The following is a 57,671-nucleotide window of genomic DNA, read 5'->3' as shown; positions in this document are numbered from 1 at the left end:
CGGCGCAGGCATGGATATCTTCCAGCCTAGCGGGAATATGGTTGTTGATATCGGTGGAGGCACCACGGACGTTGCGGTCTTATCAATGGGAGACATCGTTACATCCCAGTCAATAAAAATGGCCGGTGACAAGTTCGACGCAGAAATTTTAAGTTATATTAAACGTGAATATAAGCTGTTAATCGGTGAGCGTACAGCTGAAAACATCAAGATTCAAATTGGGACTGTCTTCCCGGGCGGCCGCAGTGAGGAAATGGAAATCCGCGGACGTGATATGGTATCTGGACTTCCGCGCACGATTACGGTCCATTCTGATGAGATCGAAAAGGCTTTGAGGGAATCTGTAGCTGTTATTGTCCAAGCGGCAAAAACAGTTCTGGAGAAGACTCCTCCTGAATTGTCTGCAGACATCATTGACCGAGGTGTCATCCTGACTGGCGGCGGTGCATTGCTTCACGGCATCGACCAACTGATGCAGGAAGAGTTGAAAGTTCCTGTGCTCATAGCAGATAATCCAATGGATTGCGTAGCGATTGGTACTGGTATCATGCTTGATAATATTGATAAAATTGCGGGTCGCCGCAGAATTGTATAAAACAGAAAATCTGGAATTTCCTCGGTTAAAAGGCCGCAGGATTCCAGATTTTTTTATGTTTTACCCAATTATTCTGGAATAAAACCCAAAATCCTACATTTTCCTGCAAATTTTTAATGTTTCTTGCCGATATATTTCTTATAATAGAGAGTAGTGAAAAAATTTCCTGTGATAGGGATTTTTCCAATAGAGGTGGAAAAACATGTTTAGAGGCTTTTACACAGTCGCTTCCGGGATGCTTGCGCAGCAGCGCAGGACGGAAATGCTGACGAATAATATGTCCAATGCAAATACGCCAGGCTATAAGGCGGACCAGGCGGGAATGAGGGCGTTCCCGGAAATGCTGCTCCAGCGCTTTGACAAGCAGCAGATTCCGACGGAAAATGGACTGAATCTGCCGTTCAACAAGGAAATTGGCACAATCAATACAGGTGTGTATATGCAGGAAGCGATCCCGAAGTTCATCCAGGGCGATTTGCGTGAAACTGGAAGGAAGACGGATGTCGCGCTGCTAGATATAAATATGCCGGAGAATGGCTCGGTATTTTTTACAATCCGCAATGCAGATGGTACGGTTCGTTATACAAGGAACGGAAATTTCACGGTCGATGCGCAGGGGTTTTTGACGACGGGGAGCGGCCATTATGTCCTTGATTCAGCCGGACAGCAGATCCAGCTCTCCAGCGACCGTTTTACCATCAGTGAAGGCGGTGTGCTGACGGGTGAAAATGGCGAGACTGCTGCACTGGGTGTTGCCTACGCAAACAACCCGCTCAGGATGATCAAAGAAGGCGATGGCCTGTTTCGTACTGAAGATGGCGGCGAGCTGCCGAATGCTACTGGAGCTGAAGGTGTCCAATTCAGGACACAGCAGGGCTTTCTTGAACAATCAAATGTTGACATCAGTAAGACAATGACCGACATGATGACAGCATACCGGGCGTTGGAGGCAAACCAGAAGATTCTTCAGGCTTATGATAAAAGCATGGAGAAGGCTGCGAACGAAATTGGAAGACTGTAACTTGTATTTTGGATCGCATTGCCAGTCCGGTGGAAAACTGGATTCGAATAACGGTGCAAACTATTCCGTGTCTGTTATGGCACGCATCGAGGTATAAAATATGAACAGAACAATGATTACCGCGACAAATACATTATCCCAGCTGCAAAAACAGATGGACCTGATCAGCCACAACCTGGCGAATGTTGATACTGCAGGATATAAGCGCCGGGATGCGTCCTTCACTGATTTGCTTGTACAGGAATACCGGAACCAGCCGAATAATGCGCTGGAGCCGCAGAACCGGATGACGCCTTTTAACATCCGCCAGGGGAATGGAGCAAGACTTGGACAGGTTCAACTGACGTTATCTCAGGGAAACCTGAAATCAACTGGCCGTTCGCTTGATACAGCCTTCACATCGGAAGGCCAATTTTACCGGGTGCTAGTTCGCAATGAGGACGGAAGCTCGGCAATGCGCTTGACTCGCAATGGTGCACTGTATCTGACACCACTGTCTGATAATGAATCCATGCTGGTCAATAGCGATGGGCATGCTATTCTGGATGAAAACAGCCAGCCTGTCACGATTTCCGGCAATGTGAAAAACTTCCGTATCAATGAAACGGGCGGTTTTTCAGCAGAAATGTACGATGGGACGAGCCAGAATTTCAATCTTGGTGTAGTATTGGTAGAGAAGCCGCAGTTTTTGGAGCAAAAAGGCGGCAATCTGCTTGGATTGCCAGATAATCTAGCGGAACTTGGAGTGGAAGAGGCAGACATCCTTACCGCTCTCAATGGTCAGCAGCGCAACAGGGTTTCGATCCAGCAGGGCTCGCTTGAGCAATCGAATGTTGACATGAGTAAAGAAATGACGGATTTAATCAATGTACAGAGGAGCTACCAGTTCCACTCGAAATCGATTACGCTGGCCGATCAAATGCTCGGGCTGGTGAACGGAATCCGTTAAGAGGGGAAGAACTAATCAATGGCTTTAAACAAGAATAATCAAGAAGCAATAACGCGTGAAGATATGAAAAAAGAAAAAAACACGCGCGAAAAAAAGAAAAGAATCCGGGTTCGCCTTATTCCGATCTGGCTTCGGATTATTATTGTAATCGTCCTTTTAGCTGCAAGCATTGTGCTTGGTGCCATATTCGGCTACGCAATAATGGGCAACGGCAAAGTGAAGGATGTTTTTGAAAAGTCTACCTGGACTCATATTATGGATTTGGTCGATAAAGAATAAATTTTCGGAAGGAAGGGAGATTTCCCTTCCTTTTTAATTGCGTTTTTTAGTACAATAGTTAGTAAGTATTAGTAGGAGGTACTAAAAAATGCTTGATATTACTCAAATCAAAGAAATCATCCCGCACCGCTATCCATTTCTGCTTGTTGATAAAATTCTTGAAATCGAAGAAGGCAAAAGGGCGGTCGGTATCAAAAACGTGACGGCAAATGAAGAGTTCTTCAACGGACATTTTCCGGATTACCCGGTTATGCCGGGTGTGCTGATCGTTGAAGCTTTGGCGCAGGTCGGGGCAGTTGCGGTATTAAAGCTAGAGGAAAACCGCGGCAAGATCGGCTTTTTCGCCGGAATTGATAACTGCAGGTTTAAAAGACAGGTAAAACCAGGCGATCAGCTTCGCCTCGAAGTGGAAATGGTCAAGCTTCGCGGACCGATTGGCAAAGGGAAAGCAGTTGCGACGGTTGATGGTGAGCTGGCTTGCGAAGCGGAGATTACGTTTGCGATTAAATAATCATTTAGAGGGCCCAATGGAGATTGGGTTCTTTTTTTACATATTTAGTAAAAAGTAGTGATTATAATTCGTTTTGTAGTGATTAATGAAGAAAATGGAGTGATTTACTCCTATATTGTAGTGATTATTCAATAAAATGTAGTGATTCCCATCGATTTTGGAGTGTTTAAACGGAGAAGACGAGTGATTATTTCTTTTTAGGATTGTATGGCAACAGAACATAAGGGTATATCAATCTATATCGGGTGAATAATGGTTCCTTATTAATAATATAAAGTGTTACCTTTTTATAAATAAACGATTTGAAATCTTTTTTTACAAAATAATGCAAGTTTTTTTCATAGGTGGGCAATCTAACTGCAGACCCGTGCAACAGGTCTCAAATTACCTATTTATGAAAGGGGCTTTTACCTATGAAGAAAAAGCTATTGATGTTAATCGGCGGTTCTTTGCTGTCGGCTATGTTCCTTGCTGGCTGCGCGAATAATGACGATCAAAATCCTCCACCGGATGATAACATCGAGAATCCAACGGATAATGACATGAACGATAATAACGGAAATGTCGATGACGATGGCGTAATCGATAATAATGATGAGAATGTTCCAGACACTCCGGATGTCAACACTGACGACGACGGCGATATGATGAAGGACAACAATGAGCCAGGCGAGGATGCTGTTGAAGACAACATCGATATGAATGACAAGGATAAAGAGGACGAGTAAGAAAAACGGGCAGGGATGGATTTCCTGCCCTTTAATATTGCATTCAGTACTTCACCCATTTTTCGCATAAAAAAACTCCAGCCAGTCAGCGGGAGTTCGGTTACACTTTTTTTGGCTGCAGAATCTTCGGCCGTGTAGTGATTTTATCCTTGAATTCCGAGAGCAGTTGGTCGCCTTTGTATCCTTTATCAAGCAGGTACTCGAGCAGCCTTTCCGGATAATCGCTCTTCGGTTTTGTCAGCTTTCCTGTTAAAAGGATGCTGGCATGGTTCTTAAGCTTCTTCACACAGCAAACCTTCGTAAGGAATGCAGCCGGGTCGTTTTCTCGTTTGGTGATGACGACTTGAACGATGATTTCTTTGTCGTGGTCGCATGCGTCCTGGAAATACGGTATATACTTATGGTCGGTAAAAACCTCGACAAGCCAGGTGCCTTTGTCATCCTCTTTGTTGATAATCAGGCCGTCTTCCATATCGATATCCACTAAAGAATCCTCATCTGCCAGCTGCATTGAAATCAACTTGAACGTCTTCATGTCAACCACCTCCCGTATACTTGTCCAAATTATAACACAGTGAAACTCGAAAACGAAAAAAACACCTTTTGTCGAAAGAAAAATTTCTGAATAGGCAAAATTCATTTTTGGCAGGGTGGGTATAATTGAAAACTGATTTATAGGTTGAAAATTTATGCCGTTACAGCCATTTTTTCAGCAAAAAGGCTCATTTTCGACATTTTACTCCCGGCTTAAAAAGGAATATCATCAGGCTATAACTGAGAAAGGAGATGAAAAGGTGATCAATCAAGTAACGCTAGTAGGCAGGCTGACGCGTGATCCCGACCTAAGGTATACGCCTGAGGGCAAGGCGGTGTCGAATATCACGCTCGCAGTCAACCGGCATTATAAAAATGCAAGCGGCGAAATCGAAGCCGACTTCGTCCATTGCATCCTCTGGGGCAAGACGGCCGAGAACACGACCAACTACTGTAAAAAGGGCGCTGTCCTTGGGGTGACCGGCCGAATCCAGACACGGCACTATGATAATCAGGAAGGGAAACGTGTCTATGTGACCGAGGTCGTTGCCGAGGGAGTCAGGTTTTTAAGTTCAAAACCGGTCAGTAACAAAGAAGCGCCCCAATCCCAGCAACCGGCCCAGCCGCCGCAGCCCGTCCCATCTGTGCCGCAAAGAGAGGAGCTTCCATTTGTATAACGAATCCGACTCAATCGAAAAGCTGCTGGTCAGCCTGATTAAAATGGTTGGAAAAAACAATGAGAAGATTGATGAACTTACAAAGCGTGTCCGCCAGCTAGAAATTGCCTCCAAAGAACAGCAGGTCAATCGTGTCTACTCCTTTATAGCCGAGCCTCCACGACCTAATTCCAGCCGAAAAGAATACGCCAGAAAATAACGAAGAAAATAAAATACACTTACGAATTTCCTCGGAACACCTCACTAAGGACCTTCAAGAGAGAAATTCAATAACCTGATCTCCAATATACCCTCGAATTTTGATGCCGGCTAAAATCAGCCGGTTTTTTTGTTTAGCGAAGCACCGGGAAGAAGCTTTCTTCCTTAGTTTTCCAATGGGATAAATGCATGGAATACGTGCAAATCCCCATTTTCATCTACGCGTCTATTTTACAAAAAATACTTAATTTATAGGTAAAAGTACTCGTTTTTCCTACCGTTATATCCATTAAAATATAGAAGATTAAATTTGTATAATGGGGGATTGCTTACATTGTCGATTGTAGTAAGACTGATTGTATTGTCAGTTACATTCCTGCTTGCAACTAGTCCATTTGGTAATATGACGTATGCTTATGGCCTTGATTCCGAACTGACCGATAGAGAGTCGAAAATTAACATGTTGTTTTCGCAGAAACCACAGAATGGAAATGAACCTTTATTTCAACAGCAGTTGTATACGGATCCAGTAGCAACAACAGTGAATTATCAAAGTGTGATGGATGCTTACCACATCCATGAGTATCGCTTTGGAACAAACGGAGGAAAATTCACTGTTGATTTTGCGGATAATGAGGACATTGAATTTCTCATATATGATGTGAATTTACAGGAAATAATCGAAGAAGATGCTGAAAATACCTTTGATCTGGTTCCAGGATACTATGCTTTTGTCGTTATGGGATATAGCGAGAACCCAGTTGGTTATGATTACAATTTAAATGGACCCTTCTCCCAAGTTCCTGATAATACTCTTCCTGAATTGGAGATAACCAATTGGAAGAGTAATGAATTTCGATTGCCTAAAGGGTCATCACCGGTATATCCGGTAGAAGGTTATTTTAAGGGTTACACGCTAGAATTATCTGTGAATAGTGAAAGATTCTCTATTTCAAATGGAGGTAATTTTCGTTGGGATAATGTAGTTTTCGGAAAGGGCTTTAACGAAGTCACGTTCGAGGCTTACAATCCTACCGGAAACTCGGTAACAGAATCCTATTACATTACTCTGCCAGGAGTTTCAAGAATATATGGGAAGGATCGATACTGGGTTACAAGCGGAGTATACAGTACCCTGGAATATTGGGAATATGGCAGTAATACTGTGATTCTTGCCCGAGGCGATATGTATCCTGATGCTTTGTCAGGAGGACCGCTCGCTGCGCTTGAAACGGCACCTATTTTATTAACACCAACCAATAAACTGTCTGATAGAGTCGTAATGAAACTTGAACACTATCAACCTGAAAATGCCATTATTTTAGGAGGAACAGGCTCAGTATCACCTGAGGTGGAAAGCCAACTGAAGAATTTAGGGATTAAAGAAATCAATCGGATTGGCGGAAAAGATCGTTATGCTGTTTCTGCAAGTGTTGCTGAAAGGGTTTCTGAATACTCTGGTTCAGATACAGCGATTATCGCGAGTGGGGAAGTGTTCCCGGATGCTCTCTCTGCCTCTACCATTGCTGGTCCTATGGGGATGCCAATTCTGTTGGTCCAATCTGGAAAAGTACCAGATCCTATCCAAACCTTCATCAAAAATCATCCGGAGATCAAGAATTTCATTATTGTTGGAGGACCTGCAACGGTGAAGGACAATGTCGCAACACAGCTAAAACAATTACGCAGCGGATCCATTGTCAAGCGAATTAGCGGTAAGGACCGTTACGAAGTCTCAATCAATGTTGCCAAATATGGAATGGATAACTTTGGGATGGTTTTAAGTACGACTGCCTTTGTCAGGGGGGATATTTTCCCGGATGCTTTATCAGGAGCGCCGCTGGCTAATTACTTCGGAGCACCTATTTTATTGACTACGTCAAATAAACTTGAAAGTAAGGTATATAACTTCCTGGTGAACAATAAGGGGAAAATGGAGCACATGTATATAATCGGTGACGTCGGATCAGTCTCTGCGAATGTCGAGCAACAGCTCAATACATTTATACAATAAGTATTCTCAAATGGCTCCGTTCTCCACTTAAAACCCATGGTGGTTTTTACACTGTTTTTATTAGAAGAGTAAAATTATGAATTTAGAACTCATCGCGGGAGAATCCTATGGAGATTAATGCCGAATACAATTTTCTGATGAAAAACACGGGGAATTAAAAGATGAGTTAAGTAAGAAAATATATGAGTTAATGGAAGAATTAAAGAAGGCAGAGCTGAATCTTAATCGCTCTGCCTTCTTTGTATGATAAGAATATAATTTACGACAAAAACACCAACTCATGCAATTCATCAGTCGACAGCTCGGTAATCCAGCTGTCACTTTGAATAATCTGATCGTTCAGCGACTGCTTCTTCTCAAGCATCGCATCGATTTTTTCCTCAAGCGTGCCGGTGCTGATTAGCTTGTGAACATGCACGAAGCGGCTCTGGCCGATGCGGTAGGCACGGTCGGTTGCCTGGTTTTCAACAGCCGGGTTCCACCAGCGGTCATAGTGGACAACATGGTTCGCCGCGGTCAGGTTGAGCCCCGTTCCGCCAGCCTTCAATGACAGCAGGAACACAGGGAACTCGCGGTTCTGGAATTTCGTGATCAGCTCATCACGCTTTGTCTTCGGCAGGCTGCCATTCAGGAACGGCACATCGATGCCAAATTTCTTTTTCAGCGCGGACTGGATCATCTCGCCCATTCCGATATACTGGGTAAAAATGATGCAGCTTTCTTCCTGTTCGAGGACGGCGCTCACGAGATCGATCATCTTCTCCATCTTTGCAGACCGGTCAATCAGCTGCTTCGGACTTTCTTCCTTCAAGTACAGTGCAGGATGGTTGCACAGCTGCTTCAGTCGGCTCAGCAACTGTAAAATCAACCCTTTGCGTTCGAAACTCGATAACGTCTCGATTTGCGCGAACGTGTCCTTCACGAGCTGCTCGTATAAGGAAGCCTGTTCGGCCGACAGCGGGCAGTATTCCTTCTGCTCGACCTTGTCCGGCAGGTTCAAAGCGACCTCTTCATCCTTCTTCGTCCGTCTCAGCAGGAACGGCTTGATCAATGACTGTAGCTTGGTGATTTTTTCTTTTTTATCTTCCTTTTCAATCGGCAAAATGAACTCTTTCTGGAATTGCCCTGCGCTGCCAAGATAGCCGCGGTTCGTGAAGTCGAAGATCGACCACAGCTCTGACAAACGGTTTTCCATCGGGGTCCCGGTCAGGGCGATATGGTGCTTGCCCTTCAGCTTCCTTACCGCACGCGACTGCTTTGTATCGGCGTTCTTGATATTCTGCGCCTCATCAATCGCGATGCTGCTCCATTCAACGCTCTCAAGATCATCGAAATCAAGGTGCGTCAGTCCGTAAGATGTCAGCACAATATCCGATGCCATCGCTTCTTCTATAAAAAGAGTACCCTTCAGGCGGTTCGGTCCGTAATGCAGATGGACGCGCAAATCGGGGGCAAAACGCTCGATTTCTTTTTGCCAGTTGCCGAGCACGGAAGTAGGGCAGATGATCAACGACGGATGATCGTCAGTTTCCTGTTCTTTTACCGACAGGATATACGAAATCAGCTGGATCGTCTTACCAAGGCCCATGTCATCGGCAAGCAAGGCGCCGAATCCATATTTCCTCAGGAATAGCAGCCAGTTCATACCGAGCTTCTGATACGGGCGCAGTTCACCGTGCAACCCCGTAGGCACCGGAGAATCCGGGATTTCCTTCGTTTCCGACAGCTGCTTCATCATCTGCTTCCAGTGGCGGTTCAGCTCGATCTGGATTTTCGCGAATGCGCGCGGATCATCGAGTGCTTCGCCGTCTTCTTCCTCATCGGAAAGCTCCTGCTGCAACAGGTCACGGATGTGCAAGCCTTCTTTATCAGCCTTTTTCATCATTTCCTGGATCTGGCGGATAAAGCCATGGTCAAGCTTGATCCAGCGGCCCTTAAGATAAACGAGCCTCCGCTTTTCATTCACCAGGCGCTGGAAGTCATCCTCACTCAGGTCCACACCGTTCATCGAGAATCGCCAGTCATAGTCGAGCATCGCGTTCAAGCCGACGAACGAGCGGCGGTAGCCAGTCTGGCCCTTCAATCGCGCCTTCACCTTCAGGTTCGCATTCTTGATCGCTTCCCACCAGGAAGGAAGGAGGATTTCAATGCCAAGCGCAATCAGCGTCTCGCTCGCCTCGGTTAAAAATATCCAGGCTTCATCTTCGCTAAGGGTAGATTTCAGGCGGCCGTCTTCCTCGATCCAAGGAAAAATCGAAGCCAGCCGCTTTTCTTCGTCTTCAACCTTGTCACTGTAATCATCCCAGCCGGCAGGGTAGCTTTCATAATCACGAGCTTCAATCATCATTGGCTCTTCTTTTCCGCGTAAAAATAACCCCAGTTTCCAATCACCGAGATCATCCATCGGCTCCTCGAGGCGCATCCCAATCGAAAACGGCGCTGGATTTTCCTTAAGTCCAATCCACTCAAGCCAGCGGTCCTCATCAAAATAAGCTGCCAGCTGCGAGGCCGAAAGCTGCTTGTTCCGCAGCACATCCAGCTTATCGCCAAGCAGGTATTTCATCGTCTCATTTTCATGGAAGTATGACTCTAAACCATGATGGAACAACTCAGCCACGAAATCCTGCACGAGAAGCTTCTCGTCTCCAATCACAAGCTCTTCCTCCCAGAACGGGTCATGGAATTCATCAAGCACACTCTCCGGGAGCTTCCAGCGGAAATCCTCGCCATCAAGCTGGGTAAAATCAGGATGCCATTCCTTCGCAAGGATCGCATCGTAAATCGCATGGGCAGTGGACAGGCAGATATCGCCGACATCATCCCATTCCCACTCAACAAGCCGGTTGAAGCTCTCCTCGCCGAAAAGCGTCACAAGCTGCCACGCGCTAAGTGTCACACCCTCAGCAACGCCCCACTTGTCAGACTCCACCATCGTCCCGTAATAACTCTCCTTATGACGGAAAAACAGCAGCTTCTTCCATTCAGAGGTCTTAAGCTCGAAGCCATCGAAATCCTCGGCACTCAAAAAATATCGTCCGCCCGCAACCGGCATCACATCTATATGAATCTGCTTGATTTCAAGCATCAAAACACCTCCTTGGGACATGGGGACGGTTCTGTTGTCCCCTTTTGTTTCGCTAAACTAAAGGAGCAAAAGGTACGTCCCTATGCTTCCGTCACTCCACCTCAATCAACTTGCTCCTTGTCAATTCTTCATGAAACGCCCGAAGTCTCTTCGTCTTCACGAGCAGCTTCGCGAAAAATTCTTCCCACTCCGGCACCCGCTTCAGCTTTTTATAGACTGTCCGCAGTTTTTTCAGCAACCGAGCTGCCTGCTTGTAGCTGCTGCGGTTTTTCATGTCGATCAAATCCCCGACCATCTGGTGGTACAGGGGAATCAGAACCTCAGGCGCCGCCTTTTGTAATTCTTTAAGGCGCTCGTTCGAAATCGAGTTATATTCAAAGCCAAAATACGATTGTAGCTCTCCCCATTGTTCGTACTGGCCTTTTTCAAACAAAGAATCTTCATATTCGTAAAAGCTGTATGGCATGGCCTGTGCCAGCGCGCGGTCGTAAAGTTCACCGCGGCCAATCTCGCGGGTATATGCCCCGACAAGCTTCAACGCATAGCGCGTGAATTTTTTACAAGTATAATACTCACCCAGGTGCTTCAGATAATTCCGCAGCTGTTGGACGAGGTATTCGATGAACGGTCCCATCCTATTCCACTCGCGCTGTACACGGAAACCATCCAGCCAGTAAAACATGTAAGGAAGGGCACTGACAGGAAGAGCCGTTAACCGTTTCAGCGAGTCGCCGTCCTGCTTTGCTAAAACAAGCTGGTGAATCAAGGCAATTTCCTCAACCTGATCCCGCTTGCCCTCGCCAAACGCTTCAAGACGAGCCAACTCAGCCTCACGCCACCCTGTGTTTTTAAAAAGCTTTTCCCACAGCAAGCGGTATAAATCAATCCGGTCATAGCCGCCAGAAGCGTCAGGCTCTGTCAATCTTACGACATCATCCTTCAAGCGCTCCAGGAATGTATCGAACGAAAATGGCATCGTCCCGTAGGCGAGCCGCTCGATGTATTCCTCGGCGTCATGGAACAAATCCTCAAACAGCGGCCGGTAATACCGGTCCATTGTCGCTTCCTCATCGTGGCCTTGATCAATGGCGAGGTCAGTCAGCAAATTGAAGGAATGTACAGACGCCGCAATCAGATAGAGGTTTTTCCAGACAGATTCAAGCGGTGCGGAAACCTCCACGCGGCGTAAATACGAGCGGAACAAACCTGGCACAACATAGGCCCGCGGTTCGCCCTGGCCCTTAATGATTTCTTCGAAACTCTCACGGAAGGAGGTGGCCCAGCTATCGTAATCATGTCCAGACCGAGAATCCCTCTTGACCAGATCCTTCGCACGCTGCAGTCCCCATTTTTCCGCATTCAGCTGTTCCTTTGCAGGTTTCCGCCAGGCCTCTACCCAATCGGAAACACTAGCGACATCGCTGTATGCCTGGAAAAATGCAGCCAGCCGGTGCCGGCAAAACGAGTTGGCAGGGCAGGTGCAGCTGCTCTCCTCAGGATCGGATACATTTATGTACACACGGACCGGTGTCACGTCCTGGACCGTAGCCCAGATCGATTTCACCATGTATTTCAGGTGGTGGACCGTCCCATGGCGATAGAGCATCAGCCCTTTCTGCACCAGGCGCGCATCCTCCTCGACTTCGGATTTAAGGATACTATTCAGTTTTGCGGCAGCTTCTTTAAAAATCGGTGCCTGGTTATCAGGTATGACAGCCACAGCGATTCCCCCGTTCACGCAGCATCGTTCGTTCTTCTTTTCCAAATGTATTACAAAATTCGACAAGCACATCGGACATGCTTTGTTAAAATCAAAATAAGAAAAGACTGTATTCGTAAAAATTGTTGTTAAAATCCTAAAGCCGATTTTAACGTAATAATAGTCATTTTGTATGTCGGTACTAAGTTTGCAAGCTCTTTTCTCATAATAAGCGTGTGTGAATAATCTTAGGTAATTCAATCCTATTTTGTAGGCAAACGCAGCAAAGTATTAGAAAAGAGCCTAAGAAAAAAACATATTCTTCTATTATACCCAAAAATGAGCCATTCGAGGAGTGGGGAAGTAAGATGAAACAAAATCATAGGACTAATCGTCCAACTTTATAAGAGGCTTTGGTTAATATTTCATTAATGGAAATCATTCATATAAAATAGAAGGTAGACAAGCTACTACAATCTGGGGGACTAGAGATGGAGAACAGAATAGAAGTATTTCGCGGACTTTTTAACTATAACTACTATACATATACGCTAAGAGATACTGAAAGATTTCCGGGAGCTTGGAAAAAAACGATCCTGTTCATCCTGCTGAGCGGATTGATTTTCGGGTTTAGCGCCTATTTTGGAGTGGATTCAGAATACTTATCAAAAAAACTAACCTCGATTCCCAGGGCAGAATATGAAATGAATAAAGTCTTGTTCCTTGCAGGGCAAATCATCCAGGGGCTGTTTTTCGGTGCGATCATGCTTTTCCTGCCGGCACTATTTTTCTGGACAGTGACAGACTTGGAGTTCAAAAGATTGCTTACCATCCAGCTGTTCATCATGCCAATCTTCCTTCTGGAAAAATTGTTGATTGTACCCATGGCATTATATCTTGGGCTGACAAAGGTATCATCACCGTTTTCTTTAGGTGTAATTGCTCAATACATAACAGGGAATGATTTCATCATCCATTTTCTTGCTTACATATCAATCTTTAAAATCTGGGTTATTTTCATAGAATATAAGTATTTAAAAGCAATGACAGAAAAGAATCCGAAAATCGTCCTGCTGCTCGTTATTGGCATTCATCTTGTCATCTGGCTTTTTGCTGCACTCTTTTCATTTATTCGAATGGAAAATATCCTTTAAGGGAGGGGAACAACCATGAAAAAGAAGACGTCCATCCTGTTGTCCGCAGGAATTCTCTTTGTATCAGGCAATCTTTATCTCGCCCTCAGGGATGACGGCAAAGCGGTTCGCTCCTCCTATATCAATAGCTGGGCAAAAATCGGGAAGGAGACGCTGACAGAAACTCTTCATGCAGAAGGCGTTGTCACTCCTAAAGAGGAGCATCATGTCTACTATGATCCCAATTCCAGCGAATTTAAAAGTTTTCTTGTAAAAGAAGGCGACGAGGTGGATTCTGGAACTCCGCTTTTTGAATACTCCTCCGATAACATCGACAAGGAGCTGGCCAGACTTGAAGCAGAAAAGGACCAGCTGGAAACAGAGGCGACATTGCTTGATGAGCAAATCAAGCAGCTTTCCTACCTGCAGACCGTTTCCGCCTCCACCACTGACAATAGCCTGCCTGTTGCCGGCAACGGAACAGCAGCCGATTCATCAAACGATCTGATGGCTGTATCAATTGAGAAAGAAATCTATGACAAGGAATTGGAGAAAAGCCGTGTTGAAGCAGAAATCGAGAAGTACGATGATCTGATTGATTCATACGATGGCAGCGACCAGCTTGAAATCAGCAGTGAAGTCGCAGGCTCCGTGAAGAAAATCAATTATGAATTGAACAATCCAATCGTGACAATCATTTCAGACACTCCAAAGGTTGAAGGGGCTTTTTCAGAAAGAGACCTGAAAAATGTCCAGGAAGGCATGGAGGTGTACGTAAAATCGAATATGCTCAAAGGTGCAATCGGCGGTACCCTCACCAAAATCGCCAAACATCCAGAATCAGACCCTTCGGTAAAAAAAGAAAGCCACTTCCCGTTTGAGATCGAACTTGAACTGGAAGAGGAAGAGATTGTCCACGGAACACATGTCGATGTATCAGTCGTCACCAACCAGGTGGTCAATGCCGCCGTCGTTCCACAACGGTCAATAGATAAAGGCAAGAAAAACAGTTATGTCTATATCCTGAACGAAGTAGGAAAAGTCGAGAAACGCAAAATCAAAAAGGGTTTAGAAGTCGGCGGGAAGACCGAATTGAAAAAGGGAGCCAAGCCAGATGAACTCTTTGTCCGCAAACCTGAAAACGTCCAAAAAGCGGACAGTCCATTCTTTAGCAAACTAAAACCAGGTATTCTTAGCAAAGAAACGTTTAGCGAAGAAGGGAAACGAAATATTTTTAAGCAAATCATGGTTGGCTTTTTTAAATAAGAAGTAAAGCATGGGAATCAATCCCATGCTTTTATTTGCCTTCAATATCAGAAATCAGCCATTTATCATTATTGTAAGTAAAGGTGGCGGTGATACCGCTGTACAAGCCTTCTTTGAATGTTTGTGATAATACGTAAGTGTTTTCGTTAACCTTTTCAAAACTATATGGATCCGTTTCTGAATAAAAGGCAGGGAACTCGGTAGGGACTGCATACAAATCGCCATCTTTCTCTTCTAGTCGGGGCTCATATAGTTTAACAGCTGCCTCTTCTGTCATTAAATCATAATATAATTGATAATAGTCTTCTTTTGTATAAAGATTATTGTATTTTAAATTATCCCGACCTGAGCTGATACTTCTATTCTTTTCTTCATATTTCACAAGCAGGGCAATCGCTGATTCTTCAGTCAGTGCCTCGATAGTTGGCTGTTCCTCCGCTGGCGGCACAGCGGCTTCCTCCAATTCAGCGATTTCGCCTGCCAGCCAGGAATCATGTCCTTTCTTTAACAGGATTGAATCAACGACTTTCAATAAATCAACCTTGCTCATTGAGCCATTCTGCTCAACAACCTGATTGAATTTTTCATCTTCCCAAATTATATAGGAATGGCCCTCGTTTACGTCTACATACTTTCCTCTAATATCAGCAGTAAGCTCCAGCTCTTGCGCTTTTCCTTCACCAAGCTCTGGTTCTCCGGAACTCATCCCATAAGTAAAAGTGTCCTTCTCATCTTCAGGATTTACATATACATGCTCGTAAATGTCCCCATCTGTGTGAGTGTGCTTAAAAACATATGGCTCTGGAATATAACCTGGCTCGATCAATTCAGGTTTTTCATCCTTTCCATCGGTAGCGGCCCCAGGCGGGCTTGCTGGTGCTGGATTACTTGTATAATTAGAATCTACAAGAAAATACATTCCTGAAATGAACACTGCAGCCAAAACAAAGCTTAATCCTGCAGGAACTAATCCGCGAAAGCTGAAGGATTTTGTTTTGTTCATTTTCCGGACAACTTCATCCTTCATCCTTGATGTGAATTCAAAATCAGCTAGTTCGTCCTTTAACAGCTTGCTTTTTATCTGCTTCAACTGATCCTCCATATTCATAGCTCCTTTCATCTAAAATTTTCTTTAACAGCTCCCTGGCCCTTGTAAGGCGTGACTTCACGGTATTAACATTCAAACTGCAAATAGCTCCAATTTCTTTCTGTGAACACTCCTGAAAATAATATAAGAATAGAATTTCTCTGTATTTGATTGGCAGATTGAACAGTGCATCCTGGAGTTGGTAATTTTCATCGTTCTGTAAAAACTGTTCCTCAGGTCCGGGTTGACTGTCTTTGAAAAAACCAGAAATAAAGGCCGTTACATGGGTTTTCCTAAAATACCAGCTCTTCAGGTAATCCTTGCAGTGATTGGATGCAACCCGATAAAGCCAGGTCTGCAGGCCTGCTTCCCCACGGTAGGTATCAAGATTTTCAAAGCATTTCAGGAAAATCTCCTGTGTTAAATCCTCGGCTGTCTGACGGTTGCGCACATATGAATAGGCAAGGTGCAGAACGCTGGTACCATATTGATCCATTAGATCGCTGATCATTTTATGTTTATCCACTACTTCACCTCCCGGCTTATAGACATTCGTTCAGACTTTAGACGAGATGCAAGGATTAAAAGTTGATTCAGGTTTTTAAATTTTGGTACTATTTACATTTTATGTTTTTATTGGAATACCGTAAAATCAGTCTGCGAACAACATAAAAGGGAGATTCAAAGGAATACTAAATACATATGATTTAGTGAAATTTTATCTATATGAAGGAGAAAGTTTGAACACTTTAACTGTTGCCGAAGATCTGATCAAATAAAAGATATGTTGAAACTGGCATTGAAATTGAATTTGTGGATGTTACTTTAGGAGGTCACATAATGCCAACCATTAAGCATGAAATATTGATAAAAGCACCAATTGAAATTTGCTTTGACCTGGCGAGGAATGTGGATATTCACATGGTGACTGCTTCGAAAACATTTGAAAAAGCAATCGGCGGTGTTACAAACGGATTGTTGGAAGAAGGAGATATGGTGACCTGGGAAGCAGTCCATTTTAAAATCAGGCAGCGGTTGACTGCCCAGGTGACCAAAATGACAAAACCATATGAATTTGTCGATGTCATGGTGAAAGGTGCTTTTCATTCCTTCACCCATACTCATCAATTTTCAGAAACAGAAAAAGGCACCCTTATGGTAGACATATTTCAGTACAAATCTCCTTTAGGATTGCTTGGAAGACTTGCTGACAATATTTTTCTTGAAAAATATATGTATGAATTTATTAGAATACGAGGAATATCTCTGAAAAAAATAGCAGAGGCAGAACAAACCAATTGATTTGCAGATCTTTCAAATATAGTTGGATAAAAATTACCAAATAGAGTACTATATTAATAGTCCAAAATATTCATTACATTTCAATATTATCCGATTAAAATGGATTTTGGATATACTTCCAATTTATTGAAGGAGCGGAAAAATGAAACCTATTACAAAGTTATATTCAACTCTCACAACAGCGGCTCTTCTAACCTCACTAGTTTTTACCCCAGCCACTCTTGCTGAAGGACCTGAAGTTCCAGACTATCAAAAAGAATTGGCCGCACAGCAGCTTGTTTCAACTTTGAAAAATCGTGATTACCAGCCAGAAAAACAAACTTCTTTTTCTGCTCTAGCTTCTGTTACAAAGGCAGTATATGCTAACAAAGTAGATTACTATCACACACACGAATATAATTTCCAGTCAGCAGGCGGAAAGTTTACCGTCACTGAAAATAACCATGAAAATATTGACTATATTATCTACACATACGCAACAGGAGAAATGGTTTATCCAGAAGCTGATGGTTCTTACAACCTTCCAGCCGGCAACTACTCACTTGCAGTAACGAACTTTGGCGATGGAGAAATCGACTATCGTTATGAACTAAATGGGAATTTCGTTGGACAGCCTGATTTGACATTGCCTGCATTGCAGGTTACATCACCAGCCAGCAATGAAATTCGACTTGCCAAGGGTGCCTCTACAACCTTTACGGTAAAGGGAAGCACAGATGCTCAATATCTTACTATTGAAAGCAACGATATTGCCTATGAGCAGAATGAGAATCCGGGATCATTCAGCCAGGGTGTGAAGATTGAGAAAGGTTTAAATGGCCTTTACATGAATGCGGAAGAATCGACTGGCAACGCAGTGTACTCCAGTCACCTTATCACTCTTCCTGGTATTTCGAGAATCGCTGGCAAGGATCGCTATGAAGTGTCAGCCGGTGTAAGCAAACAATTGAATAAATGGCATTACAATACGGGCACAGTGGTGATTGCACGCGGTGATATGTACCCTGATGCGCTTTCAGGCGGACCACTGGCAGCAGTTGAGGGAGCTCCGGTACTGTTAACAGCAACAAACTCACTTCCTGCAGCAATCCAGAACCAGATAGTCAATCTTGGTGCTGATCGCGCTATCATCCTTGGTGGAACAGGTTCCGTTTCTACAAACGTAGAAGCACAGCTTAAAAAGCTTGGCGTAACAGATATCGAACGTATTGGCGGAAAAGACCGCTTTGTTGTTTCAGCTGATACAGCAGAACGTGTAGCAGCAAGTTACGGTTCTGATACAGCGATCATCGCGAGCGGAATGGTATTCCCTGATGCCTTGTCTGCATCTACGATTGCTGGTACAACAGGAATGCCGATTCTTCTTGTAAAGCAGGACGGAATCACAGATTCGGTTCAGACATTCATCAAAAACAATCCGCAAATCACGAACTATATCGTTGTTGGCGGACCAGCAACCGTGAAGGACAGCGTTGTTACGAAGATCAAGCAGCTGCGTCAAGGCGCTTATGTTGAAAGAATCGGCGGCAAGGACCGCTACGAGGTTGCAATTAATGTTGCGAAGTTTGGAATAGAAAACTTCGGGATCAGCATGGATACCCTGACAGTCGTTCGCGGGGATATCTTCCCGGATGCCCTTTCAGGTGCACCGCTTGCGAACTATCACAGAGGACCAATCCTGCTGACTACATCAGCAAAGCTTGAAGCGAAAGTCAACAGCTTCCTGCAGAGCTACCAGGCAGAGATTGATAACATCCATATAGTCGGAGGAACAGGTTCCGTTTCGACTACTGCAGAAAGTCAGCTTAATGGACATATTCGATAAAACAAAAAGCAAGGCGGCTCCTGTAATCGGGAGCCGCCTTGTTTTTTTAAAAGGTTTTAAAAGTCTGGAAAGTGGTATATAGAAATCGACATTAATAGAATCGTTTAAAACTGTCAAAATGCTTTTTATAATAAGAGTTATCCAGATTGGTAATTTCTACTCCATTTGATCCAGCATGGATGAACTCATTGTTTCCGATATAAATGCCCATATGGGAAATCCCAGGCTTGTAGGTATTCGCAAAGAATACCAGGTCGCCGGGCTGCGGTTTGTCAATATAATAAGATCGGCTGAAATAACCTTCTGAGGAATAGCGGCCTATTTGTTTGCCTGCCTTATTGAAGCTGTAGTAAATGAAACCGCTGCAGTCAAACCCATCCGGTGTATTCCCGGCCCATTTATATGGTACTCCTAAAACCTTATATGCCTCATCAACAACAGCCGGTCTGTCCGGATTGGCTGGAGGAAGGGCTGTGTCGCTTGAACCGGTCACTTTTAAGGCCTGTCCGACATAAATCAAGTCGGAACTCAGATTGTTCAACGTTTTAAGCTGCTGCACGGTCATGGAGTATTGGCTGCTGATCTTGCTTAATGTATCGCCAGCCTTAACGATATAAACACCCTCGTTTACCGGTGAGGGTGAAGGGGTAATAACAGCAGGTGCAGTGTCCCTTGGTAGGACAAGTTTTTGACCTGGCTGGATGATGTGACCCCTGATCCGGTTCCAAACCATGAGTTCAGCAAGGGAAACTTTATGTGTGTTGGCAATTTTAATCAGGGTATCCCCTTTTTTAACGGTATATGTATTGTTTGCATTTGAATTGGAAACTTGGCTTTTGTATACAGGTTTCGATGGAACTTCAAGTGTTTGGTTGACATAGATTACATTAGAGGTTAAGTTATTCGCATTTATGATTTCAGATACTGTGATGTTGTTTTTCTGAGCAATGCTGTACAGTGTATCGCCATTTTGAACAGTATAGGTCATGGCTGAAGCATTTGCGGCAAAGGCAGTCGAGGCAAGAAGGACAAAAGTAGCGTATGCAGTGGCTTTCTTTTTCAAATTGTTTTCAGCTCCTATAGGATTGATCGAATAGTCTATGGTCATTTTATCATATGAATCTCTTAATTTATACCTTATCTGACAATTAATAACACAATTTTTAATAGTGTGACGACAATTTTAAACTTTTGTGACATACTGGAAAAATATTTACATTGTTGATTGTTTTATATAAAATATCGATATTGGATCATCAGGGAGGTTCTTGTAGTGGAACAGCGTTTAGAGGGTACAGGACTCAGTCAGGAACACTTTTTCAATATCCTGAAAAAAGCCTATGATAAAGGCATGAATGAAAAAGAAATTACTGTGAAAAGTATTATGGATGAATTAAAAATAGAATTGAAGAATTCTTCAGCAAGATAATAGATGGCAAATGGCTGCACAGTCCATTTGCTTTTTTGTTTTAATTAAATACCTTCCTAATGTGTCATAGCTTCATGCTTTTATGATAGTTTTGAAGACTTCCTAAGGGTGCTAATTCGATGAGAAAACTACCTAAAGCAATCAATACCGAAGCAAACTTAGCAACGCATTTTTCTGCCACGGCGATGCCCAAAGCAATGCTGCCATTATTAGATAAACTAACCAATAGATTTTTTGAGGAAGCAGGGGCTTCTGGTATAGAAATAAAAAATGGTGACTCAGCTTCGAGTCACCATTTTCTTATTCTGCAATGAAATAATCAATTAAGTATTCTGCCCAAAGTTTATGACCATCTTCATTCGGGAAGTTTGGGTCTCCGCCAGCCAATAATTCCATTCTTTCATTCTCTGTTTCCGGCCATGCCTGCCAGTGGTCAAGGTAGGTCAATCCATTTGCAGCGGCATACCCTTTAAGCGCATCAACCTGCAGAGGGTAGAATCTTGCTTTTGAGAGCGGATTCGCCGGCTGGAGAATGACTACCGTATTAGGATTTGCTGATTGGATTGCATCAATGATCACAGAATAATGATCTGATGCCTGGTCATTGGCAACTTTGCCGTTATTCATCAGGATGAAGGGCTCCAGCAGAACGAGATCTGCCTGTTCAGCAGCCAGTTCGTTTTGTTTTTTTTCCTGGATGAACTCCTGAGAGGTCATCGCATAGCTTTTCACTGTAACTTCTAAGGCATCGCCATAAGTACTTTCCAGCTTATTTTTTAAAAGTTCTGCCCAGCCGGATTCGTCATTCCCCAATGCGGGTGAACCTGCCAGGATAACTTTGAATGGTCGTTCTTCTTGAACTGCAGCCTTGAACAAAGCTTTTGCACTAACTGGCCAATTTTTTGTAAGCGCACTCAGTTTTTTATGTGAGTCTTCATCAGGATTGTTATCCTGGTTTCTTTCTGTCATCGCTGCACTTGTTGAACGGCTTTTTACCTGTACCTTTTCCTTCCACTGCTGATTGCCAAGGAACAGCACCAGGGCGCAACCAATTGAAAATAAAATGAGAATAAATTTTTTCATAATGTCAAATATTCACCCCTCAATCAATGCATGTAATTTATACCAATTTTAAAAAATCCCAAAAACATACAGATAAAATAAGTTAAAGGTGATAGAATAGGGAAAGATTACAAACTAATTAAAATTATGACAACAATCAACATTTTTTACAAGCTGTTATGATATAATACCCGGGGATTTTCATTTTTTTACATATTCAGGAGGAGCAAAATGGAAGAGACTATTAGTTTAAAAGATTTATTTGAAACACTGAAGAAACGTTTACTCCTAATCCTGGCAATTACATTAACTGCAGTTATGGTAAGTGGTATTGTCAGTTTTTTCTTTTTGACGCCAATCTACCAGGCATCGACACAAATTCTTGTTAATAAGTCGAATTCTGATCAGGTAAATTATAACCCAGCTGAACTTCAGACAAGCCTTCAGTTGATCAACACCTATATGGTCATCATTAAAAGTCCGGCTATCCTGGATAAAGTGATTGACGAAATGGATTTGGATATAACCTCGGCGCAACTGAGCGAAAAAATCACTGTTGGCAGCGAAAAAGATTCACAGGTAATGAATATTTCCGTGCAAGATGAGGATGCGAACCGTGCAGCAGCTCTTGCGAACAAGATTGCGGAAGTGTTTAAAGAAGAAAACATCATGAAGGTAGACAATATCAGCATCCTGGCAAATGCACAGGTGACGGATGGCCAATCTCCAATCAAGCCACAGCCTGTTTTAAATATTGCAATCGCACTGGTTGTCGGCCTAATGGCAGGGATTGGGCTTGCTTTCTTGCTGGAGTATCTGGATAACACAGTTAAAAATGAGCAGGATGTCGAAAAGAATCTGGAGCTTCCTATTCTGGGAGTGATTTCAGTCATTGAAGATGCAAAAATGGAAGAAATGAAGAGAAGACGTACAGATAGAAAAACAAGATCAAGAGGTGAGTCTTTTGGCTCTTAAAAAAAATAGAAAAAAGGCTGCGTCCGATTCGAAAAGGAAGCTTATTACGTTTTTTGATCCTAAATCACCAATATCCGAGCAGTACCGGACAATCAGGACAAATATTGAATTTTCCTCCGTGGATGAAGAGATCCAGGCAATCATGGTAACATCCGCTGGACCAACGGAAGGGAAGTCAACAACTGCGGCAAACCTGGCTGTTGTATTTGCGCAGCAGGAGAAGCAGGTACTGTTGGTGGATGCAGACCTAAGGAAACCTACCGTTCATTATACATTCAATTTAACCAATACTTTTGGGATGACATCTGTATTATCGAAGCAAATGCAGCTGGTCGAGGCAGTGGATGAATCGGACATTGAAAACCTTAGTATTCTTACAAGCGGGCCAATTCCGCCCAATCCTGCAGAGTTGCTTGGGTCAAAAGCTATGGACCTATTCTTAAGAGAAGCAAGGGAGCATTTTGATATCATTATCTTTGATACACCACCTGTAATGGCAGTGACGGATGCCCAGGTAATTGCGAATAAATGTGATGGTTCCATTTTGGTTGTATACAGCGGAAAGACGGATATGGAAGAAGCAGCAAAAGCAAAGGAAATGCTGAGAAATGCTAAAAGTAAGCTGTTGGGGGCGGTCCTTAACCATAAGAAGCTGCAAAAATCAGATTACTATTACTATTATGGAAATAAATAACTGTAATTCGACTAGAATTCGACAAAATTCCCCCATTTACCCATTAGGGGTATAAATGGTAATATAAGAAAAGACCTATAAAAGTTACAAAATAATGGAAATGGGGGAGCGCGATGATAGATTTACATTGTCATATATTAGCAGGAATAGACGATGGTGCGCAATCCATGGAAGACAGCATCGAAATGGCACGTGCTGCGGTCCGGGAAGGAATCGACACAATCATTGCTACCCCTCATCATAAAAATGGACGCTACGTAAATACAAAACGGGCAATCATCCAAAAGACGAATGAACTAAATGAAGTCTTGCAAGCGGAGAAGATCCCTTTGAAAATCCTTCCCGGCCAGGAACCGGCCATTCATGGAGAACTGATGAGTGGAATTACGCTTGGGGAAGTCAGCACGCTGAACAATTCGAAATACATATTCATCGAGCTGCCTGCTGGCCATGTGCCGAGATATACCGATAAGCTATTGTACGATTTGCAGATGGAAGGGAAAATTCCAATCATTGTTCATCCGGAACGGAACCAGGAAATCATCGAGCGCCCGGACATTCTTTATCAGTTGGTCAAAAAAGGCGCATTTTCACAGATTACTGCGTCAAGTATTTGCGGAATTTTCGGAAAAAAAATCAAAGGATTTTCAGAACAGCTAATCGAGGCCAACCTGGCTCATTTTATCGCCTCCGATGCACACAACACAAATAAACGTGCCTTTCATATGGCACACGCCTACGATCAGATTGATACCCATTACGGTGTTGATATGGTGTATTTCTTTAAAGAAAATGCGGAGCTGCTAGTTCAAGATCACCATGTATACAAAGAAGTGCCGCAGCGAGTCAAAAAGAAAAAATTCCTTGGACTCTTCTAACACCTCGTGATTCAAAATACCTCTTTTGTCAGGAAGACCTGACCGGCGATGCCTCCTGCCCGTTACCCATGGAGACACTCGGCTGTGCTGTGGGGGAGAATTCTCACCTTAGATACTACGGTTATCACTAGCGCGGTGTGAGGGGGGGTTAGATGCCCGATTTTTACCAATTTTAAGAACAGAGAAAAACGAGCTGCTTTTCAACTTTTGTTTAAATCATTAATGTTCTTATAGATATCTAGTGAAAGCATGTGTCCTGACACGTGTGTTTTCATTAGATATTTATTTTTACGGCAAATTATTATCTGAAAATAATGATTAATTTACAAATTAATAGGGGGATATGGATGAGCTACCATAAGCGTTTATTTTTATTGGCCGGCCTGGATTCGTTGATCGTATTTGCTGCAGTCTACATCAGTTATATTCCACTTCATCCAAGGATTGATACCTTTAGTTACACAAATATTCTTATGACCGCCTTCGTCCTCTTGATATGTCACCATCTTTTTGCTTCTTTATTCATGCTTTACAACAAAGCATGGGAATACGCCAGTATCGGAGAATTGATCGGGATCACCAAATCGGTGACGCTTTCGGTATTGATGGTGACACTTTTTCAATTCGTTGTAGACTACAACGTGTATGGGCGTGTGTTGTTCAGCGCATGGACATTGCTGATCCTGATGATTGGCGGCAGCCGTTTCTGGTGGCGCATTACCCGCGACCGCTTCATGAAGGCAGATAAAAATATGACAAAGTTACTGATTGTTGGTGCAGGACAAGCAGGCACACTGGTAGCGAGACAATTGAAGAATAACCGTGAATTAGGACTAATGCCGGCGGCGTTCATTGATGACGATCCAAACAAATATAAGCTGCATATCCTTGGTATTCCGGTAGCAGGTACAAGCAAGGATATCGCCACAGCCGTCGAAAAGTACAATATCGATAAAATAGTCATTGCCATTCCGTCATTAAAAAAGGAAGAACTGACAAGAATCTTCGAAGAATGCACAAAAACAAACATCAAGCCGCAAATCATGCCAAAGATTGAAGACATCATGATTGGCAAAGTAGCCGTCAGCAGCTTCCGAGATGTCGAGGTTGAGGATTTGCTGGGACGTGAGCCGATACAATTGGATATTGACGGCATATCAGATTATGTTTCTGGAAAAACTGTGCTGGTTACCGGTGCAGGCGGATCGATTGGGTCGGAGATTTGCCGGCAGATCTGCCAGTTTGAACCGGAGAAGCTGGTGCTGGTTGGACATGGAGAAAACAGCATTTATTTGATTGATATGGAATTGCGGAACCAGTACGGAAAACAAATCGAGATTGTGCCGGTGATCGGGGATGTCCAGGATCGAGAAAGGATGTTCGAGGTTATGGAAGAGCATGCTCCGGATGTAGTGTATCATGCAGCGGCGCATAAGCATGTACCGTTAATGGAGTATAACCCGAGAGAAGCCGTTAAGAATAATGTGTTTGGCACGAAGAATGTCGCCGAGGCGGCTGACACATTTGGGGTTGGTACGTTTGTGCTTGTCTCTACTGATAAGGCAGTAAATCCAACCAACGTCATGGGGTCAACGAAGCGAATAGCAGAGATGATTATTCAAAAACTTGATCAGGAAAGCAAAACAAAGTTTGTGGCCGTTCGATTTGGGAATGTGCTTGGCAGCCGAGGCAGTGTTATTCCGCTTTTCAAGAAGCAGATTAAGACTGGCGGTCCGGTTACCGTTACCCATCCTGATATGACGCGTTACTTCATGACGATCCCCGAAGCATCAAGACTGGTGATCCAGGCTGGATCACTCGCTCGTGGCGGGGAAATCTTTGTGCTTGATATGGGTGAACCGGTTAAGATTGTGGACTTGGCGAAGAACCTTATAACCCTTTCCGGCTATTCTACAGATGAGATTGGAATTTGCTTTTCTGGTCTCCGTCCTGGAGAGAAGATGTTTGAGGAGCTGCTGAATGAGAATGAGGTTGATCCAACTCCCATCTTTCCAAAGATTTTTATCGGGAAGGCTGTCTTGGAACAGGAGGAGGAGATTGGATTTCTTTTGGAGCGGTTTGAAAACTTTAATGCTATTCAGTTGAAGGAATATGTGATTAATCTCGCCAATCGCAAAAAGAACAGGATGTTCCTGGTAGCGAAATAAGTTGTCACTATAAACACTATATATAATAGTAGAAACTCGGCTTTAGTTCTGTCTGAATGCATATTTTTAGATATCGGATATACAAGAAAAGTTACTAAGATAACGACTAAAGAAAAGCTAAACAGTATTGATTCACCCGGGTTCATTTTGAGTTTGATCTGGACCGGGGTGTTTTTTGATGTTTGAGTTCATGATAATTTCCTATAAGAAAAAAAGGGAATGTGGTTTGTTTGAATAAGATGGTTTTAGTGGTTTAGTAGTTGGTTGGAAGTATTATGAAAGTTCCAATTAAATCCTAATCAACTAAAGTGTTTACCTAATAGAGGAAGGAAGACTGGGGATGGAGACAACAAAAGTAAATGAAAGAATATACCTTTCATCACCTCATATGAGTGATGAAGGTTATGAAATGCAATATGTAAAGGAAGCTTTTGATACTAACTGGATTGCTCCTCTAGGTAAGAACGTAAATGAGTTTGAAAAAGAGCTAGCTGCAAAGGTTGGTTCAAAAGGTGCTGCAGCTCTATCTTCTGGTACTGCTGCTATTCATTTAGCATTAAGAGCGGCTGGTGTGGGTGAAGGAGATATTGTTTTCTGTCCAACACTTACTTTCTCAGCAACAGCTAATCCGATAATCTATCAAAATGCCATTCCTGTTTTTATAGATAGTAATTACGAAACTTGGAATATGTGCCCTAAGGCATTGGAAGAGGCATTTGAAAAATATCCAGAAGTAAAAGCTGTAATTGTTGTTCATCTGTATGGTCTTTCTGCAGATATGGATAAAATTATGGATATTTGTAAGAAACATAATGTTTCAGTCATTGAAGATGCAGCAGAATCATTAGGTGGATACTATAAGGGGCGACACACTGGTACATTTGGTGATTATGGAATCTTTTCTTTTAATGGTAATAAAATCATTACTACCTCCGGTGGTGGAATGCTAGTTTCTAATAATGAAGAGCGAATGGCTAAAGTAAGGTTTTGGGCTACCCAATCCAGAGATCAAGCCAGGCATTATCAGCATAGTGAATTAGGGTTCAATTATCGTATGAGTAATGTAGTTGCTGGTATTGGCCGTGGTCAGCTAAAGATTTTAAATCAGAGAGTAGAAAAGAAGAAATATATTTTTGAATTTTATAAGAGTGAACTTGGTTACCTTGACGGAATTGAATTCATGCCTGTAAATGATTGGGATCAACCAAACTATTGGTTGAGTTCAATGTCATTAAGAGGAAAGATTAGACCTATTGATGTTATTGACGCTTTAGAAAAAGAAAATATAGAATCGAGACCAATTTGGAAGCCGATGCATTTGCAGCCGTTCTTTGAGAAGTATGATTATGTGGGTTCTGATGTTTCAGAGCAACTCTTTAAGAATGGTGTATGTTTGCCATCTGATACGAAAATGACCCATGAAGATTTGGAAAGAGTAGTTTCCATTATTAAAGGATTGTGGTTAGAGTAATGAATAAATCTAAAGGCGGTATTTATAAAAGTTTTTTAAAACGACCAATGGATATCATACTTTCATTTATCGCAATTATAGTATTTAGCCCAGTTATGTTAGTAGTAGCTATTCTCATTCGAATAAAGTTAGGTGGTCCAGTTTTATTTAAACAAAAAAGGCTAGGGTTAAATGAGAAAGTATTTATAATGTATAAATTTAGAACAATGACGGATGAAAGGGATGGTAATGGAGAGTTACTTCCAGACAGTGTTAGGTTAACGACGTTTGGAAGATTTTTGCGGTCTACCTCGCTTGATGAACTTCCTGAACTTTTAAATATTATTAAAGGTGATATGTCGATTGTAGGGCCGAGACCGTTATTGGTTCAATATCTCCCTCTATATAATGAGTATCAAATGAGAAGGCATGAAGTAAAGCCAGGTCTTTCTGGCTTAGCTCAGGTAAGTGGTAGGAATGCTATTAGCTGGGAAGATAAGTTTAATTTGGATGTAACATATGTTGATAATGTTAATTTTATAAAAGACTGGAAAATTATTCTTTCTACTATAAAGAAGGTTTTTGTCAGGGAAGGAATTAACTCAGAAACAGCAGCAACGATGGAACCTTTTAGAGGTAACAGAGGATTGGAGGAAAAGTGAATGAAAGATATCGTAATAATTGGAGCAGGTGGATTTGGTAGAGAGGTGGCATGGTTGATTGAAGAACTTAATAGATTAAACAGAGAATGGAACATACTTGGTTTTGTTGATGATAATGAGGAAATACAAGGGCATGAAGTAAACGGATATAAAGTTATAGGTGATATAGAATGGTTAAAGACAAAAGAAATTAATGTAGTATGTGCAATTGGTGACCCAATTACTAAAAAGAAAACTATTGAAAGGTTAATGGAAAGTAGAAACTCTTATCCTATTTTAATTCATCCAAGTGTAATTTATTCGGATAGTGTATCTTTTGGTGAAGGATCAATTATATGTGCATCTAACATAATAACTACAGACATTAGAATTGGCAAGCATGTAATAGTTAATTTAGATTGTACAATTGGACATGACGCTAATTTTGGGGACTACACAACTGTACTGCCAGGTGTTAATATATCAGGGTTTGTTGTGACAGGGGAATGTGTTAGTATCGGAACTGGTTCAGCGGTTATTCAAGGAGTTTCTATTGGGGAGAAAACGATTGTTGGTGCTGGAGCCGTTGTTGTTAAGGATTTACCAGCAAATTGTACAGCAGTTGGGTCTCCTGCTAAAGTAATTAAGTATAGAGGAAATTAGCATTTATAGTAGAAGCTGGGACTTATATTAAAGTTTCGGTTAGGAGAATTAATAATGGCAAAAATATTAATAATGGCAAATAACGATGTTGGATTATACAAGTTTAGAAAAGAACTGATTGAAGAACTGGTCAAGACAAACGAAGTATATGTGTCACTACCATATGGTGATTTAACTCCACAACTTATAGAGTTGGGGTGCAAGCTTATTAATACACCAATTAATAGAAGAGGAACTAATCCATTAACTGATCTGCTGTTGTTAATGAATTACAAAAAGATCATTAAGAATATTAAGCCTAATGTGGTTTTAACATATACAATAAAACCTAATGTTTATGGTGGTTTGGCTTCTAGACTAAGTGGTGTCCCTTATTTAGCAAATATTACAGGGTTAGGGACTGCAGTAGAAAATAGTGGGCTACTACAAAAGCTTACTTTATTTTTTTATAAAATATCATTAAAAAAAGCTAAGTGTGTTTTTTTTCAGAATAAAGAGAATGAGGAGTTTCTCACTAAAAAAATTACTATTAATAAACACAGATTAATTCCAGGTTCCGGAGTTAACTTGACTCAATACTCATTGTTAGAATACCCAGATAATGACATAGTTCATTTTCTATTTATTTCTCGTGTGATGAAAGAAAAAGGAATTGAACAGTATTTGGATGCTGCTGAATATATTAAGGGAAAATATCCGAATACAGAATTTCATGTCTTAGGCTTTTGTGAAGATGCATACGAAGATAAACTGATAGAAATGCAAAACAAGGGAATAATACAATATCATGGAATGCAAAATGATGTTCGAAAATTCCATAAAATTTCACATTGTACAATACATCCGACTTATTATCCAGAAGGCATGTCTAATGTTTTGCTTGAGAGTGCAGCTTCTGGAAGACCGATTATAACAACTGATAGAAGTGGTTGTCGGGAGATAGTAGAAGAAGGAGTAAATGGTTTTATTGTAAAAGAAAAGAATAGCAAAGATCTCATACAAAAGATTGAAATGTTTTTAAGACTAGGCTACGACACTAAAAAACAGATGGGTCTTGCGGGCAGGAAAAAAGTTGAAAGGGAATTTGATAGACAAATTGTTGTGAATGCTTACATTAATACAATAATAGACTTAAGAAAAAAGTAAGTGTTGATATAATAGTTTGTTTGGAGGTTATATGATTATTTATAAAAGATTTTTCTATAAAAATATGATTTTTTTTCTATTATTTCTTAGCATACTTTTCCGTGGTCCCACTTTTTTTAAAATACTTCCATCAAGTATAGGAAGTATAAGAATAAGTTATCTGATATTGTTTATTTTATGTTTTATAACATTTTTTTTGTTGAAATATAAAATTCCAATAATTGAGTTTTTTGTTTTTTCTTTAATTTTTATTATTGTTTTATTAAATATGTTATTCTTACAAGCGTTTAATTTTGAGTATCTAATTTATTTACTGCAAGTATTTATGTACTATTACATCTTGTGTGGATTAATAAAGATAATTACTATAAATGAATTATTTGAAAAAGGGAATATTATTCTATTGATATTCGGAATAATGTCAGTGTATGAGATTTTATCTGGAAAACTATTTTTTCACAATTTAATTCCATATGAAATAAATAATATCAGTAGTTTTGATCGAGCATATTTATTCTTTTATAATGGGAATAATTTATCATTCTTTTTACTGACTCTTTATATATTATTGCTTGGATATAATATTACAGAAAAAAATAAAACTAAGTATGTTATCATCTACCAGTTTTTGCTACTTTTTATTTTCATTATGAACGATTCAAAACTATCTTTATTTGTATTTATAATTTCAACATTACTGGTTTTATATAAGAGGTCCTTTCAGACACTACGGGCCAAAAATTGGAAAACTATTTTTTATGGAATTAGTTCAGCGATTATAATCTTTTTTTTGATAAAAAAATATATTAATTCGAACCTTTCTTTTTTTAATGCATTTTTTAATAGTGCTAAGTTTAATTTATTAAATGATCCAAGGATTGATTTATATTCAAGCGCAATTGTTACGTTTTATAAAAACCCATTGGGCATTGGCTTGGGTAATTCAGATTATTATTTTTCAACTAATGTTCATTCAATAATATTTCAATTTATTGTTGAATTTGGTTTATTTGGACTTATATTCTGGATTTTTTATTATTTCCTTGTAATGGTAGCAGATATTCGTATCAATAACTATAATCAAAATTTTATTGCTGGTGTTATAAGGTATTATTTACTCATTTTTCCGCTAATTTCTATGCAAGTTAGCAGAGTGATATCTGATAATGCGCTAGTTTTTTTATGGGCACTTTTTATTGCGTTACTCAAGTATTTTTCTAACAAAAACTTTAAAATCGAAAAATAAAAAGAAAGATTTATGAGCACTTTAAAAAGTCTTTCTTGTAAATTCTTATTGAGGGTATGGAGAGGGTTTGTATGAAAAAGTTGTTATATATATTTTACAGTCTAATAATCTCAAAGATTCCTGGTGGAAATAATAGTATAGGAAAAAGTTTTCGAAGAAGATTCCAACGTTTACTCGGAATTACCTTGGGTACCAATGCTGTAATAGGTCACCATACTATTATCTCATACCATGTGCTTGATAAATTAGTAATTGGAAATGATTCTGGGGTTGGTCCATATTCCTATATAATGGGAACGGGGAAGATAATTATTGGAAAAAATGTAATTTGTGCCCCTAAAATTACCTTTGTGACTAGGTGGCATGAAATATTTTATGATAAAAATGGTGAAAAAATAAACATTCAAAAAGAAGGCGGCATCACTATTGGTGATAATGTTTTCTTAGGAACAAATGTAACTATTTTACCAAACGTTAATATAGGTGAAAAATCAATTATAGCCAGTGGAACGACCGTATATAAATCAGTACCGCCAAATAGCTTTGTTAGAGGGGCAAAAATGGTTATGGATAGGTTGGAGGGATAATATGAATATTGCTTGTATTTCTCATTATTCACCATTATATAAGAATAAGTCCAATGCTTGGATGTTGGATTTCTATTCATCAGCTTATACTTTTACCGATATTGAAAATATTTATTTTTTTCACGTTAGTTTTAGGAATCAATCTAAAATTATGATAACCAAAATGCAATTAAATAAGAAAATGACAGATGTTTCAATTATTCTTCCATTAAAATATAAGTTTTTTAGATTATTTAATATTACTGATAAAAAGTTCATTTCAATTATTAATAGAGAAATTAAAGAGTTCTTAACCGTAAATAAAATACACCTTGAGATTGTCCATGTAAATACTTTATACTACGCATTCTTTGTTGAAAGTTTTAAAGAATACTCTAATACTTGTAAGTTTTTTTTGCACCTTCACGAAAATAAATATTTATTAAATAAAGTTTTGAATAAAAGTAAATATTCCTCAGTTAATTATATAGATAAATATGATTATATAATAAGGCAAACACCCACAGAAATAGAAAATGTTAAGAAATATAATAGAAATATGATATTTTTACCAAATGCATTTGATGAAAGTTTTTTTAATTACGCTGACAAAGATAACAATGAAACGATTTGTATATTAAGTATAGGTTACTTAAGGAAAACTAAAAATTATATACTCGCACTTGACGTAATTAAATTTCTAATTTCTAAAGGCTACGATGTTAAATATAATATTATTGGGTCAGGACCAGAGCTGAAAAAATTGGTTAAGTATACGAAAAAAAATAACATTCAAGATGCGGTTATTTTTCATGGATTTCAAAATAAAGAAGAAATACAAAAAAGTTTAATAAAAAGTGATTTGCTATTAAATACAAGTTACTATGAAAGTTTTGGGAATGTTTTATTGGAGGCATTAACGACAGGAACACCGGTAGTAACATGTGCTGAAGGTGGACCGGAATATCTATTTAAATGGTCTAGTAACAATATTTATTTAGGTGAGTATGTATCAGCTAATGTTGATAAGATATCCGAAGCGATTATAAAAGTAATCGAAGATAAAGACAAAAACCGGATAACTGGTATGAAAAAAACTAGTCAAACAGTTAGACAAAGATTTTCAAGCAAAAGATTTCTTAGTGATCTAATAAATATTAGACAGAACGGATATAAGGTTGTCAAAGAATGGTGGAAATATGAATGAAAAATATATGTTTTATATTTAAAATTACAAAAAATTATGGTGGTGCTGAAAGAAGGTTTGCCAGATTAATAAACTACCTTAGCAAAGATACTAATTACAAAATAAATGTTATTTTAGTAGGAAAAAAAAACGATTTAAAAAAGTTTATATCTGAATATCTAGTAAACAGTAATTTATTTATTTTTGAAACTAGCAGAAATATTAAAGTGTTAACTTTATTATTAAAAATAAATATTGACATAGTGCATTTTATTACTGTTAATAGTTCCTTTTTTTTTCTTTATAGGACTTTTAGATTTTTTAAGAAAAAGAAGGAGATTATCTTATCATTAAATTCGTATGATTTATGTTTAGGGAAATACAAAAACAGATTGCAGAAAATAACTTTTCATGAATTGTTAAGTTCAGTGGATAAAATTGATTGTCTTTATCCATTATATGTTGACAATGTGAAAAGAATATCACAGGAGATTTCTTCAAAAGAAATAAAAATACATTCTCCAAATAACTCTTTTACGGATTTAGAGAAATTTAAACCTTCAAATAAAAAATCTAAGGTTATAGTTTTTGCATCACGATTGATTGGACAAAAAAACCCTATATTAGCAATACAAGCAGTTAATGAATGCCGAGCTATTATACGAAGTAATGATTACAAGGTTATCTTTGCAGGTGGTGGACCTTTGTATTCTTATATAGAAGAATACATTAAGACGAATAAATTAGAGGATATTGTAAATTTGACAGGAAATATTGATTTAAGTAATGTTCTTGCAACTTCAAGAATATTTTTGTCAATTCAAGATTTGGAAAACTACCCTTCACAGTCATTACTAGAAGCGGTGTCATCTGGTAATTTTGTAATTGCATCAGAGGTAGGTGACACGAAAAGAATAGTGAAAGAACCATTTGGTATGTTAACAAGTTTAAATTTAATTGATTTGACGAACAGTCTAATAAAAGCTATCAAGATTACAAGTGATAATAATAGAATGGATGAAATATCAAAGGAATCAAGAGCATTTGCAATGGGGAATTTTAAGATTTCTTTGTACGCAGATCATATCAAAGGGATTTGGAGTAACAAAAACAAGTAGGAGTTTTAATATAAGAGGGTTTAGACGAAGTTAATAAATAGAGGGAGATTAGATAATGTGGAAGAAAGCTTAAAACGATTTGCGAGTAGGCTAGTATCCTTTTCCTTAGGGCCGGCTGTAGCGGGTCTAATAGGATTAATTATCGTTCCAATAACTACTTATTTTGTTTTGCCAAATGAGTTCGGGAAAGCATCGATGTATACCCTTACCTATACTCTAGGCTCGCTAATTATTTATTTTGGTTTGGATCAATCCTTTTTAAGAGAGTATCATTCAAATCCTGAAAAGCGTAAAGTCTTTGCGAACTCAGTAATATTGCCACTAACACTTTCTGTGGTTTTATGTATAACTTTTTTGCTTTTTTATAAGAACTTATCATTGATTTTATTTAATGAAATTAATTTTTTAGCAATTTTTTATTTATCAATATCCCTTATTTTAGCGATTATCAATAGATTCAGCTTGTTAAAAATTAGAATTCAGGAAAAAGCAATATTATATTCTGCATTTATCATTCTTAACAAATTCATAGAAGGATTACTTTTGCTAATAATATTAATTTATTTTGATAGATCTTTTATTGGTATTATTAGTGCTACTTTTTTCAGCTTGCTAATAATAACATTTATTCAATTTTTAAGTACTATGAAAGATTGGACGGCTTTTTTATCAATAGATAAGGTATTAATAAAAAAACTTCTGGACTTCGGGTTACCATTGGTACCCGCTTCAATTGTTATATGGATTTTTAATTCTATGGACCGGCTAGCTTTAAAAAGTTGGTCCACGTATGATGAATTAGGTATATATTCAGCTGCATTTAAGATCGTAGGGTTTTTAGCGATTTTCCAACAATCATTCGCTACTTTTTGGATACCAACAGCTTACAGGTGGTTTGAAAGTAATGTTTCAAATGAAAGATTTGAAAAAGTTGGACAATTTTCAATGTTCTATATGGGTCTTATTTTTATTGGAATCATATCATTTAAGGATATAATAATACAAATATTAGGAGCATCTTATTCTGTTGCTGCTTTAAGTGTGCCATTTCTACTTTTTTCTCCATTAATGTACACAATATCAGAGTGCACTTCATTAGGGATAGCTTTTAAGAGAAAAACAAATTATAATATATTAATTTCAGTGATTGTAGCAATTCTTAATTTAATAGGTAACTACTTTTTAGTTCCTGAATATGGAGCGCTAGGAGCTTCTATCTCTACTGGAATCTCATATATAGCTTTTTTCTGGCTTAGAACAATGATATCAAGACAATTGTGGTATAAATTCGAAGTCAAAATTTATATCCTTAATACAGTATTAATGGTTGTAATTGCTGCAGCCTCACTATTAGTTGATAGTTTGGTATTAAATATATTTTTCGTTTTGTTATTATGTTTGATTAATTTAAATACTTTGAAATATTCAGTGTTAATTGTTGAAAAACTTTTAAGAGGTAAGAAATAAATTTTAACTAGATATTCATTTGTATATATTTGTTAATGTCGGTAAGAAAAAATATCTCAAAGTAAGCATGAGTGAAAAAAAGTTTTTAAATTAAAATTTCAAATCATTACTAGTGGGTTGGTAATGGGGTTAAATAGGGTTTTAAAAATAGAATTTATCTTTTGTAGGAAGCAGTGGACCAACCATATGCTTCTTTTTAATTTAATATATTCAATCAAGAGGTAGGGGTTTAAGGTGATATTATGTTCGTATCTTTGTCCTCTTTTTTGAAATTTACATTGACAGGGAAAATTGCCAAGTGTGTGGATAGATACAGGTAAAAAAGTTTGAATGAATGAGTAGCAAAAATGATATCTTACTAGTTTCTGTATATTCTTCTTGCATGTTAGATACACTTTTATACTATGAATAAGGAGATGTTTAATTTGTTTAAAATTGCAGTTGCAGGTACAGGATACGTGGGCTTAGTGGCCGGTGTTTGTTTTGCGGAAATGGGTCATCAAGTAATATGTGTGGATATAGATGAAAACAAAGTAAAATTAATGAAGTCCGGTATGTCCCCTATTTATGAAACTGGTTTAGAAGAGATGATGCAGAAGAATTACTCAGCAGGAAGAATTGATTATTCAACAGATTATAATTCAGCCTACAAGGATGCGGATGTAATATTTATTGGTGTCGGTACTCCAGAACAACCCGATGGATCTGCTAATCTAGCATATATTGCAACTGTTGCAAGGCAGATTGCAGAATCTGTAGAAAAAGATTGTCTTGTTGTTGTAAAATCTACTGTTCCAGTCGGAACAAACGATAAGGTTGAACAATTTATCAATGATTTCTTAGTTAATGACGTAAGAGTGGAAGTAGCATCTAACCCGGAGTTCTTGGCACAAGGGTCTGCAGTCCATGATACTCTCTATGCAGAGAGAGTTATTATCGGTACAGAAAGTAAATGGGCTGAAGAACGCTTAATGAAAATCTATGAGCCATTCCATTTGCCTACTGTTTCAGTTAATAGAAGATCTGCTGAAATGATCAAGTATGCATCGAACGATTTCCTTGCACTTAAAATATCTTACATGAACGACATTGCAAATCTTTGTGAATTAGTAGGTGCGGATATTCAGGATGTAGCAAGAGGCATGAGCTTTGATGACCGTATTGGAAGCAAGTTTTTAAATGCTGGTATTGGATTCGGTGGCTCATGTTTTCCTAAGGATACTAAGGCTCTTGAGTATATTGCCAAACAGAATGGATATGAGCTGAAAACTGTTAAAGCGGCAATTGATGTTAATAAAGAACAAAAAACCATGTTATATAAAAAGGCGAGTAAGAGGCTTATTACTTTCAATGGTCTTAAGGTAGCTGTGCTTGGGTTGACTTTTAAACCTGGAACGGATGATCTAAGGGAAGCTGCATCACTTGAGAATGTTCCTTTGTTATTAGATCAAGGTGCTGATATTTATGCTTTTGATCCAATAGGAGCGGCTAACTTTTCAAATGTTTATCCTCAAGGGCAGTATGGACAAGGTAGAATAACTTATGTAGATAGTGCAGAAGAAGCCTTAAAAGATGCGAATGTATGCTTCATTTTCACTGAGTGGGGAGAAGTTAAAGCTGTAACAGCAGATGCTTACAAAGAACTAATGAGAACTCCTTTAGTATTTGACGGAAGGAATATTTATAAAGTTGAAGAAATGAAAGATGCGGGGGTTGAGTACCATTCGATTGGAAGACCACCTGCTACTCGTGAAAGCGTAAAGGAGTCGAAGAAACTTGTATCAGAAGTCATTGGATCCTAATAAAGTTTATTTGATTACTGGTGCTGCTGGGTTTATTGGATTTTATCTATCTAAGAAACTATTAGATCAAGGTTGCACAGTAATTGGTATTGATAATGTTAATGATTATTATGATGTTAATTTGAAATATGCTCGATTGGAACAGCTTGAACCATATGAGAGGTTTACGTTTGTTAAGGGTGATATTTCTGATAAAGATTTTATTAATGGAATTTTTGAGAAGTACAAGCCTAATATAGTCGTAAATCTAGCAGCCCAGGCAGGAGTGAGATATTCGATTGAAAATCCAGATGTATATATTCAGAGTAATGTCATTGGTTTTTACAATATTCTTGAGGCATGCAGACACAATCCTGTTGACCATTTAGTCTATGCATCCTCCAGCTCTGTATACGGTGCAAATAAAAAGGTTCCGTTTGAAGAGACTGACTTTGTGGATAATCCCGTGTCACTTTACGCGTCTACTAAAAAATCTAATGAATTGATGGCACATACTTATAGCCATCTATATAAGATTCCAGCAACGGGTCTCCGCTTCTTTACAGTATACGGACCAATTGGAAGACCTGACATGGCTTACTTTGGCTTTACTGATAAGTACTTTGCTGGAGAGCCAATTAAGATTTTCAATAACGGCGATTTTGAATACGACCTTTACCGTGACTTTACCTATATTGATGATATTGTAGTGGGAATTGAGCGACTGATTACCAGTCCACCAGTCAATACCGTTGCCCACAAGGTTTATAACATCGGTAATAACAGCCCAGAGAAACTGATGACCTTTATTGAAACATTGGAGAAGGCATTGAGCAATTCACTGGGAAGAGAAGTTCAGTTTGAGAAAGTCTTTGAACCAATCAAACCAGGAGATGTACCGGCGACTTATGCATCGACAGATCGACTGCAGCAGGCGGTTGGGTTTAAGCCTGAGACTTCAATTGAAGAAGGACTGCAAAAGTTTTCGGATTGGTATGTGGAGTATTATAAGAAAAGTTAAACATAAAGAGTTCTCAACTACCGTTGAGGGCTCTTTTTTATAACCAAATATGAAAGCGGTTTCCTATACGTTCTATTTAAAGGAGGATTACTATGCAAGTAGAGGTTAGGTATAAAGAAAATTTAATTAACTCAATAGTTGAAATCACACAGGATTATAAGAACGGTACAATAATGAGTTATGATCATGTTAATAGGTGGGTTGAGCAATTTGAAGCTTCTAGTCAAACAACAATTTTAAGCGAAATAGAACATTTACTTAAAAATAACTATATATCTAGGTCTAAAGCCTATACTCTACTCGAAGGATACATCAATATACCAGAAATATTTACTGATAACTTCTTTCAAAATAGACATAAAATCAAGCTTTTAAATATCCAAGGTAGAGGAGGAAGCCAAAATGAATTATTAGATTTAATGGATGAAATCATTAAGGATAGGTACAATTTTAGTATATATGAATACGAACCCTTAGAAACTCAGAGATATATCTACTTGGATGATTGTATGTATACTGGTAATAGATTATATAGAGATATAGAAAATTGGATAAATATTGCTAAACCTAATACAACTTTATACATTTTGTACTTTGCATGGTATAAAAATAATTTTGAGTATCGCAAAAATATGATTGAAGCAATATGTGCCCAAAAGTATATAAAGGTATGCTTTTGGAAGTATAAGGAATTCAGTAATAATATATTTAGTGATAATCATGATTTTTTTTGGCCCTCAATTGCAAATAGTTATAGTCAAGAGGTATTAGACTTTATTGAGTATATAGACGAAAAACGAACTGAAAAACAAAGAAATAATATTCCTATATTAAGAGAATCTAATATAGCCTATCAAACAGGGATGTTTTCATCTATAGAAAAAAGGTCAATTCTAGAAAAAACCTTTCTTGAAAAAGGTGTATTTATATTTAATTTAATAAATGAACCTAATCAATCTATGAAGCCTATGGGCTACGACTATCATAATACATTAGGTTTCGGTTCATTTTTTATAACCTACAGAAATATTGCCAATAATTGCCCTATTGTATTGTGGTGGGGGGATCCTAACAAACAATACCCAATAAATCAGTGGTACCCACTATTCCCTAGAACCACTAATAATTTATAGTTAGAGGTAGAAGTATGGAAAAACGAGAAATTAGAAAATACTACAGAGATAAATCTATTGTCTTTAGAAAAACTAAAGAAGACTTCGGCGGACTTTCAAATATGGCAGGCGGTTATCTCATTTATTTGAATGGGATTCGTATATTATCTTCAGAAGCTTTATATCAAGCATGTAGGTATCCGCATATTCCTGACGCTCAGAAAGAGATTGTTTTTCAAAAAAGTCCAATGACGGCAAAAATGAAAAGTAAAAAGTATAAAGAGAATAGTAGACCTGACTGGGATGATGTACGTCTAAAAGTTATGCGATGGTGCCTTAGAGTAAAGCTCTTTAATAATTGGGATAAATTCTCTACATTACTGTTGAGTACAGAAGATTTACCTATTGTTGAAGAGTCGAATAAAGATGATTTCTGGGGAGCAAAACCAGTTGATATAAACTTATTAATCGGAACCAATGCGTTAGGACGCCTGTTAATGGAGCTAAGAGATGAGATAAAGACTCTGGAATCTAATAAAGAATATATACTAAACCCCCCTGACATCCCTTATTTCATGTTTTATGGTAGAGAAATTGAAAGAACTATATTTAAAATGCCTAAGGAATTAAAAGCAATTGACGAAAAGAAAAAAGCAGATTATGAAACAATTCAACAACTTTCGATATCAGACTTATTTGAAAATTAGTGGTATTAGGATGATTTTTAGGATGGATGTTCTAAAGCGGACAAACGGAAGTTTTATTCGAAAAAAGGCACGGTGAGCAGAAGGGATATGGGGACGGATTCCATGTCCTTTCAGGTTTCGAAATATTTCTGTTGGGATGTTGTGTCCCTTAATTACCATTTGTTTCCGTTGAATAATTCTGGATAGGCTTGTTTGTATAGTTGAATCATTGCTTTTTTGGCTGCTTGTTTTTTGCTTCTGGGGTGTGTGGCTGTGGCGGTTATATCTCTGTATGGTCGTTGTTCGTCGCAGATATTGACGGTGATTTGATATTCGTGTGGATAATGGATGATATCCATTTCTATTTCGTCACCGTATTCGTTTATGAATTGAATTACATCCCAGGAGAGGTAGTCGGATGCTATCATTATAATCACCTTTGTGTTTTAGTGTGGATATTTAATGTTCATCTTCTATGGTAACAATCTCGATGATTTTACGGATATCTGTGATGTTCAGTGCTTCGCTAATTCGTTTGATGTGGTCAAAATGGATGCTTTTTCTCTTATTGTTGGCCAATTCACTTAGTGTTGCATGGCGAATGTCTGCTAATCTCGATAATTCTCTTAATGAGATTCCATGATCACTCAGCAGCCTATTCAAATTGATTTTCACCTGTTTTTTGCCATAGCTTACACCCATTCCTAATGACTATAAGCCAAAACTAACATCTTTGGACAAACGAAGTGGTACGCGTTCGCGTACCACTTCGTTTGTTTACAGAGAAAATTTTTATGGGTTGGTAAGGTGGTCTTTTTAAGGCAGAATCCAATACATCTAGGATGTTAAGTATAGGATGAATTTTTGTTTTCTATAGGTCATTTCTCGTTCGATTTTAAGTTTTCACCAGCGATTTTTTATTGAAGATTGGGAAAGAAAAAATACAATAAGACAGGGGATGTATCATGCCAGCGATCGATACTTTGAAGATTGATAAATCATTAGAAGACTTGATTTATCAAGTGATTGATAATTATATGGATTTTATGGATAAAAAAGAAGTGCCTGTGGCTGTTTATTCATTACATAGAGAGTTGGTGCTTAACTATAAGGAAACAGTCCCTCTAAATTTGATTGATTTCTTTTATATACTAAAAAAAAAGCGACTGAAAGATATTTTTCACACCTCTGATAGTCAAAATCCCCTTTTTAATGACCTATTCGACACAACCTTATTTACCGATGGTTGCCTGTCGGAACTTGCGACTGATTTCTATATGGACTACAAACAATCAAAAATTGACCCCTTGCAGAGACAACAGTATCAGATGAAAGACTTTCTTGATCATTGTAGAAGCCAAATTGATAGAGAGAAATATCAGAATGTTTACACTGCTGTTCGCGTTAAGTTATATAACAAAGGTTTCTTCCAGAATGGGAATTTTCAGTATGAACCAGCTCTCAATATCCTCTTAGAAAATGAACTAGAATTGCACTTTATTGAGCTGGCTGATTTGTATGGAATTTCCCTGTCAGATGAAGAAATCATCCGTGGGTTATATCGAAAGATCAATGGACCTCTCAAATTCGAGATCTGCAATTATTGCAAAATGCCAATGAAGTCTAAAAATGTCTGTTACAACAATCATGTTTGTTTCCATGATCACACGAAAAACCGCCAGGAAAGGGAGACGTTCTTATTGAAACAAGGCGAGGTAGCCTATATCCCTCTTGATGGAATTGCTTATTTTAATGTATTGCCTGGAATAGAAGAGTTTAGGATTTATACAATACTAAAAAAACTATTTGAAAATGAAAGCATTTCAGTCAATTTATTTCCAAACCTAGAACGTGATGGAGATATTGAGATACTTGCTGGGAAGAAAAGAATTTTAATTGATGTAAAAGATTATCGGGAACCTGAAAGGCTTGCTCGTCACATCAATGAGCGAATAGGGAACTATTTTAATTTGGAGTATGTTCATATTCCAAAGTACAGAATGAAAGGCAGTGACTATTTAAGAGTATTAAGAGATCAGGTAAATAAAGATACCTTTTTTAAGGTAACTGGGAAAACGCTGAAATTTGTCAATCAAAAGCAACTGATAGCAGAAATAGAAGATGTTCTTGGGAGGTTAAAAAATGAAGCGTAGGTCATTTCAAAATCTAAGAAGCACGGATATAAAACTGGATGAAAGTATTTCTGTTTCCTTTAACCCTTCCTTGCTGGATGAATCCCCGCAAAGAGGCGAGCTATCTAAGTTGAGAAAGGATTTAGCAGAAATTATCCCCGGGAATGTTGATTCATTTCTCTATCTTGAAATGTTTTTATATTACGGTGAAATTTTGTTTGAATGGCTGCAGAAACATGTTGATAGACTGTATCCATTCCAGAATCTTCACCTGATCCCACAAAATCATCCGGAGTATTTCAGGAACTATGATATTGATCGATTTTACCTAAAGAGAGTCACGTTTCTTATGCAGCCTTTTTATAGTAGAAAAGGAATCAATTCTTTATGGAGAAACTACTTGCAAATCAACCCGCAAGTAAGAATGTTCGATGGCTATAAAGGTGAAGATGGGGTAGAATGGGTCACCAGAAATCCATCGTGTATCAGGGATGATAAAAGTGTCCGGACTCTCTTTAAGAATATCATTGATGATAGACGAAACCTCCAACTGATGATTCGGTATCACCCATTTGCCCTTGATGTGCATAAAGACAGCAAAATGGTGCTGAAACCAAACCAATCAGAAGATATCATAAAAAACAAAGGGATGGAACCGGTAAGCAAAAAATTAAGAGACGTATATCCTGATTATATGTTCAAAGACAAGCATCATTTTTTAATAACAGACCATATTGAAAAAGTAATCAAAAAGAAAAAATCCCTTCAGGATTTGAATGCCATCCTGAGACTAAAGGAGACTGCGGAACAGTTAGCGGTTGAATCAGGAGATTCTAAATGGATTGATCTCTATAATAATATAGAACTCAAAAAGATAGATTATAGATCATCAGGCTTGTTACCAGCTGATTTCAAATTGGATGAACTCACCCATGTCATTGGCAGGCTTGGAGCAGGAAAATCCATATTAACGAAGCTGGTGACAAAGAATGTGACACAACATGGCAAGAAGGTCTTAATACTAGAAAATGATGTTTTAAAGTGCTTTAAGTTAATGAACGAATTGAAAGAATTAGGGATAAAAGCTGCTGTGTTTTTGGGCGATAGCAGTATTCAGCGCCACCGGGAAGATTATGCTGCATCATATGCTGATAAAGCATCTGATCTGCTTACCTTTTTTGCAGGACACGAAGAACAATTTAAAATTCTATCTGACTTTAATTATACGCATGAGTATTTGAAACAACACTTCGAACATACCCGCAAGCCGCGGAATCAGATGATCGAAATGGATTTAGGAGACGGAGTAGCTGAATTTATTGCTCCTGACTATTCTTTTAATGGGGATTTTGAGAAATATAGATTACTGGCAGAAGCCGATGTTTGGATTGGTAATTATGATGCACTCTTGTTATCCAAAGTCCCATATCATGCAGACCTATTTGAGCGTAACTACTTCACTCTTGGGTGGCTAAGGTCAGATTTAATCATTGTCGATGAGTACGATTTAGCGCAACAACGCTTTGATAATGCTTTAATCCAGGAACTGAATCTAGTCACCGATAAGACAGAAAAAAGAATAAACTTCCTTGATTATATGTACAATGTTGTGACTGAAATTAAGAAGTCAGGTATGTCTGGATTTGTCGGGAATTACGCTGATGCCATCTCCATTTCACAGCGGCTAGGCAGGTATCTGTATTCGCAGTTATTTCCACAGCCAGTCATCAGAGATCAGCTAAAGAATAAAACTTTTACAATGGATTTACTTGTCTCTAGCTTCACTTATGAATTTATACAGGAGTGTTCGAATGTAAATGATCTGGAGCATTTTCTAGTTGATTTCTTAAATCTGAGCTCTGCAAAGAAAAGAGAGTTATCCCCGACACTACGACTCCTATATGAAGATTTAACAGAATACTATATGCCTAGAGTGACAACTGAGTTTGGGGATGAAGACCCGAGTGAACTAAGAGACCGGATAATAGTTGATCTTCTGGCTGAATTGCAAGATGAGTATCATATCGTATTTAAGAAGGATGCCTATTATGGTAAAGATTTCTCATCCGTAATTAAAGAAAGATTGGATCTGTTGCTGGCCTTCTCAATTTTTGATCGTAATAATCGCTTCTTGATTAATGAATATCAAACTTTTATGATGCTTCTGGAAGAGGAAAACAAGGACCTGATTGGATCGTTCTCAAATATGGTTCAAGTGAAAAGTGAGCCTTATTATTCTGCTCCTTTGCTAAATGATGTTGTCGCTTATAGGTTCTCATCAGAAGATGAAAAGAATGATAAGCTGAAAATGTTGTATTACTTTGGAGTTGGTCGTAATTTACTTTCGAGAATGCAGGATACCTTCCTGCATATTGAGCCTGTGGAGAAGCCAGCGATGCTGCTTTTATCAGCGACAAGCTATGTTCCAGGATCGAGCGTCTATCATACAAAGATTAAGCCAAAATGGCTATTATCGAATAGGAGTCAAAAGGAACAAAAGATTCAGTTAGATTTTTGCCCAGTGAAGGACAAGGACTTTTCAATTATTAAAGTCTCAGGCAAAGATGATATTTTTAAGAAAGAAAACGCGTTGAAGAAGATTGTGGATTACTTTGTAAGCTCCGGAAAATTTGAGGATGATTTTATTCGGATGGCTGAAGAGTATAGCCATCTTCCTCAGGCAGAACAGCAGAAAGGTAAACAGAGAATCATAGCATTCCCTGTTTTTTCATTTGAAGTGGCTGAGGTATTGGGACGGACCCTAAGGGAACAAACCTCCTATAATGTTCGTGTGCAGTATCAAACCGGAAAGTATGCAAAAGGTGCAAGGATTGAATTTGAGGAAGGATTTCATATCCGCAAGAACGATCTTGAGAACCTTTATGCTGAACCGGTTGATGTATTTGTTTTCGTAGCTAATTCTGTCGGTAGAGGACTGAATATTCTGCAAGGAGTATTAAGCAAGAGCTCTCTCATAGGGACGATGTACTTTTTAGTAAGACCTTACCCTACACCGGATAATTTTAGCGAAGTAGTCCATCAGTTGCATTCTTCATTTGAAGGTTACCTTGAAGATTCAGATAAAGCAATTTCAATGGATGAGCCGCTCTATAAATATTGGTATAAGGTTGAGGGGAAAGTTCGAGGGCTATACAGCAAGTTAATGAATAAGAGAGGTTATTGGAATAGCCTTACAGATGAGAACAAGAAGGTCATCACATTAAATATGCTTACATTAATGTATCAAACCATGGGTCGAGGACTGCGGGGCGGAACAGATCTTCAAGTGTATCTTGTTGATGCAGCCTTTGCACCGTCTACCGCTGAAAAGGCTACAAATGGAATGGTGGCTGAACCAAATGAAGAAAGATTTAATAGCAGTATGCTATCGATGATGGAACATCTTTTGATGAATGAAAGTGACTTCTTGATGGACCTGCTATTTTCCCCATTGAAGGAAGCTGTTAGAGGAAAGGCCTTAATAACTGAAAGGGAGGAGACTTATTTATGAATAAAGTAATGGAAGATTTTTCATCTGTATTCGAGGACCGACTACAAAATGAAGGAATCAAGGACTACCTGCAGCCTTTACGTTATAAAATAGATAAAAATCACCTGGAACAAGCGGTTGTAGTAGCATTTTATATGCCCGATAAGTGGAAAGAGATGACAAGGGCAATTTATTTTAGGAATCATAGAAAGAATCCGATCAGAGATTTAATAAAAGATATTGAGATGGAATATCCAGAGATTTATACCTGTTATTTGGCGGAGCCATCATACTATGGAGATGAACCATTCCTTTTTATAAACAAGGAGGAATACGATTCAAAACCGGCAATGTTAAAAGATATTTCACTGTCTTTTGTTAAGCTTTTGAAAGAATATAACAGACTACACAAATGGTACCTTGACCTATCAGTGGTGAACTCATTTGTAATTGACCCTGTTGTGAAGGTTATGCATTTATCGGAAGTGATACACAAGCCATACAAAATGGCGATACTGAATGGATATTTCACTTCACAGCTTTGCAAGGTGCCGCTTAATGTAACCTTGGAGGTTTATAAGTATATTGGTGAAGAAAAGCTAAAAACTTTTGATGTAATCGAAGAGGTGTTGTATTTCTCGCATGCTTCTGGTGGTGGATTGGAGCACAGTGCAGTATCGCGCCCAATTGAAATTGATGGGGGATATTGTTCCTTTGTTTTGTCTTTTAGCCTTTATGAACCTATCTCCAATGATGACCATTTATATTTGCAGCTAAAGACATCTGTAAGACAGTGGATTTCCTATTCTGAACCTACTGACTACAAAAGCTTTAAGAATAATGTTTCTTTGTATATGGGGAACTTTAAAAAAGATGGAGGATCGAGTATAATCTCGACTACTTTAAGAGCAAAGCAGGGTTCTGACGAAGGAATCGATTATGTAATCCCTTCTGTTCATAAAGAACGGATGGAGGACTTTGGTACTTCTATTCGGGATGTATTGGACAGCACGGTTACCTATATCCAAAATGGTATGAAAGAGGATGGGTTATTTATAGGCTTTCCGGTTGCAAATGCGACAATTTCCTGGTGGGTAAACCATTGGAAGTTTAAGATGACAGGGAATGGAGTTACTCTCGAAGAAGAGCGGAATTTCTATGAACGTGCAGCTGAGGTTGTAGAAGGAATTGAGCCTGTCGACGGGCATAGAATTATTAGTAGTAAAGGTGCTAAAGTACTGGGGAAGGGTAAATCTAAACAGGTTCATTTCTCGAAGATGTTATTGCCAGCAATGCTTAAAAATCAGGAAGTTAGCCTTAATGTTTTTGTTCCGGATGAAAAATATATCGAGTCATTTAAAGAGGAGTTCCTTGCTTTAGTAGAGGATCAACAGGATAAGGAGATCATTTATCCATTAAGAGACGGAAATGCATTTAGAATCAAGTTTTTGAATGGCTATATGACAATTCGCTATAATGCGATATTAATGAAATCAGCTTTCAAAATCTATGAAGGGGCTAAGGAAGAAAAGATAGCTGAAGTCCAATCTGAAGTAACCCAATACTTAAGTGACGACATTATAGAGATGAACATTTTCTTTATCCCTGACTATCACAAACATCCTGAATATAAGAAAAAGGATCCACTTAAGCTTATCCGAAAAGCATTTTTGCAGTTAGGCAAACATGTGCAGTTTATAAATTATCCTGTGAAGGAAAATATTCAAGCTAAAACTCTGGCTAAGAGCAACATTAATCACCCTTATCGAAATGCGTTCTTGGATGCATTGAGCAAACTAGGGGTTGAACAAGCTATCACGAAATATAATGCGCCTTCAAAAGTCGGTGAGACGTTAGCTGATAAAATTATAGAAATAGGTGTTATCCAAGACTATCTAGATAAGAAATCATTTCTTTTCTTAACAAAATATGATGGAGACAATACCTATATAAAAGCAGCTGGAGTTACAGATTGGTATGCCTACCACGAAGTAGCTAAACTTTTTAAAAAGCTCTGTGATTCTAAAACGAGAGGGTCATATGTAGATGAAACATTTATCATGGACCATGTTACTCAAGAGCTTTTCGGAATTGAAAAACCTGTGGTGCTTTATATATCAGCAAATCTTCGTCAAAAGTTAAGTTGGCTCTCTAATAAAAACTTTAAGGTAGATAAAAATCCACTTATCTCACAGCTGCCGAACATCTCTATCATTCGGGTAAATACCTGGAGTGATGTGCCAGATTATTATACAAGGAAATTTAAAAGACACGGAAGTTGGGAAAACTCACAGGTTTCGGGAATCTTCCAGGATAGTGAAAATATATATTACAGCCTTGCCGGGCGTGGAGACCAAATCTATGGCCAACTAGGCAAAACACGTATCGGTTCAGAACAGAAAGAAGAATATAAAAAGAAGAGATTAGTAGAACTTGTGATTTTAAATGCCAACCCGAACATTTCAGAAGTCGAATTGGCTAACCTGGCTCATCAAAGAAGAAGGGTGAACATTTCTTATGATAGCTATACCAACTATCCCCAGGCATTGTATTGGTTGGAGCAGATGATGGGTGATTATGGGAAGATGGAGGGATAGGAGAGGAAATAGGGAGAGCTCTTGTATTCTTTTCGGGAGCATAAATACTTTAAAGGTATTAGTTTAATATATGCTTATTAAGCATTAAATAAATCTGCCCCGTAATACAGGCCAATTGTTGCTAAACATTTTTTAGTACCAACATTTATAATAAATGATGTAGGGTAATGTTTAATAACCAATTGGCAGAAGTGTTAAAGGAGAGTGAGGCGTATGAGATTTGTTCAAAGGATAATCACCATGCTTGTACTGGGATTAATGATCATGGGGATTATTGCTGCTTTTAAAGACAGTAATAAAATTGATGCAAATTACCTCCTAACCGTAATTGCTTCTGTGGGGGCCTTCGGAGGAGTAGCTTTTGCTTTGTATGGCTGGTATAGCACTAGGGAATTGCCAAAGCTCATACAGAAGGAAGTGAGCAAGAAAATTGAAGAACTTGACCAATCATATAGGGAAAGGCTATATATTCAGCAACAAGTCCTTCAAAAAATGAATGCGGTATATGGGATAGAAAACTCCGATAGAAAAATCCTTTTATTAAATGAAATTATTAAACTCGATCCCAGCACTTACAATGTTTATAACACTATGGCTTATGTACATTGGTATGAAAAAAACGATTTAGATACAGCCGAGGAATACTTCCTTAAAGACCTGCAAGTTCATGCTGATAATTATCAAACTATGTCAGATTTAGTCTTTCTTTTCATTGCTAGTGAAGATTGGAAGCGAGCTTTAAAATGGTTGAAGAAAACATTAAAGAAAAGACCGGCAACTTGGAAAGACTTTGATGTTGACCCTCGTATTACTCCATTGAAAGAAAAAATGAAAATAGAGTACGAAGATGCCCTAAACATTGGCAAGTCGAATCCATCTTAATTATGTAGAAAGGGGACATGAGAGCGGTACTCATGTCCCTTTCTTGAGTCTAATTACATAATTAGGTATTGTTTCGTTATTCGACTCGTTGACATACTATTGTTCAGAGAATTTCAATTGCTAAAAGCAATTAGTACGATACAAGATGAAGCGTAAAGGAGAATTATAGTTACGCTTAGTTCTTTTTATTAAGATTTTAATATTACTGATGAAATTAATGTCATGAATATAAAATTGGCCTGAATTTTGACTAGATTATAATTATTTAAAAAGGAGTATTGATATTGAAATTGGTTATTAAACTTTTCATTGGGAATTCAAGAGTTAATTTTAGCAGGACACCTTCATTTAAACCTCGTCCAATTAGTCAGTGGAAGATAGAATCAAGTACATTTGAATTAAATATGTATGGTTCGTTATGGGGAGAAAGCTTAGTCCTGCAGTTAGGAAATCATTTATCTGTATATAGACAAAAAGGAAGTCTTTGGTGGGCTTTAAATCAAACGATATCACCAATTAATCCGAGTTATGAACCGCAAACAGGAAAAACCGCGGGTAGTTCAGTTACGGGAAACTTTGGTGAGGTATTTACAATCTTAGCTTTAGAATCACTGAAACCAACTTCCCAGTTCCTGGGTGTATGTCATATAACTTCAACATCTGGAAAACGATCACCAGATTTGTTTGTTGAAACTTCATCAATAATAGACTCATATAACGATAAGTTTAAACTTAAGAAACGTTCATCGCCACTAAGACCGGATTTACCTCCTCTTATTCCTGGTGAATGCAAAAATTCGGATTTTCTAAATGCACTTAGACAGTTGGCTGTTTATTGGTATAATTCTCCTGGATCACGTGACTACGGATATGGGTTGATTTCAACGATAGATTATAAACAGCCTGATGAGATATTTATAAATTTAAACTTAATTATTCCGAAAGACGATTCTTTGCTAAGAAGTATGCTAGTATCCGAAGAGGTTGCTAAAAAAATTAAACAAGAAGATTTAGAGGGGATTATGTATGGCTTTAAATAGTGAAGTAGATATGATTAGAACATATAAAGAATCAAGAATTGGAATCTGGGTCGGAGACAAGCATAACTCTATAAGAAATTTACATCAATGTTTAGAATATCTAAATGAAAATAAAGAAAGTGGATTAGTTATTCTGAGAAATCATATACATAAAACCTTAGAACAATGGAACAAAGTTGACAATAAAGAATTAGGGTCTATTATTGAAATTCCTTCCAATGTAAGACTCTCAGGAATCTTGCTAATGAATGGAGAAAAGTCTGGGGAGTATAGAGGGTACTTAAGATTCAATACTAGGGATAAGAATCTTAGTAGAAAACTCAAGTTCACTCTTGAATCCTCTACTCTAAATTGGATTACGGTTAACAATTCTAAGGATGGGTTTACTGCTAATATTAGTTATAATCTTTCGAATAATATTCTCCTGGCTGAAATAATCTTTCATCAAACCATTCATAAAAATAGAATAGAGCTACAAGAAGTCATAGGGAGATTTATATTAGATAATATAATGAAAAAATCATAATTCCATTTATTCGCTTTAGTGTATTTATCCCTCAGCACAGGGTCGTTTGTTTGCATTCTAAGATTTCATGGATATACTTCCATCTATTCGATGATTTATGAAGTGAGATCTTTCATAAAGGAGTAGTGTTAATGGAAAGGTTAGAAAGTCCAAGAAATAAGTATTATACCTTAAAAAATCTCTATGAAACAAGCATTACGGTTGATTGTATTGCAGAGTCTCTTATAGTATGTGATCTCAATGGTGACTCTTTGCAAATAAAAAAAGAAATGTACTATAGAAATTATGATGTTATTGGTGTATTAGATGATAATGAAATTGCAGGATATATTGAAAGAGAAGATTTAAACGAGGGACAAGTTAAGAATTACTTGAAGCGATTCAATACAAATGAAATAATCACTAATACTACTCCGCTAATTCAGTTTTTACATATATTAAAAGGTAAAAGTAGGTTATTTGTTCTTGAAAAGAATAAAGTTACAAAACTAATTACATCTGCTGATTTGCAAAAACCTCCAGTAAGAATTCTGATCTTTGGTTATATTACTCTTTTGGAAATGAATCTAGGAGAAATAATCAAATGGAGGTTTGAAGGGGATGAGTGGAAAAAGTATATTAGTTATGAACGCTTTGAAAAAGCAGAAGATTTATATATCAAGCGGCAGAATAAGAATGAAGATATAAATTTAATAGAGTGCTTACAAATCAGTGATAAAATGCAAATAATTAGGAAAGATGAATATTTATTTTCATTCTTTAAGATGTCCAAAAGTAAGTGGAAAGATATATCAGATGAATTAAGAGACTTGAGAGACCAAATCGCTCATTCAAATGAATTGGGGGTTGAATCAAACTGGGAGGATATTATTAAACTATTAGAGAATTGTGAGTATTTATTAGAGATTAGTGAAGAGTTGTTGGCAGAACCATCTCAATCTAGAAGTTAGAAAAAGAAACACAGGGACGGTTCTTGAAATAAAAGGTTAGAGGCTTAAAGACCATGGCTTTGCGCTTTTTAGTTCTTCTGTTTAAATAACCCGGGAACCCCCGGGTTATTCTTCATCATACCCTATTAATGATACTTCGTATTTGTCTTCAGAAAAATTCACCATAGCATGAATCCTGTTATCCTTATTTCCCTTCTGGTATCCAAAAAGAAAAATCTCCGTACCATTAGTACGGGTTGTGAATTCATGCTCATTAATTACTACGTCCCATCCTTTTTGCTCTTTGAAATATTGGACTGCCGATTCTGTAGCTTCCTTTACGATTTTCTCTTTTTCTTCCGTAGACATATCATTACACCCCTGCAAGATTAATATTGCCAAAATCAATAACAGGCCTTTCCTTAACATCGCCATCCTCCTACCACTTTGGACCGGAATTAATTTCAGCCCGCATGAGTGAATCAAGTCTTTTTCTTGTCTGGATTATATCATACCGTTTGTCTTCCAAACGATGAATTCTTTTAGAGAGTTCCATAAAGAAACCCTCTGACCATTGGCTTACCCGATCTGTCGCTTCGCCCGCCTTCCAACTATAAAGCCGCTCCATGCTGTTCCTATATTTAAGTTGGGTCCTTCTAAGAGTTGCTATGAAATGATCAAGCTCTCTTTCGGCAACGCTTAGATTCTGGATATCATTTAAATATTGAGCTGTCTTTTTATTATTCGTCATACCAGCTTATCCGCCTTTTCATATTCATTTGCTGCAAATTTCAAGAAGTGGGTGAATTTTGAGGTTTCTTCGTTGAGCCAGTTTGCAATACTGGTTAATTCATTTAACACTTCATAGCCAATTTCCCTTGTTTGCGAAAGCTCTCCATCATTGATCAACCTATTTTTAATTTTGCTTTTTACATCAGGTAACTCATTCAAAACACTCCGGTTTACTCTCCCCACACTTTCTGCAACTTCATGCAAATGAGAAGGAGTTACCTGGATCAATCCGCCATCCGCACTTACATAGCGTGGAGACCTTGATACTTCTACGCCAGCAAGAACATCGTAAAGAACCGCGTTATTGATGTTCCCGTATTTATCAAACTTATAATTCTCCATTCCATGATAAGTACCGATTGATTCTAGTAACCTCTTGAAAGGCCTTCCTTCATTGTCCATATTTTCATATTTGAATCTTGAGCCTATGTAGAAGGTGGAACCAATATGTCTGTCATAAGGTTCTAGCCCGCCTGCTCCAATCGAATCCTTAGGATGGACGTAATTGACAATGGAGGAATCAAAATCCCCTGCAAAAGCTTTTGTCTTTGTTTTTTCATCTAGTAAATCAATGACGCTTGGTGCACTGTAAGTTACTGCGTCTAAGCTGAATATCGCAGCTGAATATTGGGCAAGTGCTCCTCCCAAAGAATGGCCAGTCACGGTTATCCGCGCAGAAGGGTTGGTATTTTTGAGATCCTTAACTAGTTGTTCCGCTTGCTGGAACTGGTTCTTCTTATACCATTCTTTTTTCTCCGGATTATAATAAACATCCAGCCGGTCTCCTCTTGGATTGGACTGTTTTTCATGTACTTTATCCTTCATCATGATGTATTGAATATCGGTTTCTAAATCTGCCATGCCTGCTCCGAGCATATCATCCCCCTGGGTTCCGCGGAACGAAACGACAATCTGGTCTTTCTTCTTAACAACCAATGCATCAAATCCAGTAGTGGAATCAGTCGTTACATAATCCTTCTTGTTCACAACCTCCCATTTATGAGTTTGCTGATTGTTGTTGTATTCGATGAATTTAGGCAATCGTTTGTGATCAATATAATAGGCCTGCTGTGATAAAAATAAATAAAGCTTATCTTCATTCTTCGTCATGGATGACCTCCACAAGTTTCGGAATATTTTCTTAATTTTACCATACTGAATACAGGAAATAAAAAAAGGATACGGGGGAAAATCATTTGAACAGAGTTATTTCCCTTGATAAGATTATTCGCAGGTGAATAATAACCTGTATGATTCTTAAATCAATTCTGGGCTGAAATGGTAAGGAGAGCGAGCGATGAAAAATCTTTTGGTGGTGTTGCTTTTTTCACTATCCATCCTCCAGGGGTGCAATAATATGGACGAAAATAAACAAGAAGAAATACTTGAAAAAGCCATTCATGCAGCAAACGAAGAATTCAAAAAGCAAATGGGATGGGAAATCGTCGTGGACGATCATGAATTCACCACAAGAACCGAAGGAACCGAACTATTCCTTTACGGATACAAAAAAGGTGATAAACAAAACAAAATCACCGCCACAGTCGACTACAGCGAAGAGTACAAAGTCCAATCTATCGGTTATACGGAGAAATAGGTAGCGGGGGAGAGGGGCACAGGGGCGGTTCTTATGTCCCTTCGGAATTCAATTAGTTAGCTGATGGTCAGGTTATTAAACTTTTTTATATTAAGTGATAATAAGAGGATAAAATAAAGTTTTAATTCTAAATCCAGGTCGAAGGGATGTTTCTGTTCTGGTTTTTGGTATATTAGGGCTTATCCTAAAGCTGTAACTGCTAGACTAAGGTGAACAGTTTTTGCTAGATAAAAATGAACACTTTTCAATACAAATTCGAATGGTATATGGTACCATCCATTTTCCAATGGACACTTTTAGTTGATTTTAATGGAGATGAGGTTAGGAATATTGAAGAGTACTAAGAAAATACAAAAAGGACTGGAGGAGTCCTTTTTTATTTGGCAAAATTCAAAGATTTATACGTAAGATTAGTGTGGTGGACTAATTTACTAGCTCATTAGGAAAATATTAGGGTACCGAAATATAAGGCCTAGTTATTTACTCTCAATTATTATCTGAAATATTAGAAAAATTAGTAAACTGTGTTAATGTAAGTTTGTTAAATATTGGAGTGAGAGGAGGCGAAAAGAACAGTTTCGGTCGATATTGAAATATTAGGGAGGCTAAAAGGTGAAAAGTTTAAGCAAAAATATTCTGTCTCTAACATTATCTGTTGTTTTGCTTGTGGGAATTTTATTTGTAGGGTACCCTCAAACCGGCCAATCAAAGGAGAAAACCAAACAGGAATTTGATTTAATCCTTCAGGATGGCACAATTATTGACGGTACTGGTTCCAAACGCTATAAGGCGGATATTGGAATATCTGATGGGTATATTCAATCGATTGGAAACTTGGATGATGCCAGTGGAAAAAATGAAATCAATGTTTCGGGTAAAATTGTTTCTCCAGGATTTATTGATATGCACAGCCATGCAGATACAGATGTACTTACAACAGCAAAAAGCTCATTAACCCAAGGGGTTACGACTGAAATGATAAGCCCGGATGGAGGAGGCCCGGTTGACCTTTCCTATCTGTCCGAGCTGGAAGAAAAGGGACTTGCCATCAATGTGGGGAGCTATATTGGATTTAATTCGGTTTGGGAAGGAGTCGTGGGATATGACGACCGCCGTGCCACTCCTGAAGAAATTTCCGATATGCAGTCACTGATTGAAACAGCCCTCCAAAAAGGAGCCTGGGGAATTTCTGCAGGATTATTCTACGCTCCCGGGAACTATGCAAAAATACAGGAAGTCATTGATGTTGTCAGTGTTGCCGAAAAGTGGAGAACCAATTTTCCAAATCACATCAGAAATGAAAATTATCACGTTCTCGAAGCAACCTCTGAAACGATTGAAATAGGTGAAAGTGCAGGAATCGTCCCGGTTATTACTCATATGAAGGTAATGGGGCCGAGCAACTGGGGTAAATCTGTGGAAACGATTAAAATGATACAGGATGCCAATAAGCGGGGAACATTTGCAGCGGCCGACCAGTATCCTTACCTGGCCAGCCAAACAGGCTTAACTGCGATTGTTCCTCAGTGGATTCAGGATGGCGGCCGGGAAGAGATGCTCAAGCGCTTTGCGGATCCTGCCATGCGCACACAGATTGAAGAAGAAATCCACGCGACCATTGCCAGTAGGGTAAGAGATGCTGGTGACGTCTACTTTCCGACTAAGCAAACAACGTTAGGGGATATAGCCGCAGAACAAGGTGTTTCACCTGGAGAAGCGACTATGCAGATCCTTGAACAAGAAGGGAACATTAGAACCATCTATTTCTTTGGCCACCAGGAGGATTTTGAACGGATACTTAAAAACCCTACGACCGCCATTGCTTCTGATGGAGGAGCAACTGTTTCAAGCAGCACTCATCCGAGAAGGTATGGAACTCAGCCTAGGGTTCTAGGAAAGATTGTAAGAGAAGATGGGTTATTATCTTTGGAAGAAGCTGTTCAAAAAATGACAGGCCTTCCTGCCAATATCATAGGAATGGTTGACCGCGGATTTATTGCTGAAGGAATGGCAGCTGATATTACGGTATTTGATCCCAATATAGTAACTGATAAGGCTACATTTGATAATCCAAAGCAGTATGCGGAAGGGATTGAGAATGTGATTATCGATGGGCAGTTCGCCATAAAGAACGGTGACGTAACTGGTGTGCAGGCAGGAAAAGCTCTTAAGCGCAGCTACGACATGCCAAGCCGTCCAATGAGTCTCAATGAAGCTCACAAAGTTTCGGCCAAGGGACAGCTCGTTAATGATAAAACTCAAGGGCCTAAGATTAAAATTATGGTTGAGCAAAATGCTGATCAATCTCAATCAAAAGCTAAACTTCAAATTATCGACAAGAAGAACAATATCCATATTGAACTTGATGAACTTGGATTCCTGCAGACCTATAAAGGCTGGGCTAGCTTTACAGGAACTGTGAAATTAAAGAAATCCGAAAGATCCGTCCCTGTTCTTGTCACTGTTGATGAGGAGGATCCTTTCACTGGGAAAGAAACAATTCGTATTAAGATTGGTGAAGAATACCTGTACAGCGGTACTTTGAATGGAGAATTAGAGGTATATTAATAATTAAGAAAAAATTTAAATGTGTTACCACTTAAGGCAGAGAGATACTCTGTCTTCTTTCTTTTGAGCCATGGCCAAAGGGATGGTCTTGTTCCTTCATGAAAGAAGTGAATGAACGTATCCTTCTTCCATAGGACTCTCTTGAAGACTCGGGAGTATTTTTCAGTTCAAAGTACAAGTTTACTTTTTGATCATATGTATTCATGGTGTGCCTCCTGATTTTAATTTTGAAATTAAGATCAGAAGGCAGGAGGAGGCCTGGAAAGGGAATTAGTGTTATATATTTCTGTGTTATAATCATGGACGAAAAGTTCTTTTCTATTGTATTTGTTTGGTTTGGCGATTAAACAATACCATAAGAAAGGAAACTTTTTTTTTTATGCACTTTTTAACTGTTTAAACTAAACTTGGAGGCCATCGCGTAGCGATTTCGTTCTTCTGCCGTCGCGTTCGGGGTCGGAATAGTTTGGTTGAGGTTCATTGATGTTTGGAGGTTGATGGTGTAATTATCTGATTAGATCAGGAACTGTATTTGGGTGGGATTCTTACGAATTTTGACCTCATTTTTTTATATATCCTTACTGATTTTCAATTAAGTGAAATTGATGGTGGTTTTCTCTTTTTCGATATATTTTAGGTAGTATTTATCTTAATAATCAGTTTATGAAAGATTTGATGATTGTTTTCCTCTTTGTCGTTTCCCTCTTTTGAGTTGTCCTTCTACTTATCATCACTCCTTTTTCTTTGAGTCTATCTCTTAAGAAGCATGGGGACGTACCGAGGGTATGTCCCTATGCTTCTGTAATTTGTGTTAAGTTGCCAGGTGGCATGTTTTAAAAGGTCCAATTTTGCACAAAATCTTCGAGCGGCATTTGGTCTACTTTTTGCAAAGAACCCACAGTATAGTAAAGATAAGCAATTGCTAA

At 38.6% G+C, this 57,671-nt stretch carries 54 protein-coding genes (1 of these 54 running past the window's edge); 41 read left to right on the top strand and 13 right to left on the bottom strand.

What is annotated here, in order from left to right; all coding sequences use genetic code 11:
* The 6 genes from mreB to QNH36_RS22665 form a co-directional block, all read left to right on the top strand.
* A protein-coding gene (mreB, locus tag QNH36_RS22690; protein ID WP_283904329.1) for a rod shape-determining protein crosses the window boundary here: on the top strand, nt 1-595 show its 3' portion. It extends 410 nt beyond the left edge of the window; the window shows 595 of its 1,005 coding nt (coding positions 411-1,005); its start codon lies beyond the left edge, outside the window; the stop codon is at nt 593-595.
* A 202-nt stretch (nt 596-797) separates the two neighbouring features.
* Complete coding sequence (locus QNH36_RS22685) at nt 798-1,616, top strand: flagellar hook-basal body protein (protein WP_283904328.1); 819 nt, start codon at nt 798-800, stop codon at nt 1,614-1,616.
* 100 nt (nt 1,617-1,716) lie between these two features.
* On the top strand, nt 1,717-2,565 hold the full coding sequence (locus tag QNH36_RS22680; protein ID WP_144478355.1) for a flagellar hook-basal body protein: 849 nt from the start codon (nt 1,717-1,719) through the stop codon (nt 2,563-2,565).
* An 18-nt stretch (nt 2,566-2,583) separates the two neighbouring features.
* Nucleotides 2,584-2,844 carry a DNA-directed RNA polymerase subunit beta gene (locus tag QNH36_RS22675; protein ID WP_144478353.1) on the top strand — a complete coding sequence of 87 codons (261 nt, stop codon included), beginning with the start codon at nt 2,584-2,586 and terminating at the stop codon, nt 2,842-2,844.
* An 88-nt stretch (nt 2,845-2,932) separates the two neighbouring features.
* Nucleotides 2,933-3,355 (top strand): 3-hydroxyacyl-ACP dehydratase FabZ, encoded by a 423-nt coding sequence (gene fabZ / locus QNH36_RS22670; RefSeq protein WP_144478351.1) that lies wholly within the window; start codon nt 2,933-2,935, stop codon nt 3,353-3,355.
* Between the two features lie 413 nt (nt 3,356-3,768).
* The gene (locus QNH36_RS22665) at nt 3,769-4,083 is read left to right on the top strand and encodes a hypothetical protein (RefSeq protein ID WP_144478349.1); all 315 of its coding nucleotides are present in this window, start codon (nt 3,769-3,771) and stop codon (nt 4,081-4,083) included.
* A gap of 100 nt (nt 4,084-4,183) precedes the next feature.
* Here QNH36_RS22665 and QNH36_RS22660 read toward each other — a convergent pair whose 3' ends face one another.
* Entirely contained in the window at nt 4,184-4,618 is a 435-nt protein-coding gene (locus QNH36_RS22660) for a YwpF family protein (RefSeq protein ID WP_144478347.1), read from the bottom strand.
* 259 nt (nt 4,619-4,877) lie between these two features.
* Between QNH36_RS22660 and ssb the strand changes: the two genes are divergently transcribed.
* The 3 genes from ssb (at nt 4,878) to QNH36_RS22645 (ending at nt 7,506) form a co-directional block, all read left to right on the top strand.
* Nucleotides 4,878-5,294 carry a single-stranded DNA-binding protein gene (gene ssb / locus QNH36_RS22655; protein WP_144478413.1) on the top strand — a complete coding sequence of 139 codons (417 nt, stop codon included), beginning with the start codon at nt 4,878-4,880 and terminating at the stop codon, nt 5,292-5,294.
* Entirely contained in the window at nt 5,287-5,493 is a 207-nt protein-coding gene (locus QNH36_RS22650) for a hypothetical protein (protein ID WP_144478345.1), read from the top strand. Before ssb ends, QNH36_RS22650 begins: the two co-directional genes overlap by 8 nt.
* A gap of 333 nt (nt 5,494-5,826) precedes the next feature.
* Nucleotides 5,827-7,506, top strand: a complete 1,680-nt coding sequence (locus tag QNH36_RS22645) for a cell wall-binding repeat-containing protein (RefSeq protein WP_283904327.1) — start codon at nt 5,827-5,829, stop codon at nt 7,504-7,506.
* Nucleotides 7,507-7,765: 259 nt separating this feature from the next.
* Here QNH36_RS22645 and QNH36_RS22640 read toward each other — a convergent pair whose 3' ends face one another.
* Nucleotides 7,766-10,591: a DEAD/DEAH box helicase gene (locus QNH36_RS22640; protein ID WP_283904326.1), complete on the bottom strand. Its 2,826-nt coding sequence runs from the start codon at nt 10,589-10,591 to the stop codon at nt 7,766-7,768.
* A gap of 91 nt (nt 10,592-10,682) precedes the next feature.
* Nucleotides 10,683-12,311, bottom strand: coding sequence for an SWIM zinc finger family protein (locus QNH36_RS22635; protein WP_283904325.1), 1,629 nt, complete (start codon nt 12,309-12,311; stop codon nt 10,683-10,685).
* Between the two features lie 470 nt (nt 12,312-12,781).
* On the opposite strand from QNH36_RS22635, the gene QNH36_RS22630 reads away from it, so the two are divergent.
* Nucleotides 12,782-13,444 carry a hypothetical protein gene (locus QNH36_RS22630; protein ID WP_283904324.1) on the top strand — a complete coding sequence of 221 codons (663 nt, stop codon included), beginning with the start codon at nt 12,782-12,784 and terminating at the stop codon, nt 13,442-13,444.
* A gap of 15 nt (nt 13,445-13,459) precedes the next feature.
* Entirely contained in the window at nt 13,460-14,689 is a 1,230-nt protein-coding gene (locus QNH36_RS22625) for an efflux RND transporter periplasmic adaptor subunit (protein ID WP_283904323.1), read from the top strand.
* Between the two features lie 31 nt (nt 14,690-14,720).
* Here QNH36_RS22625 and QNH36_RS22620 read toward each other — a convergent pair whose 3' ends face one another.
* On the bottom strand, nt 14,721-15,791 hold the full coding sequence (locus tag QNH36_RS22620) for a DUF4367 domain-containing protein (protein WP_283904322.1): 1,071 nt from the start codon (nt 15,789-15,791) through the stop codon (nt 14,721-14,723).
* Nucleotides 15,736-16,302 carry a sigma-70 family RNA polymerase sigma factor gene (locus QNH36_RS22615; protein ID WP_283904321.1) on the bottom strand — a complete coding sequence of 189 codons (567 nt, stop codon included), beginning with the start codon at nt 16,300-16,302 and terminating at the stop codon, nt 15,736-15,738. Before QNH36_RS22615 ends, QNH36_RS22620 begins: the two co-directional genes overlap by 56 nt.
* 314 nt (nt 16,303-16,616) lie before the next feature.
* On the opposite strand from QNH36_RS22615, the gene QNH36_RS22610 reads away from it, so the two are divergent.
* Nucleotides 16,617-17,078, top strand: coding sequence for an SRPBCC family protein (locus QNH36_RS22610; protein ID WP_283904320.1), 462 nt, complete (start codon nt 16,617-16,619; stop codon nt 17,076-17,078).
* 142 nt (nt 17,079-17,220) lie between these two features.
* On the top strand, nt 17,221-18,903 hold the full coding sequence (locus QNH36_RS22605) for a cell wall-binding repeat-containing protein (RefSeq protein ID WP_283904319.1): 1,683 nt from the start codon (nt 17,221-17,223) through the stop codon (nt 18,901-18,903).
* A 91-nt stretch (nt 18,904-18,994) separates the two neighbouring features.
* Here QNH36_RS22605 and QNH36_RS22600 read toward each other — a convergent pair whose 3' ends face one another.
* Nucleotides 18,995-19,966, bottom strand: a complete 972-nt coding sequence (locus tag QNH36_RS22600; protein ID WP_283904318.1) for a C40 family peptidase — start codon at nt 19,964-19,966, stop codon at nt 18,995-18,997.
* A gap of 210 nt (nt 19,967-20,176) precedes the next feature.
* Here QNH36_RS22600 and QNH36_RS22595 point away from each other — a divergent pair, with 210 nt between their 5' ends.
* Both QNH36_RS22595 and QNH36_RS22590 read left to right on the top strand, forming a co-directional pair.
* Nucleotides 20,177-20,332: a YwzD family small protein gene (locus tag QNH36_RS22595; RefSeq protein WP_186326793.1), complete on the top strand. Its 156-nt coding sequence runs from the start codon at nt 20,177-20,179 to the stop codon at nt 20,330-20,332.
* Nucleotides 20,333-20,451: 119 nt separating this feature from the next.
* Nucleotides 20,452-20,646, top strand: coding sequence for a hypothetical protein (locus QNH36_RS22590; protein WP_144478325.1), 195 nt, complete (start codon nt 20,452-20,454; stop codon nt 20,644-20,646).
* On the opposite strand, the gene QNH36_RS22585 is transcribed toward QNH36_RS22590, so the two are convergent.
* Nucleotides 20,633-21,415, bottom strand: a complete 783-nt coding sequence (locus tag QNH36_RS22585; protein WP_283904317.1) for an SGNH/GDSL hydrolase family protein — start codon at nt 21,413-21,415, stop codon at nt 20,633-20,635. The two genes, QNH36_RS22590 and QNH36_RS22585, sit on opposite strands and share 14 nt — an antisense overlap.
* Nucleotides 21,416-21,625: 210 nt before the next feature.
* Between QNH36_RS22585 and QNH36_RS22580 the strand changes: the two genes are divergently transcribed.
* The 17 genes from QNH36_RS22580 to QNH36_RS22500 all read left to right on the top strand — a co-directional run bounded on the left by QNH36_RS22580 (nt 21,626) and on the right by QNH36_RS22500 (nt 40,213).
* Nucleotides 21,626-22,369, top strand: a complete 744-nt coding sequence (locus QNH36_RS22580) for a YveK family protein (protein ID WP_283904316.1) — start codon at nt 21,626-21,628, stop codon at nt 22,367-22,369.
* Nucleotides 22,359-23,063, top strand: coding sequence for a CpsD/CapB family tyrosine-protein kinase (locus tag QNH36_RS22575; RefSeq protein WP_144478319.1), 705 nt, complete (start codon nt 22,359-22,361; stop codon nt 23,061-23,063). The genes QNH36_RS22580 and QNH36_RS22575 overlap by 11 nt, the downstream gene beginning before the upstream one ends.
* Before the next feature lie 113 nt (nt 23,064-23,176).
* Entirely contained in the window at nt 23,177-23,941 is a 765-nt protein-coding gene (locus QNH36_RS22570) for a tyrosine-protein phosphatase (protein ID WP_283904315.1), read from the top strand.
* 347 nt (nt 23,942-24,288) lie between these two features.
* Entirely contained in the window at nt 24,289-26,109 is a 1,821-nt protein-coding gene (locus QNH36_RS22565; protein ID WP_283904314.1) for a polysaccharide biosynthesis protein, read from the top strand.
* Between the two features lie 340 nt (nt 26,110-26,449).
* Complete coding sequence (locus tag QNH36_RS22560) at nt 26,450-27,580, top strand: DegT/DnrJ/EryC1/StrS family aminotransferase (RefSeq protein ID WP_283904313.1); 1,131 nt, start codon at nt 26,450-26,452, stop codon at nt 27,578-27,580.
* A complete protein-coding gene (locus QNH36_RS22555) occupies nt 27,580-28,221 on the top strand; it encodes a sugar transferase (protein ID WP_283904312.1) in 642 nt (213 codons plus the stop codon). Before QNH36_RS22560 ends, QNH36_RS22555 begins: the two co-directional genes overlap by 1 nt.
* A complete protein-coding gene (locus tag QNH36_RS22550; protein ID WP_283904311.1) occupies nt 28,222-28,863 on the top strand; it encodes an acetyltransferase in 642 nt (213 codons plus the stop codon).
* A 54-nt stretch (nt 28,864-28,917) separates the two neighbouring features.
* Nucleotides 28,918-30,009 carry a glycosyltransferase family 4 protein gene (locus tag QNH36_RS22545; RefSeq protein WP_283904310.1) on the top strand — a complete coding sequence of 364 codons (1,092 nt, stop codon included), beginning with the start codon at nt 28,918-28,920 and terminating at the stop codon, nt 30,007-30,009.
* Nucleotides 30,010-30,040: 31 nt separating this feature from the next.
* On the top strand, nt 30,041-31,255 hold the full coding sequence (locus QNH36_RS22540) for an O-antigen polymerase (RefSeq protein WP_283904309.1): 1,215 nt from the start codon (nt 30,041-30,043) through the stop codon (nt 31,253-31,255).
* Between the two features lie 71 nt (nt 31,256-31,326).
* The gene (locus QNH36_RS22535; RefSeq protein WP_283904308.1) at nt 31,327-31,842 is read left to right on the top strand and encodes an acyltransferase; all 516 of its coding nucleotides are present in this window, start codon (nt 31,327-31,329) and stop codon (nt 31,840-31,842) included.
* A gap of 1 nt (nt 31,843) precedes the next feature.
* Nucleotides 31,844-33,028 (top strand): glycosyltransferase family 4 protein, encoded by a 1,185-nt coding sequence (locus QNH36_RS22530; RefSeq protein WP_283904307.1) that lies wholly within the window; start codon nt 31,844-31,846, stop codon nt 33,026-33,028.
* Complete coding sequence (locus QNH36_RS22525; protein WP_283904306.1) at nt 33,025-34,125, top strand: glycosyltransferase family 4 protein; 1,101 nt, start codon at nt 33,025-33,027, stop codon at nt 34,123-34,125. The genes QNH36_RS22530 and QNH36_RS22525 overlap by 4 nt, the downstream gene beginning before the upstream one ends.
* A 57-nt stretch (nt 34,126-34,182) precedes the next feature.
* The gene (locus QNH36_RS22520; protein ID WP_283904305.1) at nt 34,183-35,592 is read left to right on the top strand and encodes an oligosaccharide flippase family protein; all 1,410 of its coding nucleotides are present in this window, start codon (nt 34,183-34,185) and stop codon (nt 35,590-35,592) included.
* 425 nt (nt 35,593-36,017) lie between these two features.
* Nucleotides 36,018-37,394 (top strand): UDP-glucose dehydrogenase family protein, encoded by a 1,377-nt coding sequence (locus tag QNH36_RS22515; protein ID WP_283904304.1) that lies wholly within the window; start codon nt 36,018-36,020, stop codon nt 37,392-37,394.
* Nucleotides 37,369-38,394, top strand: a complete 1,026-nt coding sequence (locus QNH36_RS22510) for a GDP-mannose 4,6-dehydratase (RefSeq protein ID WP_283904303.1) — start codon at nt 37,369-37,371, stop codon at nt 38,392-38,394. The genes QNH36_RS22515 and QNH36_RS22510 overlap by 26 nt, the downstream gene beginning before the upstream one ends.
* A 92-nt stretch (nt 38,395-38,486) precedes the next feature.
* On the top strand, nt 38,487-39,527 hold the full coding sequence (locus QNH36_RS22505; protein ID WP_283904302.1) for a phosphoribosyltransferase-like anti-phage protein: 1,041 nt from the start codon (nt 38,487-38,489) through the stop codon (nt 39,525-39,527).
* A 14-nt stretch (nt 39,528-39,541) separates the two neighbouring features.
* Nucleotides 39,542-40,213, top strand: a complete 672-nt coding sequence (locus QNH36_RS22500; RefSeq protein ID WP_283904301.1) for an NADAR family anti-phage protein — start codon at nt 39,542-39,544, stop codon at nt 40,211-40,213.
* A 152-nt stretch (nt 40,214-40,365) separates the two neighbouring features.
* On the opposite strand, the gene QNH36_RS22495 is transcribed toward QNH36_RS22500, so the two are convergent.
* Nucleotides 40,366-40,620, bottom strand: coding sequence for a hypothetical protein (locus QNH36_RS22495; RefSeq protein ID WP_283904300.1), 255 nt, complete (start codon nt 40,618-40,620; stop codon nt 40,366-40,368).
* Between the two features lie 31 nt (nt 40,621-40,651).
* Nucleotides 40,652-40,894, bottom strand: a complete 243-nt coding sequence (locus QNH36_RS22490) for a helix-turn-helix domain-containing protein (protein ID WP_283904299.1) — start codon at nt 40,892-40,894, stop codon at nt 40,652-40,654.
* 263 nt (nt 40,895-41,157) lie between these two features.
* On the opposite strand from QNH36_RS22490, the gene QNH36_RS22485 reads away from it, so the two are divergent.
* The 7 genes from QNH36_RS22485 (at nt 41,158) to QNH36_RS22455 (ending at nt 51,809) form a co-directional block, all read left to right on the top strand.
* Nucleotides 41,158-42,345 (top strand): restriction endonuclease-related protein, encoded by a 1,188-nt coding sequence (locus QNH36_RS22485; protein ID WP_283904298.1) that lies wholly within the window; start codon nt 41,158-41,160, stop codon nt 42,343-42,345.
* Nucleotides 42,335-45,835, top strand: a complete 3,501-nt coding sequence (locus QNH36_RS22480; protein ID WP_283904297.1) for a hypothetical protein — start codon at nt 42,335-42,337, stop codon at nt 45,833-45,835. The genes QNH36_RS22485 and QNH36_RS22480 overlap by 11 nt, the downstream gene beginning before the upstream one ends.
* Complete coding sequence (locus tag QNH36_RS22475) at nt 45,832-48,411, top strand: RNaseH domain-containing protein (protein WP_283904296.1); 2,580 nt, start codon at nt 45,832-45,834, stop codon at nt 48,409-48,411. Before QNH36_RS22480 ends, QNH36_RS22475 begins: the two co-directional genes overlap by 4 nt.
* Before the next feature lie 213 nt (nt 48,412-48,624).
* Complete coding sequence (locus QNH36_RS22470) at nt 48,625-49,293, top strand: tetratricopeptide repeat protein (protein WP_283904295.1); 669 nt, start codon at nt 48,625-48,627, stop codon at nt 49,291-49,293.
* 284 nt (nt 49,294-49,577) lie between these two features.
* A complete protein-coding gene (locus tag QNH36_RS22465) occupies nt 49,578-50,333 on the top strand; it encodes a hypothetical protein (RefSeq protein ID WP_283904294.1) in 756 nt (251 codons plus the stop codon).
* Complete coding sequence (locus QNH36_RS22460; RefSeq protein WP_283904293.1) at nt 50,320-50,859, top strand: hypothetical protein; 540 nt, start codon at nt 50,320-50,322, stop codon at nt 50,857-50,859. Before QNH36_RS22465 ends, QNH36_RS22460 begins: the two co-directional genes overlap by 14 nt.
* A gap of 131 nt (nt 50,860-50,990) precedes the next feature.
* A complete protein-coding gene (locus QNH36_RS22455; protein ID WP_283904292.1) occupies nt 50,991-51,809 on the top strand; it encodes a CBS domain-containing protein in 819 nt (272 codons plus the stop codon).
* A 105-nt stretch (nt 51,810-51,914) separates the two neighbouring features.
* On the opposite strand, the gene QNH36_RS22450 is transcribed toward QNH36_RS22455, so the two are convergent.
* The 3 genes from QNH36_RS22450 to QNH36_RS22440 are packed head-to-tail and all read right to left on the bottom strand — an operon-like array spanning nt 51,915 to nt 53,690.
* Complete coding sequence (locus tag QNH36_RS22450) at nt 51,915-52,217, bottom strand: hypothetical protein (RefSeq protein ID WP_283904291.1); 303 nt, start codon at nt 52,215-52,217, stop codon at nt 51,915-51,917.
* Between the two features lie 10 nt (nt 52,218-52,227).
* Nucleotides 52,228-52,539, bottom strand: coding sequence for a hypothetical protein (locus tag QNH36_RS22445; RefSeq protein WP_283904290.1), 312 nt, complete (start codon nt 52,537-52,539; stop codon nt 52,228-52,230).
* Entirely contained in the window at nt 52,536-53,690 is a 1,155-nt protein-coding gene (locus QNH36_RS22440) for a lipase family protein (RefSeq protein WP_283904289.1), read from the bottom strand. The genes QNH36_RS22445 and QNH36_RS22440 overlap by 4 nt, the downstream gene beginning before the upstream one ends.
* A gap of 187 nt (nt 53,691-53,877) precedes the next feature.
* On the opposite strand from QNH36_RS22440, the gene QNH36_RS22435 reads away from it, so the two are divergent.
* Together QNH36_RS22435 and QNH36_RS22430 are read left to right on the top strand one after the other, a co-directional pair.
* Entirely contained in the window at nt 53,878-54,177 is a 300-nt protein-coding gene (locus QNH36_RS22435) for a hypothetical protein (RefSeq protein WP_144478277.1), read from the top strand.
* 612 nt (nt 54,178-54,789) lie between these two features.
* Nucleotides 54,790-56,745 carry an N-acyl-D-amino-acid deacylase family protein gene (locus QNH36_RS22430; protein WP_144478273.1) on the top strand — a complete coding sequence of 652 codons (1,956 nt, stop codon included), beginning with the start codon at nt 54,790-54,792 and terminating at the stop codon, nt 56,743-56,745.
* A gap of 31 nt (nt 56,746-56,776) precedes the next feature.
* On the opposite strand, the gene QNH36_RS22425 is transcribed toward QNH36_RS22430, so the two are convergent.
* The gene (locus tag QNH36_RS22425) at nt 56,777-56,950 is read right to left on the bottom strand and encodes a hypothetical protein (protein WP_186326790.1); all 174 of its coding nucleotides are present in this window, start codon (nt 56,948-56,950) and stop codon (nt 56,777-56,779) included.
* Nucleotides 56,951-57,671: the final 721 nt, after the last annotated feature.

This window comes from Mesobacillus sp. AQ2 (assembly GCF_030122805.1).
GTDB classification, from domain to species: domain Bacteria; phylum Bacillota; class Bacilli; order Bacillales; family Cytobacillaceae; genus Mesobacillus; species Mesobacillus oceanisediminis_A.
Note: the sequence above shows the minus strand (reverse complement) of the source record. Positions and strands in the feature narration are given on the sequence as shown.

Coding starts and splice junctions, on each gene's coding strand:
- QNH36_RS22530 (WP_283904307.1), top strand. CDS start 31,844: ATGAATATTGCTTGTATTTCTCATTATTCACCATTATATAAGAATAAG.
- QNH36_RS22590 (WP_144478325.1), top strand. CDS start 20,452: ATGAGAAAACTACCTAAAGCAATCAATACCGAAGCAAACTTAGCAACG.
- QNH36_RS22680 (WP_144478355.1), top strand. CDS start 1,717: ATGAACAGAACAATGATTACCGCGACAAATACATTATCCCAGCTGCAA.
- QNH36_RS22485 (WP_283904298.1), top strand. CDS start 41,158: ATGCCAGCGATCGATACTTTGAAGATTGATAAATCATTAGAAGACTTG.
- QNH36_RS22640 (WP_283904326.1), bottom strand. CDS start 10,591: ATGCTTGAAATCAAGCAGATTCATATAGATGTGATGCCGGTTGCGGGC.
- QNH36_RS22455 (WP_283904292.1), top strand. CDS start 50,991: ATGGAAAGGTTAGAAAGTCCAAGAAATAAGTATTATACCTTAAAAAAT.
- QNH36_RS22585 (WP_283904317.1), bottom strand. CDS start 21,415: ATGAAAAAATTTATTCTCATTTTATTTTCAATTGGTTGCGCCCTGGTG.
- QNH36_RS22660 (WP_144478347.1), bottom strand. CDS start 4,618: ATGAAGACGTTCAAGTTGATTTCAATGCAGCTGGCAGATGAGGATTCT.
- QNH36_RS22500 (WP_283904301.1), top strand. CDS start 39,542: ATGGAAAAACGAGAAATTAGAAAATACTACAGAGATAAATCTATTGTC.
- QNH36_RS22560 (WP_283904313.1), top strand. CDS start 26,450: ATGGAGACAACAAAAGTAAATGAAAGAATATACCTTTCATCACCTCAT.
- QNH36_RS22555 (WP_283904312.1), top strand. CDS start 27,580: ATGAATAAATCTAAAGGCGGTATTTATAAAAGTTTTTTAAAACGACCA.
- QNH36_RS22610 (WP_283904320.1), top strand. CDS start 16,617: ATGCCAACCATTAAGCATGAAATATTGATAAAAGCACCAATTGAAATT.
- QNH36_RS22495 (WP_283904300.1), bottom strand. CDS start 40,620: ATGATAGCATCCGACTACCTCTCCTGGGATGTAATTCAATTCATAAAC.
- QNH36_RS22490 (WP_283904299.1), bottom strand. CDS start 40,894: ATGGGTGTAAGCTATGGCAAAAAACAGGTGAAAATCAATTTGAATAGG.
- QNH36_RS22445 (WP_283904290.1), bottom strand. CDS start 52,539: ATGACGAATAATAAAAAGACAGCTCAATATTTAAATGATATCCAGAAT.
- QNH36_RS22425 (WP_186326790.1), bottom strand. CDS start 56,950: ATGAATACATATGATCAAAAAGTAAACTTGTACTTTGAACTGAAAAAT.
- QNH36_RS22505 (WP_283904302.1), top strand. CDS start 38,487: ATGCAAGTAGAGGTTAGGTATAAAGAAAATTTAATTAACTCAATAGTT.
- QNH36_RS22565 (WP_283904314.1), top strand. CDS start 24,289: ATGAGCTACCATAAGCGTTTATTTTTATTGGCCGGCCTGGATTCGTTG.
- QNH36_RS22545 (WP_283904310.1), top strand. CDS start 28,918: ATGGCAAAAATATTAATAATGGCAAATAACGATGTTGGATTATACAAG.
- QNH36_RS22480 (WP_283904297.1), top strand. CDS start 42,335: ATGAAGCGTAGGTCATTTCAAAATCTAAGAAGCACGGATATAAAACTG.
- QNH36_RS22470 (WP_283904295.1), top strand. CDS start 48,625: ATGAGATTTGTTCAAAGGATAATCACCATGCTTGTACTGGGATTAATG.
- QNH36_RS22535 (WP_283904308.1), top strand. CDS start 31,327: ATGAAAAAGTTGTTATATATATTTTACAGTCTAATAATCTCAAAGATT.
- QNH36_RS22550 (WP_283904311.1), top strand. CDS start 28,222: ATGAAAGATATCGTAATAATTGGAGCAGGTGGATTTGGTAGAGAGGTG.
- QNH36_RS22605 (WP_283904319.1), top strand. CDS start 17,221: ATGAAACCTATTACAAAGTTATATTCAACTCTCACAACAGCGGCTCTT.
- QNH36_RS22525 (WP_283904306.1), top strand. CDS start 33,025: ATGAAAAATATATGTTTTATATTTAAAATTACAAAAAATTATGGTGGT.
- QNH36_RS22460 (WP_283904293.1), top strand. CDS start 50,320: ATGGCTTTAAATAGTGAAGTAGATATGATTAGAACATATAAAGAATCA.
- QNH36_RS22625 (WP_283904323.1), top strand. CDS start 13,460: ATGAAAAAGAAGACGTCCATCCTGTTGTCCGCAGGAATTCTCTTTGTA.
- QNH36_RS22450 (WP_283904291.1), bottom strand. CDS start 52,217: ATGTTAAGGAAAGGCCTGTTATTGATTTTGGCAATATTAATCTTGCAG.
- QNH36_RS22685 (WP_283904328.1), top strand. CDS start 798: ATGTTTAGAGGCTTTTACACAGTCGCTTCCGGGATGCTTGCGCAGCAG.
- QNH36_RS22475 (WP_283904296.1), top strand. CDS start 45,832: ATGAATAAAGTAATGGAAGATTTTTCATCTGTATTCGAGGACCGACTA.
- QNH36_RS22620 (WP_283904322.1), bottom strand. CDS start 15,791: ATGGAGGATCAGTTGAAGCAGATAAAAAGCAAGCTGTTAAAGGACGAA.
- QNH36_RS22580 (WP_283904316.1), top strand. CDS start 21,626: ATGGAAGAGACTATTAGTTTAAAAGATTTATTTGAAACACTGAAGAAA.
- QNH36_RS22675 (WP_144478353.1), top strand. CDS start 2,584: ATGGCTTTAAACAAGAATAATCAAGAAGCAATAACGCGTGAAGATATG.
- fabZ (WP_144478351.1), top strand. CDS start 2,933: ATGCTTGATATTACTCAAATCAAAGAAATCATCCCGCACCGCTATCCA.
- QNH36_RS22435 (WP_144478277.1), top strand. CDS start 53,878: ATGAAAAATCTTTTGGTGGTGTTGCTTTTTTCACTATCCATCCTCCAG.
- QNH36_RS22665 (WP_144478349.1), top strand. CDS start 3,769: ATGAAGAAAAAGCTATTGATGTTAATCGGCGGTTCTTTGCTGTCGGCT.
- QNH36_RS22570 (WP_283904315.1), top strand. CDS start 23,177: ATGATAGATTTACATTGTCATATATTAGCAGGAATAGACGATGGTGCG.
- QNH36_RS22540 (WP_283904309.1), top strand. CDS start 30,041: ATGATTATTTATAAAAGATTTTTCTATAAAAATATGATTTTTTTTCTA.
- QNH36_RS22440 (WP_283904289.1), bottom strand. CDS start 53,690: ATGACGAAGAATGAAGATAAGCTTTATTTATTTTTATCACAGCAGGCC.
- QNH36_RS22630 (WP_283904324.1), top strand. CDS start 12,782: ATGGAGAACAGAATAGAAGTATTTCGCGGACTTTTTAACTATAACTAC.